53 protein-coding genes and 1 pseudogene are annotated in these 55,736 nt (G+C 72.7%); 23 read left to right on the top strand and 31 right to left on the bottom strand.

Annotation, left to right across the window (positions count from 1 at the left end; all coding sequences use genetic code 11):
• The first annotated feature begins 149 nt into the window (after positions 1–149).
• Together EJG53_RS24890 and EJG53_RS24885 are read left to right on the top strand one after the other, a co-directional pair.
• Positions 150–1,622, top strand: coding sequence for an LCP family protein (locus tag EJG53_RS24890; RefSeq protein WP_125046614.1), 1,473 nt, complete (start codon positions 150–152; stop codon positions 1,620–1,622).
• Between the two features lie 43 nt (positions 1,623–1,665).
• Entirely contained in the window at positions 1,666–2,355 is a 690-nt protein-coding gene (locus EJG53_RS24885; protein ID WP_125046613.1) for a hypothetical protein, read from the top strand.
• Positions 2,356–2,378: 23 nt separating this feature from the next.
• Here EJG53_RS24885 and EJG53_RS24880 read toward each other — a convergent pair whose 3' ends face one another.
• Complete coding sequence (locus EJG53_RS24880) at positions 2,379–2,933, bottom strand: acyl-CoA thioesterase (RefSeq protein ID WP_125046612.1); 555 nt, start codon at positions 2,931–2,933, stop codon at positions 2,379–2,381.
• Positions 2,934–3,221: 288 nt separating this feature from the next.
• Here EJG53_RS24880 and EJG53_RS24875 point away from each other — a divergent pair, with 288 nt between their 5' ends.
• The 5 genes from EJG53_RS24875 (at position 3,222) to EJG53_RS24855 (ending at position 6,656) form a co-directional block, all read left to right on the top strand.
• Positions 3,222–4,553, top strand: a complete 1,332-nt coding sequence (locus EJG53_RS24875; protein ID WP_125046611.1) for an LCP family protein — start codon at positions 3,222–3,224, stop codon at positions 4,551–4,553.
• A gap of 194 nt (positions 4,554–4,747) precedes the next feature.
• On the top strand, positions 4,748–4,957 hold the full coding sequence (locus tag EJG53_RS24870; protein WP_125046610.1) for a hypothetical protein: 210 nt from the start codon (positions 4,748–4,750) through the stop codon (positions 4,955–4,957).
• Positions 4,941–5,465, top strand: a complete 525-nt coding sequence (locus EJG53_RS24865; RefSeq protein WP_125046609.1) for a DUF6879 family protein — start codon at positions 4,941–4,943, stop codon at positions 5,463–5,465. Before EJG53_RS24870 ends, EJG53_RS24865 begins: the two co-directional genes overlap by 17 nt.
• Complete coding sequence (locus EJG53_RS24860) at positions 5,455–6,288, top strand: helix-turn-helix domain-containing protein (protein ID WP_125046608.1); 834 nt, start codon at positions 5,455–5,457, stop codon at positions 6,286–6,288. Before EJG53_RS24865 ends, EJG53_RS24860 begins: the two co-directional genes overlap by 11 nt.
• Before the next feature lie 62 nt (positions 6,289–6,350).
• Entirely contained in the window at positions 6,351–6,656 is a 306-nt protein-coding gene (locus EJG53_RS24855; protein WP_125046607.1) for a hypothetical protein, read from the top strand.
• 51 nt (positions 6,657–6,707) lie between these two features.
• Here EJG53_RS24855 and EJG53_RS24850 read toward each other — a convergent pair whose 3' ends face one another.
• Positions 6,708–7,880 carry an acyl-CoA dehydrogenase family protein gene (locus EJG53_RS24850; RefSeq protein WP_125046606.1) on the bottom strand — a complete coding sequence of 391 codons (1,173 nt, stop codon included), beginning with the start codon at positions 7,878–7,880 and terminating at the stop codon, positions 6,708–6,710.
• 199 nt (positions 7,881–8,079) lie between these two features.
• Here EJG53_RS24850 and EJG53_RS24845 point away from each other — a divergent pair, with 199 nt between their 5' ends.
• A complete protein-coding gene (locus tag EJG53_RS24845) occupies positions 8,080–9,420 on the top strand; it encodes a UDP-glucose dehydrogenase family protein (RefSeq protein WP_125046605.1) in 1,341 nt (446 codons plus the stop codon).
• A 67-nt stretch (positions 9,421–9,487) separates the two neighbouring features.
• Here EJG53_RS24845 and EJG53_RS24840 read toward each other — a convergent pair whose 3' ends face one another.
• Genes EJG53_RS24840 through EJG53_RS24830 form a run of 3 tightly spaced genes read right to left on the bottom strand, consistent with a single transcriptional unit; the run spans position 9,488 to position 12,389 of the window.
• The gene (locus EJG53_RS24840; RefSeq protein WP_125046604.1) at positions 9,488–10,684 is read right to left on the bottom strand and encodes a dipeptidase; all 1,197 of its coding nucleotides are present in this window, start codon (positions 10,682–10,684) and stop codon (positions 9,488–9,490) included.
• Entirely contained in the window at positions 10,681–11,217 is a 537-nt protein-coding gene (purE, locus tag EJG53_RS24835; protein WP_125046603.1) for a 5-(carboxyamino)imidazole ribonucleotide mutase, read from the bottom strand. The genes EJG53_RS24840 and purE overlap by 4 nt, the downstream gene beginning before the upstream one ends.
• On the bottom strand, positions 11,214–12,389 hold the full coding sequence (locus tag EJG53_RS24830; RefSeq protein WP_125049578.1) for a 5-(carboxyamino)imidazole ribonucleotide synthase: 1,176 nt from the start codon (positions 12,387–12,389) through the stop codon (positions 11,214–11,216). Before EJG53_RS24830 ends, purE begins: the two co-directional genes overlap by 4 nt.
• A gap of 165 nt (positions 12,390–12,554) precedes the next feature.
• On the opposite strand from EJG53_RS24830, the gene EJG53_RS24825 reads away from it, so the two are divergent.
• Both EJG53_RS24825 and EJG53_RS24820 read left to right on the top strand, forming a co-directional pair.
• On the top strand, positions 12,555–12,992 hold the full coding sequence (locus EJG53_RS24825; protein ID WP_125046602.1) for a protease inhibitor I42 family protein: 438 nt from the start codon (positions 12,555–12,557) through the stop codon (positions 12,990–12,992).
• A 135-nt stretch (positions 12,993–13,127) separates the two neighbouring features.
• A complete protein-coding gene (locus EJG53_RS24820; protein ID WP_125046601.1) occupies positions 13,128–13,664 on the top strand; it encodes a GtrA family protein in 537 nt (178 codons plus the stop codon).
• Positions 13,665–13,752: 88 nt separating this feature from the next.
• Here EJG53_RS24820 and EJG53_RS24815 read toward each other — a convergent pair whose 3' ends face one another.
• The gene (locus EJG53_RS24815; protein WP_031009348.1) at positions 13,753–15,000 is read right to left on the bottom strand and encodes an ATP-binding protein; all 1,248 of its coding nucleotides are present in this window, start codon (positions 14,998–15,000) and stop codon (positions 13,753–13,755) included.
• 57 nt (positions 15,001–15,057) lie between these two features.
• Complete coding sequence (locus EJG53_RS24810) at positions 15,058–15,738, bottom strand: response regulator transcription factor (protein WP_030021664.1); 681 nt, start codon at positions 15,736–15,738, stop codon at positions 15,058–15,060.
• A gap of 521 nt (positions 15,739–16,259) precedes the next feature.
• Between EJG53_RS24810 and EJG53_RS24805 the strand changes: the two genes are divergently transcribed.
• Positions 16,260–17,789 carry a peptide MFS transporter gene (locus EJG53_RS24805; protein ID WP_125046600.1) on the top strand — a complete coding sequence of 510 codons (1,530 nt, stop codon included), beginning with the start codon at positions 16,260–16,262 and terminating at the stop codon, positions 17,787–17,789.
• Positions 17,790–17,881: 92 nt separating this feature from the next.
• On the opposite strand, the gene EJG53_RS24800 is transcribed toward EJG53_RS24805, so the two are convergent.
• The 6 genes from EJG53_RS24800 to EJG53_RS24775 all read right to left on the bottom strand — a co-directional run bounded on the left by EJG53_RS24800 (position 17,882) and on the right by EJG53_RS24775 (position 23,652).
• Positions 17,882–19,324, bottom strand: a complete 1,443-nt coding sequence (locus EJG53_RS24800) for a hypothetical protein (RefSeq protein ID WP_244955314.1) — start codon at positions 19,322–19,324, stop codon at positions 17,882–17,884.
• Positions 19,324–20,403: a hypothetical protein gene (locus EJG53_RS24795; protein ID WP_125046599.1), complete on the bottom strand. Its 1,080-nt coding sequence runs from the start codon at positions 20,401–20,403 to the stop codon at positions 19,324–19,326. The genes EJG53_RS24800 and EJG53_RS24795 overlap by 1 nt, the downstream gene beginning before the upstream one ends.
• Before the next feature lie 8 nt (positions 20,404–20,411).
• A complete protein-coding gene (locus EJG53_RS24790; RefSeq protein WP_244955313.1) occupies positions 20,412–21,386 on the bottom strand; it encodes a COG1470 family protein in 975 nt (324 codons plus the stop codon).
• Between the two features lie 78 nt (positions 21,387–21,464).
• Positions 21,465–22,250 carry an LPXTG cell wall anchor domain-containing protein gene (locus tag EJG53_RS24785; RefSeq protein WP_125046598.1) on the bottom strand — a complete coding sequence of 262 codons (786 nt, stop codon included), beginning with the start codon at positions 22,248–22,250 and terminating at the stop codon, positions 21,465–21,467.
• 354 nt (positions 22,251–22,604) lie between these two features.
• Complete coding sequence (locus EJG53_RS24780; RefSeq protein ID WP_125046597.1) at positions 22,605–23,102, bottom strand: ATP-binding protein; 498 nt, start codon at positions 23,100–23,102, stop codon at positions 22,605–22,607.
• Positions 23,103–23,283: 181 nt separating this feature from the next.
• Positions 23,284–23,652 carry an STAS domain-containing protein gene (locus tag EJG53_RS24775; protein WP_031009365.1) on the bottom strand — a complete coding sequence of 123 codons (369 nt, stop codon included), beginning with the start codon at positions 23,650–23,652 and terminating at the stop codon, positions 23,284–23,286.
• Positions 23,653–23,913: 261 nt separating this feature from the next.
• On the opposite strand from EJG53_RS24775, the gene EJG53_RS24770 reads away from it, so the two are divergent.
• Positions 23,914–24,921, top strand: coding sequence for an RNA polymerase sigma factor SigF (locus EJG53_RS24770; RefSeq protein WP_174856574.1), 1,008 nt, complete (start codon positions 23,914–23,916; stop codon positions 24,919–24,921).
• 123 nt (positions 24,922–25,044) lie between these two features.
• On the opposite strand, the gene EJG53_RS24765 is transcribed toward EJG53_RS24770, so the two are convergent.
• The 10 genes from EJG53_RS24765 to EJG53_RS24720 form a co-directional block, all read right to left on the bottom strand.
• Complete coding sequence (locus EJG53_RS24765) at positions 25,045–25,494, bottom strand: hypothetical protein (protein WP_125046595.1); 450 nt, start codon at positions 25,492–25,494, stop codon at positions 25,045–25,047.
• Between the two features lie 177 nt (positions 25,495–25,671).
• On the bottom strand, positions 25,672–26,865 hold the full coding sequence (gene hutI, locus EJG53_RS24760) for an imidazolonepropionase (protein ID WP_125046594.1): 1,194 nt from the start codon (positions 26,863–26,865) through the stop codon (positions 25,672–25,674).
• Between the two features lie 29 nt (positions 26,866–26,894).
• A complete protein-coding gene (locus EJG53_RS24755; RefSeq protein ID WP_125049575.1) occupies positions 26,895–28,220 on the bottom strand; it encodes a formimidoylglutamate deiminase in 1,326 nt (441 codons plus the stop codon).
• Positions 28,221–28,291: 71 nt separating this feature from the next.
• On the bottom strand, positions 28,292–29,527 hold the full coding sequence (locus EJG53_RS24750; protein ID WP_125049576.1) for an allantoate amidohydrolase: 1,236 nt from the start codon (positions 29,525–29,527) through the stop codon (positions 28,292–28,294).
• Between the two features lie 248 nt (positions 29,528–29,775).
• Positions 29,776–31,434 carry a urocanate hydratase gene (hutU, locus tag EJG53_RS24745; RefSeq protein ID WP_125046593.1) on the bottom strand — a complete coding sequence of 553 codons (1,659 nt, stop codon included), beginning with the start codon at positions 31,432–31,434 and terminating at the stop codon, positions 29,776–29,778.
• 122 nt (positions 31,435–31,556) lie between these two features.
• Positions 31,557–32,156 carry a hypothetical protein gene (locus EJG53_RS24740; RefSeq protein WP_244955312.1) on the bottom strand — a complete coding sequence of 200 codons (600 nt, stop codon included), beginning with the start codon at positions 32,154–32,156 and terminating at the stop codon, positions 31,557–31,559.
• A 96-nt stretch (positions 32,157–32,252) separates the two neighbouring features.
• On the bottom strand, positions 32,253–33,344 hold the full coding sequence (locus EJG53_RS24735) for a proline racemase family protein (protein ID WP_280526781.1): 1,092 nt from the start codon (positions 33,342–33,344) through the stop codon (positions 32,253–32,255).
• Positions 33,344–34,315 (bottom strand): dihydrodipicolinate synthase family protein, encoded by a 972-nt coding sequence (locus tag EJG53_RS24730; protein ID WP_125046592.1) that lies wholly within the window; start codon positions 34,313–34,315, stop codon positions 33,344–33,346. Before EJG53_RS24730 ends, EJG53_RS24735 begins: the two co-directional genes overlap by 1 nt.
• Entirely contained in the window at positions 34,312–36,075 is a 1,764-nt protein-coding gene (locus EJG53_RS24725; RefSeq protein WP_280526780.1) for an FAD-dependent oxidoreductase, read from the bottom strand. The genes EJG53_RS24730 and EJG53_RS24725 overlap by 4 nt, the downstream gene beginning before the upstream one ends.
• Positions 36,063–37,334: an NAD(P)/FAD-dependent oxidoreductase gene (locus EJG53_RS24720; protein WP_125046591.1), complete on the bottom strand. Its 1,272-nt coding sequence runs from the start codon at positions 37,332–37,334 to the stop codon at positions 36,063–36,065. Before EJG53_RS24720 ends, EJG53_RS24725 begins: the two co-directional genes overlap by 13 nt.
• Positions 37,335–37,487: 153 nt before the next feature.
• Between EJG53_RS24720 and EJG53_RS24715 the strand changes: the two genes are divergently transcribed.
• Together EJG53_RS24715 and EJG53_RS24710 are read left to right on the top strand one after the other, a co-directional pair.
• A complete protein-coding gene (locus tag EJG53_RS24715; protein WP_125046590.1) occupies positions 37,488–38,846 on the top strand; it encodes a type III PLP-dependent enzyme domain-containing protein in 1,359 nt (452 codons plus the stop codon).
• A 29-nt stretch (positions 38,847–38,875) separates the two neighbouring features.
• Positions 38,876–40,237, top strand: coding sequence for an APC family permease (locus EJG53_RS24710; protein WP_125046589.1), 1,362 nt, complete (start codon positions 38,876–38,878; stop codon positions 40,235–40,237).
• A gap of 17 nt (positions 40,238–40,254) precedes the next feature.
• Here the strand turns inward: EJG53_RS24710 and EJG53_RS24705 are convergent, their stop codons facing one another.
• From EJG53_RS24705 to EJG53_RS24690, 4 genes and pseudogenes are all read right to left on the bottom strand, one after another.
• Positions 40,255–40,839: a hypothetical protein gene (locus tag EJG53_RS24705; RefSeq protein ID WP_125046588.1), complete on the bottom strand. Its 585-nt coding sequence runs from the start codon at positions 40,837–40,839 to the stop codon at positions 40,255–40,257.
• Between the two features lie 270 nt (positions 40,840–41,109).
• Complete coding sequence (locus EJG53_RS24700) at positions 41,110–42,039, bottom strand: MurR/RpiR family transcriptional regulator (RefSeq protein WP_371858723.1); 930 nt, start codon at positions 42,037–42,039, stop codon at positions 41,110–41,112.
• Between the two features lie 142 nt (positions 42,040–42,181).
• Positions 42,182–42,347, bottom strand: a pseudogene (locus tag EJG53_RS42720) (histidine ammonia-lyase); the annotation flags it as partial.
• A 206-nt stretch (positions 42,348–42,553) separates the two neighbouring features.
• Complete coding sequence (locus EJG53_RS24690; protein ID WP_125046587.1) at positions 42,554–43,582, bottom strand: LacI family DNA-binding transcriptional regulator; 1,029 nt, start codon at positions 43,580–43,582, stop codon at positions 42,554–42,556.
• A gap of 609 nt (positions 43,583–44,191) precedes the next feature.
• On the opposite strand from EJG53_RS24690, the gene EJG53_RS43960 reads away from it, so the two are divergent.
• The 4 genes from EJG53_RS43960 to EJG53_RS24670 all read left to right on the top strand — a co-directional run bounded on the left by EJG53_RS43960 (position 44,192) and on the right by EJG53_RS24670 (position 47,248).
• Positions 44,192–44,635, top strand: a complete 444-nt coding sequence (locus tag EJG53_RS43960; protein ID WP_371858722.1) for an amidohydrolase family protein — start codon at positions 44,192–44,194, stop codon at positions 44,633–44,635.
• Positions 44,636–44,646: 11 nt separating this feature from the next.
• On the top strand, positions 44,647–45,276 hold the full coding sequence (locus EJG53_RS24680; protein ID WP_244955311.1) for a cysteine dioxygenase: 630 nt from the start codon (positions 44,647–44,649) through the stop codon (positions 45,274–45,276).
• A 66-nt stretch (positions 45,277–45,342) separates the two neighbouring features.
• Complete coding sequence (locus EJG53_RS24675; protein WP_125046586.1) at positions 45,343–46,821, top strand: purine-cytosine permease family protein; 1,479 nt, start codon at positions 45,343–45,345, stop codon at positions 46,819–46,821.
• A gap of 10 nt (positions 46,822–46,831) precedes the next feature.
• Positions 46,832–47,248, top strand: a complete 417-nt coding sequence (locus EJG53_RS24670; protein ID WP_125046585.1) for a hypothetical protein — start codon at positions 46,832–46,834, stop codon at positions 47,246–47,248.
• A 356-nt stretch (positions 47,249–47,604) separates the two neighbouring features.
• On the opposite strand, the gene EJG53_RS24665 is transcribed toward EJG53_RS24670, so the two are convergent.
• Positions 47,605–48,996, bottom strand: a complete 1,392-nt coding sequence (locus EJG53_RS24665; RefSeq protein WP_125046584.1) for a cystathionine beta-synthase — start codon at positions 48,994–48,996, stop codon at positions 47,605–47,607.
• Between the two features lie 312 nt (positions 48,997–49,308).
• On the opposite strand from EJG53_RS24665, the gene EJG53_RS24660 reads away from it, so the two are divergent.
• The 3 genes from EJG53_RS24660 (at position 49,309) to EJG53_RS24650 (ending at position 52,984) form a co-directional block, all read left to right on the top strand.
• Entirely contained in the window at positions 49,309–50,337 is a 1,029-nt protein-coding gene (locus EJG53_RS24660; protein WP_244955667.1) for an SGNH/GDSL hydrolase family protein, read from the top strand.
• 123 nt (positions 50,338–50,460) lie between these two features.
• On the top strand, positions 50,461–51,681 hold the full coding sequence (locus tag EJG53_RS24655; protein ID WP_125046582.1) for an acetyl-CoA C-acetyltransferase: 1,221 nt from the start codon (positions 50,461–50,463) through the stop codon (positions 51,679–51,681).
• Positions 51,682–52,072: 391 nt separating this feature from the next.
• On the top strand, positions 52,073–52,984 hold the full coding sequence (locus EJG53_RS24650; RefSeq protein WP_125046581.1) for a hypothetical protein: 912 nt from the start codon (positions 52,073–52,075) through the stop codon (positions 52,982–52,984).
• Between the two features lie 57 nt (positions 52,985–53,041).
• Here EJG53_RS24650 and EJG53_RS24645 read toward each other — a convergent pair whose 3' ends face one another.
• Positions 53,042–53,356 (bottom strand): hypothetical protein, encoded by a 315-nt coding sequence (locus tag EJG53_RS24645; protein ID WP_125046580.1) that lies wholly within the window; start codon positions 53,354–53,356, stop codon positions 53,042–53,044.
• A gap of 98 nt (positions 53,357–53,454) precedes the next feature.
• On the opposite strand from EJG53_RS24645, the gene EJG53_RS24640 reads away from it, so the two are divergent.
• A complete protein-coding gene (locus EJG53_RS24640) occupies positions 53,455–53,682 on the top strand; it encodes a DUF4287 domain-containing protein (RefSeq protein WP_003984087.1) in 228 nt (75 codons plus the stop codon).
• 108 nt (positions 53,683–53,790) lie between these two features.
• Here EJG53_RS24640 and EJG53_RS24635 read toward each other — a convergent pair whose 3' ends face one another.
• A complete protein-coding gene (locus EJG53_RS24635; RefSeq protein WP_125046579.1) occupies positions 53,791–54,648 on the bottom strand; it encodes a Bax inhibitor-1/YccA family protein in 858 nt (285 codons plus the stop codon).
• Positions 54,649–54,904: 256 nt separating this feature from the next.
• Positions 54,905–55,303, bottom strand: coding sequence for a rodlin (locus tag EJG53_RS24630; RefSeq protein ID WP_031009418.1), 399 nt, complete (start codon positions 55,301–55,303; stop codon positions 54,905–54,907).
• Positions 55,304–55,516: 213 nt separating this feature from the next.
• Between EJG53_RS24630 and EJG53_RS40705 the strand changes: the two genes are divergently transcribed.
• A complete protein-coding gene (locus EJG53_RS40705; RefSeq protein WP_167515162.1) occupies positions 55,517–55,690 on the top strand; it encodes a hypothetical protein in 174 nt (57 codons plus the stop codon).
• The last annotated feature ends 46 nt before the right edge of the window (positions 55,691–55,736 follow it).

Genomic DNA, 55,736 nt, shown 5'->3' with positions numbered 1-55,736 from the left:
CTCCTTCCCGTCCGGAGCCGGTCCGTCCGGCCACGGAAACGGTTCCTCTCACCCCGATCCCGTCCCCGCCGATCCACCCCGTCGCCGTACCCCTCCCCCACCCCGCTCCCGCACTCCGTCCGCCCCGACCCTGCCGCGGAGGTGTCCCCATGACCGCACCGCACCGCTCGCCCCGCCCGCGCGCCCGTCACCGGCGACGGGGCGGGCGGCCCCGCTGGGGCCTGCGCATCACCGCGGGCGTCTCGCTGCTGCTGCTGGCCGCGGGCGGGGTCGGGCACGCCATGGTCACAGGCGTCGAGGACGGCATCGCCCGGGTGGACGCCTTCAAGGGCCTGGGCAACCGGCCGGACAACAGCGGCGGGGACGGCATGAACTTCCTGGTCGTCGGCACGGACGGCCGGGACAAGCTCTCCCCCGAGGAGAAACGCCGGTACCACCTGGGCGGCGAGCCGTGCCACTGCACCGACACGATCATGATGGTGCACCTGTCCGCCGACCGGAACCGCGCCAGCGTGGTCAGCCTGCCGCGCGACTCGTACGCGCAGACGCCCCCGCACACCGACGGGACCACCGGCAAGCACCACCACGGCCACCCCGTGAAGCTCAACGCGGCGTACGCGGAGGGCGGCCCCGGCCTGACCATCCGGACCGTCGAGCGGATGACCGGGGTGCACATCGACCATTACCTGGAGGTCGACTTCACCAGCTTCATGAAGACGGTGGACGCGGTCGGCGGCGTGAACGTCTGCACCAACCGCCCCCTGAAGGACAGCTACAGCGGCCTGGACCTGCCCGTCGGGCGCTCCCGGCTCAACGGCGGCCAGGCGCTCCAGTACGTCCGCGCCCGGCACCTGGACAGCGCCTCCGACCTCGGGCGGATGCAGCGCCAGCAGCGTTTCCTCGCCGCGCTCATGCACAAGATCACCAGCTCCGGCGCGCTGCTCCACCCGGTCCAGTTCAAGGAGATCACCGACGCGCTGCTGGAGTCCGTACGGGCCGACGAGGGGTTCGGCGCGGACGAGCTGGTCGACCTCGGCCAGGCGCTGCGCGGCTTCAACCCGTCGTCGTCCGAGTTCGCCTCCGTGCCGCTGGGCGACATCGACTTCCAGGTGCCCAACGTGGGCTCGACCGTGATGTGGAACGAGGAGAAGGCGAAGCAGCTCTTCCAGGCGCTGCGCGAGGACCGGCCGCTGGCCGTGCGGCGGTCCGGCCGGCAGCGCGCGACGGTCGTGGACGTACCGCCCGCCACCGTCCGGGTGCAGGTCGACAACGGCGCGGGCCGGACGGGGCTGGGCCGCGCGGTGGACAAGTCGCTGCGCGCCACCGGCTTCGACACCACCGGCACCCCGGGCAACGCCGCCACCCGCGTACGGCGCACCGTGATCGCCTACGACCCGCGCTGGGACCGCTCGGTCCGCTCCCTCGCCGCCGCCCTGCCCGGGGCGGCCCTGCGCCAGGTGCCCGGCCAGGGCCCGGTGCTGCGGGTCACCGTCGGCAAGGACTTCAAGGGGGTCCACCGGGTGCGCTCCGACGACCCGACCCAGTTGTCGGCCGCCGGCGACTTCGGAACGCTGACCGGCGACGAGGCAGCGTGCCCCGAGCCACCGGGCCACCAGTCGTGAACCCGGTTGCCGAGGCGCCGTGTACTCAGTACAGTCCCCGCCCATGGGTGAAAAACGATCACCACTCAGCGACCGGTGGTTCCTCGACCAGATCGCCGTCGTCATGCAGCAGTTCCAGCGCGCACAGCCGGACAGCGAGGTGCCGGACACTCCGGGCGCTCCGCGGCACTCCGGCCACGAGGACCTGACCGCCCGAGCCGCACGCCTGTCCGCGCAGCGGGCCCGGCTGGAACAGGAGGAAGCCGCCCTCCAGGCCGACGTGGAACGCCTCAACCACGCCCCGGCCCCCGGCCCCGCGCCGCGACCGCCGCGGTCGGCCCCCGTCCCGGACCTCGACATCAGCGCCGACGACCTCACCCTCACCGAGGCCGGCCGCATCCGCCGCGCGTACAAGATCACCGAGGCCGCCCTGCCGCGCCTCGTCCTGGAGGCCGCGGCGGACGGCCTCGACGCGCCCGCCATCGCCCGCGGCCTCGCCGTCACGCCCTCGTACGTCTACCGCATCCTGCGCGAACGCGTCCGCTACACCTGGCGCCTCGACGTACGCGACGGCGGCACCTGGGCCGTACGGAGCAGCGGTCAGGACGTCGTGCATCGCGCCCTCGGCAGCGAGACCCGGCTCGCCGAGAAGCTCCTCGCCGAGTCCGGCGCCGACCGCGTACTGCTCTGGGAAGGCTCCCGCACGACCGACGCGCAAGCAATCCTCGACCTGGCCCGCCCCGAAGGGGACTGAACCCCGCGCCGCGCCGCACCGCCCTACGCGTCGTCGATCCCGTCCGCCACCCGCTGCGCCCGCAGCTCCTTGATCGCGCGGCGCCGGGCCAGCCGGTGGGTGCGGCGGATCTGGGCCTCCTGGTAGCGGCGCTTGTCCCGCTCGGTCTCCGGGATCACCGGTGGTACGGGGCGGGGCTTGCCCTCCTCGTCCACCGCCGCGAACACCAGGTACGCCGAACCGACCTGCGTCGCGGGCGTGGACTCGTTCCAGCGCTCGGCCAGCACCCGCACCCCGACCTCCATCGAGGACCGCCCGGTCCAGTTGACCTGGGCCTTCACATGCACCAGGTCCCCTACGCGGACCGGCTCCAGGAAGGCCATCTCATCCATGGAGGCGGTGACCGCGGGCCCGCCGGAGTGCCGCCCCGCGACCGCGCCGGCCGCGTCGTCGACGAGTTTCATGATCACGCCACCGTGCACCGTGCCCAGCAGGTTGGTGTCGCCTGCCGTCATGATGTGCGACAGCGTCGTCCGGGAGACGGAAGTGGGCTTGCCCGGAAGGTCGGCCTCCGGGCCGGTGGTGACGAGATCGGTCATGCGCCCACTTTATGCGCGGGGCGCGCATCCCTTCCCCCGCGCCCACCCCGCACCACCTCCACCCCGCTCACGCTCCGAAAACCTTCCACCACCATCGGCCACAAGCCACCGCCCCCACCCCTTCCGGCCTCCCCTGATCGGGGGGGGGACACCCATGCCGGATTGATCACCTCCGTCCCCATTGCGCAAGCGGCGCTCCGCGTCACTTTGCATCAGCTCTGCAACAGCGGCGGCCCGATCTCGTACCTCCCCTGTATGGGGGAGCCGTAGGACAGGCAGACTTCCCCCATGAACGAGTGGCCTGGGTCCGACAACAGAGACCGGTACGGACGTGGCAGCGGCGCCGAGCCGGAGGGCGCGCGCGCCATGCCGCACGTCCGGCGTGGCGGTCCCAACGGCCCCGGTGGCCCCGGTGGCCCCGGCGGGCCCTACCCCGGGCCGGGGCAGCAGCCGCCCGAGCCGCCGCTGCCCCCGCACCTCTCGCCGCGCCGCCGCCCCTCCGTCCCGCCCCAGGGCCAGGGCCCCGACCCGTACGGCAACAACTACGCCGGCGGGCACGGCGACGGTTACAACACCGGCCAGGTCTACGGCGGCGGCCGCGGCGGCGGACAGGACGGCGGCGGCCGCTCCCCGCGCCCCGCCCCCAACTGGGGCCGCCGCATCAAGTGGACCGTCCTGACCCTGGTCGCCGTGCTCCTCGTCACCTCGGTCGCCACGTACTTCTGGGCCGACGGCAAGCTGCGCCGCGAGGTCGACCTGAGCAAGGTCATCGACCGCCCGGAGGAAGGCGACGGCACCAACTACCTGATCGTCGGCTCCGACAGCCGCGAGGGCATGTCCGACGAGGACAAGAAGAAGCTGCACACCGGCTCCGCCGAGGGCAAGCGCACGGACTCGATGATGATCCTGCACGACGGCGGCAACGGCCCGACCCTGATCTCCCTGCCGCGCGACTCGGACGTCGAGATCCCCTCGTTCGTCGGCTCCAAGTCCGGCAAGAAGTACGCCGGGAAGGGCCGCCACACCAAGCTCAACGCGGCCTACGCCGAGGACGGCCCCGAACTGCTGGTGCGCACCGTCGAGCACAACACCGGCCTGCGCATCGACCACTACGTCGAGATCGGCTTCGCGGGCTTCGCCAACATCGTGGACGCGATCGGCGGCGTCGAGATGGACATCCCGAAGGCGTTCAAGGACAAGAAGTCCGGCGCCGACTTCCAGGCCGGCAAGCAGACCCTCAACGGCGAACAGGCCCTCGCCTTCGTCCGCACCCGCTACGCCTTCGCGGGCAGCGACCTGGACCGCACGAAGAACCAGCAGAAGTTCCTCGCGGCCCTGGCCAGCCAGACGGCCACCCCCGGCACGATCATCAACCCGTTCAAGCTCTACCCGACGATGAGCGCGGGCCTGGACACCGTGATCGTCGACAAGGACATGGGCCTCTTCGACCTCGGCTCGATGTTCTTCGCGATGAAGGGCGTCACGGGCGGCGACGGCAAGTCGATGAACATGCCCATCGCCGGCAGCGTCGGCGGCAACCTCCGCTGGGACAAGGCCAAGGTCGCCAAACTCGTCGAACAACTGAAGAACGACGAGCCGGTGACGGTGAGCGGGAACTGACAGCCGCCACGGAGCGCACGAGAAGGCCCCTGCTTCGGCGGGGGCCTTTTCCCGTCCGTCCCGTCCGACCGGAGCCTCTCAAGATCGTCTACCCGACAACGCGAATATTCGCGATGTGCCATGGCCCCGGTCCGCGTTGCCGCCTTACTGTCCTCCTGGCGCCAGGGGCCTGCCCTGGACCAGAGGAGGGCACGATGACGCGTACAGAACTGACCCGTCTCACCGGCCACGCCGGAGGGCCCAACTGCGACGACGATGACTGCCCCAACGTCTACCGGGCCGCGAACGGTTCGTTCGTCGTACAGGGGAACGTGTCGTCCGCCTTCACGCCGCCCGTCGGCGAGGCTCTGGTGGAGATCCCCGAGCACGTTCTCCGGGAGGCCGTCCGTGCTCTTGGATGGTGAGGACTGGCGCAGGTTCTTCGACGCGTTCGAGCGCGAGGCGTGGCGGTTCGAGGCACAGCCCACCTACACCATGCCCAGGGAACAGGAGAATGTCGCCCGATTCCTACGGGGCGAGAGCAGGCCCGTCGGCCACAATGCCCGCTGGCACGAACGGGTGCGCGGTTACGTCGCATCCGGGCGGCGCATCGCCCGCGTGCGTATCGTGCGCCGGCCGCTCACCGACTACCAGCGGTATCAGTTCGCCTGGGGAATTCCCGGCAACATCGCGGCCGGTGAGGACATTCGCGTCCTGGACGTGTCGCACGACGATTACGGCCTGCCGCTCTCGGGGCGTGACTGGTGGCTGTTCGACGATGCTCGCATTGCCCACCTGAACTTCCGCCCGGACGGAACACAGATCAATCGCGAGGCGTACGACGGCGACCCCGCTCCTTACCGCCAGTGGAAGCGCATCGCCCTGGAGCACGCGGTGCCCTTCGAGAGGTATGTGAAGGGCCTTGACGTTTGATCCTGGGGAACTGAGACGGTCAAAGGCTGATCTTCAGAAGGCACTTCGCGCGCTGCGCAGGCGAGCCGGCCGCACCCAGGCGTGGCTCGCCCAGCGTTGCAACATGTCCCAGACCAAGCTCAGTAACATCGAAACCGGCCGGGTGACGCCGAGCCTTGTCGACGTGGAGCTGATTCTCAGAGCCCTCGACGCCCCTGCGAACCTCGCGGCAGAAGTGAGCGGCCTCGCGCGGCTGGCCCATACGGAATGGCAGAGCAAGCGCACATCGTGGCGGCGGGGACTGGAGAAGCGCCAGTGCGAATTGGCGGGCCTCGAAGCGGAAGCGGTGACACTCCGGTACTTCCTGCCCGCGATGGTGACAGGACTCCTGGCCACACCGGAGTACGTCAGAGCCAGCTTGGACCACTCCCCGGTGGACATCTCCAGGACGGTCGCGAAGAAGCTGGAGCGGCAAACAGTCCTGCACGACGGCAAGAAGCAGTTCACATTCTTGTTGACGGAGCAGGCTGTCAGGTGGGCAGTGGTCCCACGATCCGCCATGGCCACTCAGATCGACCACCTTGCCGCACTGTCGCACCTGCCGAATGTGCGACTGGGAGTACTCCCATTGGGCACTGCCCTTGAGCGCGGCCCGATGAACACCTTCACGGTCTACGACCACCGCCTGGCGACTGTCGAGACATTCACCGGGCGCATAGTCTTCCAGGATGCCCGGGACATCGCAGAACACCTCGAAGTCTTCGACCGGTACCAGCGCCATGCCTCCTTCGGAGAAGAGGCCAGAGACCTCCTGTCCTCCTGGGCCGACCAATACCGTTCATGATCTTCTACCCGACAACGCGAATAACGCTGGAGCTCTCCGCCCGAGTGGCCGACGATGTACCCATGCCGACCGAACCGAAGAAACGCAGCCGGACGACTCCGCCGGACTGGCGGATGGACCCTATTCCGAGCCGCCGGGCGTACCGGGACGAGGACGGGAACATTCGCGTCCCGATGTGGCTCACGAAGAACGGCCGGCATACGGCGGACACGGAAATGGTTCTGCTGCCGTCCGAGGCGGACCTGCTGGTCGACAATGTGACCCGCGCGATGCGTGACGACCCCAGGTCGATGCTGCGCGGGCGGTTCCCGGATTCCGCGACGGCTCTCGCTCCCGGTGTTCTGTACGTACCGAAAGGAACGCCGTGAGCGCCCCGGCCAAACCAGGCCGGGGCGCTCGTCCGGTTCGCCGGCAGCGCGTTACGGCAGATTCCGCGCCATCACGATCCGCTGCACCTGGTTCGTGCCCTCGTAGATTTGGGTGATCTTGGCGTCGCGCATCATGCGCTCCAGCGGGTAGTCACGGGTGTAGCCGTAGCCGCCGAGGAGCTGGACGGCGTCGGTGGTGATCTCCATGGCGGCGTCGGAGGCGTAGCACTTGGCGGCGGCGCCGAAGAAGGTGAGGTCCTCGGGCTTGCCGCCGGCGGAGATGCGCTCGGACTTGGCGGCGGCGGCGTAGGTGAGCTGGCGGGCGGCCTCCAGCTTCATGGCCATGTCGGCGAGCATGAACTGCACGCCCTGGAAGTCGCCGATCGGCTTGCCGAACTGCTTGCGCTCCTGGACATAGCCCTTGGCGTAGTCGAGGGCGCCCTGGGCGATGCCGAGGGCCTGGGCCGCGATGGTGATGCGGGTGTGGTCCAGGGTCTTCATGGCGGTGGCGAAGCCGGTGCCCTCCGCGCCGATCATGCGGTCGGCGGGGATGCGGACGTTGTCGAGGTAGACCTCGCGGGTCGGGGAGCCCTTGATGCCGAGCTTCTTCTCCGGGGCGCCGAAGGAGACGCCCTCGTCGGACTTCTCCACGACGAAGGCGGAGATGCCCTTGGAGCGCTTCTCGGGGTCGGTGACGGCCATGACCGTGTAGTACTCGGAGACGCCGGCGTTGGTGATCCAGCGCTTCACGCCGTTGAGGACGTAGTGGTCGCCGTCGCGTACGGCCTTGGTCTTCATGCCGGCCGCGTCGGAGCCCGCGTCGGGCTCGCTCAGGCAGTACGAGAACATCGCGTCGCCCTTGGCGAGCGGGCCCAGGTACTTCTTCTTCAGCTCCTCGGAGCCGGAGAGGATCACGGGGAGCGAGCCGAGCTTGTTGACCGCGGGGATCAGGGAGGAGGAGGCGCAGACGCGGGCGACCTCCTCGATGACGATGACGGTGGCCAGCGCGTCGGCGCCGGCGCCGCCGTACGCCTCGGGGACGTGGACGGCGTGCAGGTCGTTGAGGGTCAGCGCGTCCCGGGCCTCCTGCGGGAAGCGGGCCTGCTCGTCCACCTCGGCGGCGAACGGGGCGATCTTCGCCTCGGCGAGCGAGCGCACCGACTCGCGGAGCATGTCGTGCTCCTCGGACGTCCGGTACAGATCGAAATCAGCGGTTCCCGCCAACGTTTCTCACTCCCCTGAGAGCTGACTGCAGTGCTAACTACCGTTAAGTAACCCGAATTCTAGGGGGCCGTACGGGACCGGGGATACGTGAGTTTGCCGACAGCACCCGATCGGTACCGGCCACCGGGCCCGGGCCGCCGGACACCGGCCGGACTATGCTCAGGCAGCGCACTCCTCCCCGTATGCACCTGGAGCACCCATGGCCCTGAAGATCACCGTGATCGGCACCGGCTACCTCGGCGCGACGCACGCCGCGGCCATGGCGGAGCTGGGATTCGAGGTGCTGGGGCTGGACATCAACCCGGCGAAGATCGCGATGCTGGAGCGGGGCGAGACCCCGATGTACGAGCCCGGCCTGGAGGAGCTGCTGCGGGCGCACGTCGCGGGCATCGAGGGGGCCAGCGGCCGGCTGCGCTTCACCACCTCCTGGGAAGAACTGGCGGACTTCGGCGACGTGCACTTCGTGTGCGTGAACACGCCGCAGAAGCACGGTGAGTACGCCTGCGACATGTCCTACGTCGAGTCGGCCGTCGAGTCGCTGGCCCCGCTGCTGCGGCGCCCGGCGCTGGTGGTCGGCAAGTCGACGGTCCCGGTGGGCAGCGCGGCGCGGCTGGCGAAGCGGCTCGCGGAGCTGGCGCCGGCCGGTGAGGACGTGGAGCTGGCCTGGAACCCGGAGTTCCTGCGGGAAGGTTTCGCCGTGCAGGACACCCTGCACCCGGACCGGATCGTGATCGGTGTCGACGGCGGGCGGGCCGAGGAGGTGCTGCGGGAGGTGTACGCGAAGCCGATGGCCGAGGGTTCGCCGTTCGTGGTGGCCGATTTCCCCACCGCCGAGCTGGTCAAGACCTCCGCCAACTCCTTCCTGGCCACGAAGATCTCGTTCATCAACGCCATGGCGGAGGTGTGCGAGGCGGCCGGCGGTGACGTGGTGAAGCTGGCCGAGGCGATCGGCCACGACGAGCGGATCGGCAAGAAGTTCCTGCGGGCCGGCATCGGCTTCGGCGGCGGCTGTCTGCCCAAGGACATCCGGGCGTTCATGGCGCGCGCGGGCGAGCTGGGTGCCGACCAGGCGCTGACGTTCCTGCGCGAGGTCGACTCGATCAACATGCGGCGCCGCGGTCACATGGTCGAGCTGACCCGGGAGGCGGTCGGCGGTTCCTTCCTCGGTACCCGGGTCGCCGTCCTGGGCGCCACGTTCAAGCCCGATTCGGACGACGTACGGGACTCGCCCGCGCTCAACGTCGCCGGGCAGATCCACCTCCAGGGCGGCCAGGTGACGGTCTACGACCCCAAGGGCATGGAGAACGCGCGCCGCGTGTTCCCGACGCTGGGGTACGCGGACTCGGCGCCGGAGGCGGTGCGCGGCGCCGACGTGGTGCTGCACCTGACCGAGTGGCGGGAGTTCCGCGAGCTGGACCCGGCCGCGCTGGCCGAGGTGGTGGCCACGCCGCGCATCCTGGACGGGCGCAACGCGCTCGACCCGGAGCTGTGGCGCAAGGCGGGCTGGACGTACCGGGCGCTGGGCCGTCCGCAGGCCTGAGACGGGAACGCACGACGAGGGGCCGGGCTCGGCATGAGCCCGGCCCCTCGTGGCGTGGTCGCGCCGCTCAGCCGTCGAGGCCGTCGAGCTGGTCGATCGTCGCGACGGACGGTCCGCGCCCGTCCTGCACCGCGCGGGCGACGTCCTCCGCGCCGCGCAGCGTGCGGACGGCGTTCTGCCAGGTCAGCTTGGCCAGGTCGGCCGTGGACCACTTGCGGTCGAGGAGTTCGGCGACCAGGTTCGGGTAGCCGGACACGTCGGCGAGGTCGGCGGGCGTGAAGGCGGTGCCGTCGAAGTCGCCGCCGATGCCGATGTGGTCGACGCCGGCGACCTCGCGCATGTGGTCGAGGTGGTCGGCGACGGTGGCGGCGGTGGCCAGTGGACGCGGGTTCCCGGCCTCGAAGGCGCGGTGCACGGCCATGCCCTCGGCGGTGGTGTCCAGGTGGTGGAAGCCGTGCACCCGCATGTTCTCGTCCGCCCGCAGCGTCCAGTCGACGGCCTCGGGCAGGATGAACTTCGGTACGAAGGTGGCCATCGCGACACCGCCGTTGGCGGGCAGCCGCTCCAGCACGTCGTCCGGGATGTTGCGCGGGTGGTCGCACACCGCGCGCGCGGAGGAGTGCGAGAAGACGACCGGCGCGACGCTGGTGTCCAGCGCGTCGCGCATGGTGTCGGCGGAGACGTGCGAGAGGTCGACCAGCATGCCGAGACGGTTCATCTCGCGGACGACCTCGCGGCCGAAGGCGGTGAGGCCGTGCGCGCGCGGCTCGTCGGTGGCCGAGTCCGCCCAGTCGATGTTGTCGTTGTGGGTGAGCGTCATGTAGCGCACGCCCAGTTCGTACAGCGCGCGCAGGGTGGCCAGCGAGTTGTTGATGGAGTGGCCGCCCTCGGCGCCCATCAGGGAAGCGATGCGGCCGTCGGCACGGGCCGCTTCCATGTCGTCGGCGGTGTACGCCAGGCGCAGGTCGCCGGGGTAACGGGCGGCCAGCCGGCGGACCACGTCGATCTGTTCGAGGGTGGCGCTGACCGCCTGGTCGCCGGTGTAGTCGGTCCGTACGTACACCGACCAGAACTGCGCGCCGACGCCGCCGGCCCGCAGCCGGGGGATGTCGGTGTGCAGGTGCCCGGTCTGGTCGGCGGCGATGTCACGCCGGTCCAGGTCGTAGCGGACTTGCTCGCGAAGGGCCCAGGGCAGATCGTTGTGGCCGTCGACGACGGGGTGCTCGGCGAGCAGCGCGCGGGCCGCCTCCAGGGACGCGCTCACTTGCCGCTCCCGAAGCCGAAGGCCGGCGAGGCGACCTTGTTGCGCAGCCGCTTGCCCTTCTCGGTGGCCTGCTCGTTCAGGTGCTGCTGGAACTCGCGCATCCGGGCCAGCAGGTCGGGGTCGTGGGCGGCGAGCATCCGGGCGGCGAGCAGCCCGGCGTTGCGGGCGCCGCCGACCGAGACGGTGGCGACGGGCACGCCGGCCGGCATCTGCACGATGGACAGCAGCGAGTCCATGCCGTCCAGGTACTTCAGCGGTACGGGCACGCCGATGACCGGCAGCGGGGTGACCGAGGCGAGCATCCCCGGCAGGTGGGCCGCTCCCCCGGCGCCCGCGACGATCGCCTTCAGGCCGCGGCCGGCGGCCTCCTCGCCGTACGCGATCATCTCGTGCGGCATCCGGTGCGCGGAGACGACGTCGACCTCGTAGGGGATCTCGAACTCGTCGAGGGCCTTGGCGGCGGCCTCCATGACGGGCCAGTCGGAGTCGGAGCCCATGACGATGCCGACCGAGGGGGAAGTGCTCGCACTCATTCGGTGATGGTTCCTCGCAGGTAGCCGGCGGCGTGCGCGGCGCGCTCTCGCACGTCGGCCAGGTCGTCGCCGTAGGTGTTGACGTGTCCGACCTTGCGGCCGGGCTTCACGTCCTTTCCGTACATATGGATCTTCAGCCGCGGGTCCCGTGCCATGCAATGGAGGTACGCGGAATACATGTCCGGATAATCGCCGCCGAGGACGTTGGCCATCACCGTCCACCGCGCGCGCGGGCGGGGGTCGCCGAGCGGCAGGTCGAGGACGGCCCGCAGGTGGTTGGCGAACTGCGAGGTGATCGCGCCGTCCTGGGTCCAGTGGCCGGAGTTGTGCGGGCGCATGGCCAGCTCGTTGACGAGGATGCGGCCGTCGGCGGTCTCGAACAGCTCGACCGCGAGATGGCCGACCACGCCGAGTTCGTGCGCGATGCGCAGCGCCAGCTCCTGGGCCTGGCCGGACAGCGCGTCGGAGAGGTCCGGGGCGGGCGCGATCACGGTGTCGCAGACGCCGTCGACCTGGACGGACTCCACGACCGGGTACGCGACGGCCTGGCCGTGCGGCGAGCGGACCACGTTGGCGGCCAGTTCCCGTACGAAGGGGACCTTCTCCTCGGCCAGCACCGGCACTCCGGCGCGGAACGGCTCGGCGGCCTCCTTGGAGGATCGTACGACCCAGACGCCCTTGCCGTCGTAGCCGCCGCGGACGGTCTTGAGGACGACCGGGAAGCCGCCGTCCCGCCCGTCGCCCGGCCACCGCCCCTCATCGAGGCGCTGCGCGCCGCCCCCGTTGATCTCTGCGGCGAACCGCTCCACGTCCGCCGGATCGGCGACGATACGGTGCCGGGGACAGGGTGCCCCGATCGCGTCGAGCTTCGCTCGCATCACCCCCTTGTCCTGGGCGTGCACGAGCGCGTCGGGGCCGGGCCGGACGGGGATGCCGTCGGCCTCCAGAGCCCTCAAGTGCTCGGTGGGGACATGCTCGTGATCGAAAGTGATCACATCACAGCCACGGGCGAAGGCGCGCAGCGTGTCCAGGTCGCGGTGGTCGCCGATGACGACCTCGCTGACCACCTGGGCCGCCGACTCCTGCGGAGCGTTGCTGAGGAGCTTGAACTTGATGCCGAGGGGGATGCCCGCCTCGTGGGTCATACGGGCGAGCTGACCGCCGCCGACCATGCCGACTACCGGGAACGTCACGCCCCCAGGGTATCCGCCCGCCCACCGGGCCCCGTCGCCGCCTTGGAGGAACGTACGAACACAAGTGCGCCACTCTCCCCGTTCCGGCCCCCGGGGATCAGCGGGGGCGGTAGGCTCGCCGCCCGCGCCGAGGGGAAGGAACGCATGAGCGAGGGCCGGATACCCGGGCGCACCAGGACCGTGGGCATCGTCGTCGCGGTGGCGGCGCTGGCCGCCGCGGTCTACGCGGTGGTCTCCCAGTTGACCGGACCCGTCGTCTTCGGCGAGGACGACCGGGACATCACGGTCTCCTCCGGCACCCACTTCTCGATCCGCCTCAAGGACAACCCCTCCACCGGCTTCCGGTGGGTCCTCGCCGCACCGGAGCCGGACCCGGCCGTACTGCGCAGGACCGGCGGGCACTACGACGCCGACGAGCCGGCCCGCCCGGGATCGGGCGGCCTGCGCTACGTCGATTTCATGGCGCGCGGCGCCGGACGTACCGAGGTGACTCTCAGGTACTGCTTCCGCTGCGGCACCCCGCAGGCCGACGAACAGGACGAGAACAGCCGGACCCGGCGGTTCCGCGTGACCGTGGACTGACATGTTCCGTACCTCCCTGCCGTCACGGATGGCAGGCAGCACACAGGTCCCCTGGTTAGCATGAGCGTGCGGTTGCACGGGGGCGACCGTGCACAGACGCCCACGACCGCCCACCACAGGAGCTGAACGATCACGATGAGTGAACGGAGCGCACTGCGGGCCCGACTGGACACGCTGGCCCGCGAACTCATGAAGTTCGGCGCTGTCGGGGGTGCGGGAGTCCTCGTCAACTTCGTCGTCTTCAACCTGGTACGGCACCTCACCGAGCTGCCCGTCGTCCGGGCCAGTGTCGTGGCGACCGTCGTGGCCACCGGCACGAACTACCTCGGCTACCGCTACTTCACCTACCGGGACCGCGACAAGAACGGGCGGACGAAGGAGCTGACGCTCTTCCTGCTGTTCAGCGTCGTCGGCCTGATCATCGAGAACGGCGTCCTGTACGTGGCGACGTACGGGTTCGGGTGGGACACCTCGCTGCAGAGCAACGTCTTCAAGTTCCTCGGCATCGGCCTGGCCACGCTCTTCCGCTTCTGGTCCTACCGCACCTGGGTGTTCCGCGCGCTGCCCGCACGGGAGGCCGTGGAGACCGCGGAGTCCTTCCTGGCCGAGGGCGCACAGCCGCAGCGGGCGGGGGCGGCGAGCGCGGCCGCCGCCGAGCGGGCGCGCGACTAGAGCGCGACGGGCGCGCGTCCGAAGGCGGCCGGCGCGCGGCCGAGGCCGGCCGTGCGCCCCCGGGAGCGGTCCGCGGGCGCTCCCGGGCTCATTCCGCCGACGGCTCGGCCTCCCGGGCGAGGAAGAGGGCGAACACCGGCGGATGCTGCTGGAGGAGTTCCAGCCGTCCGCCGTCCGCCTCCGCCAGATCACGGGCCACGGCCAGCCCCAGCCCCGTCGAATTCCGGCCACTGACCGTCCGCTCGAAGACCCGCGAACCGAGGTCCGGCGGTACGCCCCGGCCGGCGTCCGTGACCTCGACGACCGCCTGGTTGCCGGTGACCCGGGTGCGCAGCGCCACCGTGCCGTCCCCGTGCATCAGCGAGTTCTCGATCAGGGTGGCGAGGACCTGGGCCACCGCCCCCGGGGTGCCGACCGCCCGCAGCCCCTTCTTCCCGGAGCGGACGATGGCCCGGCCCGCGCTGCGGTAGGCCGGGCGCCACTCCTCGACCTGCTGCTTGACGACCTCGTCGAGGTCGAAGGCGACGGCGGAGCCGGAGCGCGGGTCGCGGGAGTTGGTCAGCAGCCGCTGGACGACGTCGGTGAGCCGCTCGACCTGGCCCAGCGCGATGCTGGCCTCCTCCTTCACCGTGTCCGGGTCGTCGGTGAGGGTGATCTCCTCCAGCCGCATGGACAGCGCGGTCAGCGGCGTCCGCAACTGGTGGGAGGCGTCGGCGGCGAGCCGGCGTTCGGCGGTGAGCATCCGCGCGATGCGCTCGGCGCTGGCGTCCAGCACGTCCGCGACCCGGTCCAGCTCCTGGACCCCGTACCGGCGGTGGCGCGGCCGGGGGTCGCCGGAGCCGAGGCGTTCGGCGGTCTCCGCGAGGTCGGTCAGCGGCGCGGTCAGCCGGCGGGCCTGCTGGACGGCGAGCACCACCGCGGCCAGGATCGCCAGGATCGCGACGGCCAGGATGACCAGCAGCGTCCGGCCGATCTCGGCGCTGACCGTGGAGCGCGGCTCCTCGACGGTGACCACCTCGCCGCGGTCACCGCGCTGGGTCGAGGCGATGACGTCGCCCGCCGGCCGGGCGCCGATCTCGATCCGGGCCCGGCCCGGCACCTTGATCTCGGCGTACCGCTTCGCGGTGATCTGCTCCGAGAGGATCTCGGGCGTCAGTTTCTCGCCGCTGCCCAGCCGGCTCTCCACGATGCCGACGAGCCGTACGGCTTCGGCGGCGACACTGTCCTGCGCCCCCGACTGGATGGTGCGGGTCTCCACGATGACGAGCGAGACGCCGAAGACGGCGATCACCACGAGCACCACGGCGAGGGTGGAATTGATCAGACGGCGGCGCACGGTGTCCTCCGGGCGGGATGCGTTGTTCTTCTACTTCTTCCCGCCCGGCGGCGGGGCTCAGCTCTTTTCGAAGCGGAAGCCCACACCGCGCACGGTGGCGATGTAGCGCGGGTTCGCCGCGTCGTCGCCGAGCTTCTTGCGGAGCCAGGAGATGTGCATGTCCAGCGTCTTCGTGGAGGACCACCACGTGGTGTCCCAGACCTCGCGCATCAACTGGTCACGGGTGACGACCCGGCCGGCGTCCCGTACCAGCACCCGCAGCAGGTCGAACTCCTTGGCGGTGAGCTGGAGTTCGTCGTCACCCATCCAGGCGCGGTGCGACTCGACGTCGATCCGTACGCCGTGTGTCGCGGGCGGCTGCTGCGGCTCGACGGAGGAGCCGCGGCGCAGCAGGGCGCGGACGCGGGCGAGCAGTTCGGCGAGCCGGAAGGGCTTGGTGACGTAGTCGTCGGCGCCGGCGTCCAGGCCGACGACGGTGTCGACCTCGTCGGCGCGGGCGGTGAGCACGAGGATGGGGAAGCTGTGGCCTTCGTTGCGCAGCCGGCGGGCCACCTCCAGGCCGTCCATGCCGGGCAGGCCCAGGTCGAGGACGACCAGGTCGATGCTGCCCTGCAGACCGGCGTCGAGCGCCGTGGGGCCGTCCTCGCGCACCTCGACTTCGTAACCCTCGCGGCGCAGGGCGCGGGCGAGCGGCTCCGAGATGGACGCGTCATCCTCGGCGAGCAGTACACGGGTCATGGGCCGATGGTAGTCCCAGGTCTTACCTCCCCGGGCGGGACCCGGTGGGCCCGCGGGTGGCCGGAAAACGTCCCGCGGACGGCGCGCCGGCGGCGTGCTCGCGGCCGGCGGGTGATCACGGGGCGGGGCGTACGGCGCGGGCGCGGACCTCTGTACGGTTCCCGGTCGATCATGTGACCGTTGTCTCAGTGGTCCCATCGGTGCGGTTGCTGGACGTATGGTGTCCCAACCTCCGTAGCACAGCCTCGGGACCATGACGCTCAAGAGCCGTCATCGGTCCCTGTTGTGTGCGGGGCCGGAACCACCGGTCCTGCTACACAGTGAATGACCTGTCGACCGGGTCCACCGCGCACGCAGCACGGGGGCGTGGATCCCGGTGTCGCGAGTGTCCTGCCGATTCCTCTTTCCAGTGGCGTCGGCCCCCGAGGACGTGGGGGCGGGCAGCGCGACGCCGGTGCCGGTCAGCCGACCCGGGCGCGCTGCGGTCTCCTCACGCGTCCCGAGCACACCTAGGAAGCACCATGGCGTCCAGCCTGACGAAGGACGCCGGCGCGCAGGGGAACCCTGCCAGCGACGGCAAAACCTTCTTCGGCCACCCCCGCGGACTGGCCACCCTCTTCATGACCGAGATGTGGGAGCGGTTCAGCTTCTACGGCATGAGGGCGCTCCTCGTCCTCTACCTCATCTCGGGCGGCGCCGACGCCAAGGTGGGCGAGCAGGGCGGTGGCCTGGCCATGACCGCCGCGACCGCCTCGGCGATCTACGCCGTCTACATGGCGATGGTCTACCTGCTCGCCATGCCCGGCGGCTGGTTCGGCGACCGGGTCTGGGGCCCGCGCAAGACCGTGATCATCGGCGCGTGCGTGGTGATCGCCGGCCATCTGACGCTGGCGCTGCCCGGCCAGGGCACGTTCTTCGCCGGTCTGGCCATGGTGGCGCTGGGCTCGGGTCTGCTCAAGGCCAACATCTCCACGATGGTCGGCCAGCTCTACGACGGCCCGCAGGACCCGCGCCGCGACTCCGGCTTCACGATCTTCTACATCGGCATCAACCTCGGTGGCGTCTCCGCCCCGTTGGTGGTCGGCACCATCGGCCAGAACATCAACTGGCACGTGGGCTTCGCGACCGCCGGTCTCGGCATGGCGCTGGGTCTGGTCGGCTTCCTGTTCGGCACCCGCAACCTGAACCCGCGCAGCAACGAGGTCCCGACCCCGCTCACCCGTGAAGAGCGCATGGGCTGGCTGCGCAAGGGTCTGATCTGGACCGTGATCGCGGCCGTCTTCTACGGCATCGTGGTGGCCACCGGGTCCTTCACGCTGAACTGGGCGCTGATCCCGATCAGCCTGCTCGGCATGATCATCCCGATCTCGGTCCTGGTGCGCATCAAGCGCGACAAGGAGCTGACGCAGACCGAGCAGACCAAGGTCAGCGGTTACATCTGGTTCTTCGTCGCGGCCGCGATCTTCTTCATGATCTTCGACCAGGCCGGTTCGACGCTGAACGTCTTCGCCGACAAGAACACCGCGGACTCGGTCTTCGGCCTGCACTTCCCGTCGACCTGGTTCCAGTCGGTCAACTCGGCCTGGGTCCTGGCGCTCGCCCCGATCTTCGCCGCGGCGTGGACGGCACTGGCCCGGCGCTCGAAGGAGCCCAGCACGGTCGTGAAGTTCGCGATGTCGATGCTGCTGGTCGGCGCCTCGTACTTCGTGTTCATCGTGCCGATGCAGATGTCGTCCGGCGGCGACAAGGTCAGCCCGATGTGGCTGATCACCGTCTACATGATCCAGACCATGGGTGAGCTGTGCCTCTCCCCGGTCGGCCTGTCGGTGACCACCAAGATGGCCCCGCAGAAGTACGCCAGCCAGATGATGGGCGTGTGGTTCCTCGCCGTCACCACCGGTGACTGCGTGGTCAGCCTGATCTCCCTGGCCGGTGCCGACCTCAGCGGCGCGGGGGTGGTGGTGTCCGAAGCGGCCCTGGCCGTCCTGGCCGGTGTCGCGATCTGGATGTCCCGCAAGAAGATCGAGGCGTCGATGGGTGACGTCCACTGACGCTGATGTAGCGCGTCCCCTGTACGCGGAGGGGCTCGGTGCCATGGGGCACCGGGCCCCTCCTGCGTTGTGCGGGGCCGGGCCGTACGGGCTCAGCGGCGCCGCAGTGCCCGGCCGGGTACGAAGGTGAAGACCGCGCCGCCCAGCAGGACCACCGTGCCCGCGATCAGGGCGAGGGCGCGCAGGCCGCCGTGGTCGCCCGCGCCGGTCTCCGCCAGGCCGCCCGACGTGCCGCCCGCGCTCGCCGGGCCCATCGAGCCGCCGGAGCCGCCGGACGTGCCACCGGACGCCGACGAGCCGCCGCTGGTGCCGCCCTGCTGGGCCGTCGTGTCCAGGGCGAGGGAGACGCCCGGGTCCTTCTCCGGGGTGCACGTCGTGGTCGTCCCGAGGGCGTTGACGGTCAGCACGCCCGGCGTCAGGGTCGTCTTCCCGGTGGCGCCCGGGGTGTAGGTGCCCTTGAGGTCGGGGATCGCGATCGGCTGCCCGGACTTGACGGGCTCCTTGTTCGCCGGGCCGTCGGCCGTGACCGTGCCCTTGTCGGCGCCGCCGACCCGTACCTGCATGGACGGCTTGACCGCGCCGGCCGGGATGTCCGCCGGGCTGTCCATCACCGACTTCGCGAACTTCACGGTCAGGTCGTAGGCACCGCCCTTCTTGGTGGCGTTGACCTGCACCGGGGAGGTGGCGTTCTTGTCGCCGATGGGGGTCTTGCAGGCGTACGGGACCTGGACCTGCTTGCCCGTGTAGGAGGTGCCGTCGGGGTCGCCTCCGCCGCCGGAGGAGCCGCCGCTGGTGCCGCCCGTACCGCCCGTACCGCCGCCGGTCGAACCGCCGGTGTCCGAACCGCCCGCGGTGCCGCCGGTGCTGCCGGCGCTCGTCCCACCGCTCGCCGTGCTGCCGCCGGCGGCGCCTCCCGTACCGCTGCCGCCTGTGCCGCTGCCGCCCGTACCGCCCCCGGTGGTGCCGCCTGTGCCGCCGCCGTCCGTCACCTTGATCGTGGCGGCGGGCTCGACCTCCTCCTTCGGGGTGCACTTCGTATCGGTGGAGATCGGTTTGTTGACGTTGATGTTGTAGAAGCCGGGTGCCAGGGTGACCTCGCCGGGCTTCTCCAGCTTCAGGGTGCCCTTCATGTCGGAGAGCTTCATCGGGCTGTTCTTGGGGATCGGCGGGTTCTGCCGCGGCCCCTGGACGCTCAGCTCGCCGCTCTGCGCGCCGCCCACCTTGATCTTCCCGCTGGGCTGCACGGTGTCCTTGTCCAGGTCGAGGATGTCGGGGTTCTTGGACGCGGCCTCGACCGTCCGCCACACCACCTCGACCTCGTCGCCGACCTTCGCCGTCGCGGGCGCCGTCACCTCCACCTTGGTGGTGCCCTGGATGGCGGGCAGTCCGGAGATCGGCGGCGGTACGCACTCGGTCCGGTACGCCGTCTCCGCGGCACCGGCCGGACCGGCGGCCGCCAGAATGCCCGCACCGGCGAGCATCAGGGCGAAGCCGCCCGCGCTCGCTCTTCTGCGTTGCCTCAGCACGTGGACCATCACGTGGAACCTTTCGACGTCGGCGGGTCGGTGGGTGGTGCTGTGGTGGCGGACGGTGCGGTGTCCGGGGTGAACCACGGCAGGGGTGCGGCGGCGTCGCCGTCCGCGGGGGCGGGCTCCGCCGTGCGGGGCGCGGAGGCGCGGGCGCCACGGTGACGCCCGGCGGCCGCCGCACGCCGGGGAGCCCGGGGTACGGCCCTCCCCCACGGCCGGCCCTTCGTACGGGCGGCTCCCGGACGCGGGCGGACCCGGTCGACGACGGCCATGCCGATCCGGAAGACGGCGGCCGGCACGACGACGCACAGCAGGATCCAGAACAGCGTCACGCCCCAGGGCCGCCCGACGCCCCACGGCTGCTCGGCGAGCACCTTGCCGCCGTACTTCAGTGACACGAGATAGTCGCCGTGCGCCCCGGCGGGCAGCTCCACCGGCAGTTCGATCCGCTGCTTCCGCCCGGCGGGCACGGTCCCCTGCCACTGCCGCTCCTCCCACTGCGGGGCGAAGACCCCGTGCGAGGTGCCGACCTCGAAGACCGGGTCCTTGGCCGGGGTGGCGCCGACGTTGCCCACGGTGACCACGAGCCGACGCTGCGCCGGTGCGCCGAACCAGGTCAGCAGGCCGCTGGAGCCTTCCAGCCGGGGCGGCGCCAGGACGCTCAGCCGCCCGCCCGTCTCCGCCCTCGGCAGCGGCGCGACCGGGTGCCCGGCGACCGTGAACGGGGCGTCGGCGGTGGCGGGCGCGCCGGTCACGGTGGCGGCGTGCACCACGCACGGGCAGGGCTTCGGCGGCTCGGCGACCGGGAGGTCCTTGCGGAAGGAACCGTCCGGGCCGGTGGTCACGGCCCGGCCGTCACCGTTGGCGCACGCGTTGGTGCCGCCGATCATGTTCTGTCCGCAGATGAGCAGGGTGAGCAGCGTCCTGGGGCGCCAGCCGCTGCCGGTCACGGTGAGGGTGCCGCCCTTGCCCGCTTCCTGGGCGGAGAGCTGGATACGGGGAGTGGGGGCGGCCTGGGAAGCGGCCGAGGCCGCGGCCGGTACGGGCAGCAGGACGAGGCAGAGAAGGACGAGGAAGGGGCTCATCCGGCCGCTCATGCGTCCGCCCCCGCCCGGGAGGCTGTCACAGCGGCCGCATACGGCTCCTGTGGCGGCTCCTGTGGCGCTTCCGCCGCCGGAGAGCCCTGCCGAGGCTTCGCCGCCCTCCTCCGGCGCCGTACGCGCCACAGGGCCGCTCCCGCCAGCAGCCCCACGGGCGGCAGCGCGGCGGCGCCCCACGGCACCGCCGTGTAGGAGGCCCCCGCCGTCCCGTGCGCGCCGCCTGCCGCCGTGACCGTCAGCCGTACGTCCACCGAGTCCAGCGCGGGCGGATCGGGCCACGGCTCGGTCAGCGGGACCCGGCGGCCCGGCGGCAGCGTGACGGGGAGGGTGCGCGCCGCGCGGCGCAGGGCCGGTCCGAAGAGCCCGTCGGCGTCGACCGCGAGCCGTGGTGTGAGGGGGGTGTTGCCTCGGTTGACCAGTACGTAGCGGATGACGGCCGCGCTTCCCCGGCGCTCCACCGCCACGTCCTCGACGCTCAGGGCGGCGAGTGCGGGCCCGGTCACCCTCAGGTGCACCGGGACCGTGGCCGTCCGGCCGCTCCCTTCGGCGACGAGCGCGGCCGGGTGATCGCCCGGGGCCGCGTCCCTGGGGACGGTCACGGTGAAGGGCACGGCCGCCCGGGTACGCGGCGGCACCCGTACCTCCTGGCCCGCCGTGGAGATCCAGCCGCCGGACCCGGTCGGCCCACCGCGCAGCCGGAGCGTCACCGCGCTGCCGCCGGGGTTGGTGAGCGTCAGCCGGTCCTCCAGGACCGCGCCGGGGGCGCCTTCCAGGTAGAAGTACGGGCGGTCCTGGGCACTGGGCCGCGCCCCGTCTCCGGGGGCAGGCGCGGCGGTCCACCGCCCGCCGACCGGGCCCGGGGCCGACGGGCCGGGGACGGGCGCGGCGTACGCACCGGCCGGGCTCAGCAGCGCGACGGCGGTCGCGAGCGCTGCGCCCGGGACCACCGAGCGGGTACGGGACGGCATCGGCGGCTCCTGGGGCTGGTGCAGGTGCTGTGCTCGTACGCGTGCGGGGTGGGGGGCTTTCAGGCTGCGGGACCGGCCTCAGGCGCGCTTCTGGTTGCGCCGGGTCAGCCAGAGGACGCCTGCCGCGCCCGCGAGGAGCACCGTGCCGCCGAGCGTGCCGAGGGCGACGGCGGAGTCGGCCGGGCCGGTCTGCGGCAGCTCGCCGCCGCCGGAGGTGCCCGCCGAGCCGCCGGTACTGCTACCGGAGCCGCCCGTGGTCCCGCCGGTACCGCTGCCGCCCGTGGTGCCGGAACCGCCCGTTCCGCCGGAACTCCCCGCTCCGCCCGCGCTCTTGACGTCCAGGGTGAGCGACGGCTTCGGGTTGTTGACCGGCGTGCAGGTGGTGGTCGTGCCGAGGGCCTTGATGGTGAGCGTGGCCGCGGTGAAGGTGACCTTGCCGCTCTTCTGGGGCGTGTAGGTTCCGCTCAGGTCACTGATCTTGATAGGGGTGTTGGCGGGGATCGCCTTGTCGTTGGGCGGCCCCGACACGGGCACGGTGCCGTCCTCCGCGCCGCCCACCTTGATGAGCGCGCTCGGCTTCATGGCGCCCGCGCCCAGTTCGACGGGGCTGGAGGAGACGCCCTTCTGGAAGGACATCACGAGCTTGTACGCGCTGCCGCTCCGGGTGCTCTTGATGTCGATGGGCGAGACCGCGCCCTTGTTCCCGATCGGCGTCTTGCACTGGTAGTTGACGTCCACCACGTCGGCCTGCGCGGCCGGCGCGGCGAGCAGGACCGCGGACCCCGCCGTCAGCGCCACGGCCGCGGCCAGGCCGGCCGCGCGGCGGCGGGGGCGCGCGGCGTGCTGTTCGTAGAAGCGGGCCACCTTGAGTTCCCCTTCTCGCGGTTGAGCGCCGTCCGATGTTACTGACGGCACATCAGATCGGTGGCTCAAGGTACGCCGGGGACCTTGTCGAGGGAAGTCACAGAACAGGCCGGATCCGTACGGCGCGGGACGCCAGGGGAAGGCGGGGAGCGCGGAACACGGGGCGGGAGGGGTGCAGGGGGCACGGGATGCGTACGAGGCACAGAGCGCGGACGCATCGCCGGGCACACATCAGGGCACGTACGCGTCACAGGCCGCGCGGCCCCGGAGCCGCGCCGCCCCGGACGCGGCACCCCCGGCCGTATGTCGTGCCCCGCCGCCCCGGGGCGCGAAGGAGGGCCCCGCCCAGGGGCCCTAAGAGGGAGCCGCCAGCTCCGCCCACACGGTCTTGCCCGTGCCGTCGGGGTTGCGTACGACCCCCCAGTCCAGACACAGGCGCTGCACGATGAACATGCCGTGTCCGCCGGGCCGCCCCGCCCGGTGGGGCGTGCGGGGCGCGGGCGAGCCCGCGCCGAGGTCGGTCACTTCGATGCGCAGCATCTTGGCGTTGCTGCGCAGCCGGAGTTCCTCGGGCCCCTCGGCGTGCAGGCAGGCGTTGGTGACCAGCTCGGAGACCACGAGCAGGACGTCCTCGGCGGCCGCCCGCTGGTCGGCGCCGGCGGCCGGGAGCCAGCCCCAGTCGTGGAGGGCCTGCCGTGCGAAGTCACGGCCTCGCGCGACGGCTCCCTGCACACCCGCCAGGCGCAGCCTGCGGATCTGGCCGGCCGGTACGGCCGGGGAGGCGGAGGGAGCGCCGGCGTTGCCCGGCTCCGGGCCGAGGTCGCCCGGCGGGTACGGCCGGGTGGTGCTCATCAGCGCTTCACCTCACCGATTCGCCATTTCACGGATAGCGGTTACCTGACAGATTCAACAGATTCAGATGTCTCCTGCCCGACGGGACCGTGAGAACACCCACTTCTTGGGTACGGAAGTTGTGACGCGGGCAACGCGCACGAGGGGAACCCCCGCGACCGCACCGCCCCCGTCGCCTCCGTCAGTCGGCGAGAGCCTTGTCGAGGGAGTCGTGCACGGTGAACACCGCGTCCGCGCCTGTGATCTCGAAGACCCGCGCCACCACCGGCTGCATTCCGGCCAGATGTACTCCGCCTCCCCCGGCCTCCGCCTTCAGGCGGGCGCCGAGCAGCACGTTCAAGCCGGTGGAGTCCATGAACTCCAGTTGCGAGCAGTCGACGACCAGTCGCGCGAAGCCGTCCGCGACGCACCCCTCGAGTGATTCCCGCAACAGGTCCGCGGTGTGGTGATCCAGCTCACCCGCGACGGTCACGATCGCGCTGGCACCCTGATGCCGGATCGCGACATTGAGCCGTCCCCGACTGGCACTGCCGACCGTCCCGCGGTCCATGCGCGTGCACCCCTCTTGCTGTCTCGGCGTCCGATTGCTTACGACTGCGCTGACCGAACACTACGCCTTCGATCCACACAGCCGGTAGCCGAACAATACGCAATTCTCAGCAAACCCGGACAACACGCACTTGCCATCTTCCGGCAAACCCAGGTAGGCGTAGTAAGGACACATTCGAAACGGCCGGCTTTGGAGGCGCCGCACACCGCAGCTTCGCGTAGAGGCATCGGCAGCCATATGCCGAGAACGATGGAGGACAACATGTCACCCCGGCTCGACGAATTGCGCACCGAAGACACCACGGAGACCGCGTCGTCGACTCCCTTGTCAGAGACCACCCTCGCGGAGGCCGCCCTCACCGAGGCCGTCCTGTCCGAGGCCGCCCTGCCCGAACAGTCCCGAACGACTCATTCCCCGCAGATCACATCTGAATCGTCCGCACCGGACACGGCGGGAATCCCCGAGCTCGACGGGCTGCCCGAGATCCCCCCGTACACCGAGGTGGGGCCGGTGGACGCGCGGGCCCTGTCCAAGACGCTCTTCCAGCGCCTGGAGTCGCTGGAAGAAGGCACCCACGAATTCGCGTACGTCCGCAACACCCTGGTCGAACTCAACCTCGCGCTGGTGAAGTTCGCGGCCTCCCGGTTCCGCTCCCGCAGCGAGCCCATGGAGGACATCGTCCAGGTCGGCACCATCGGCCTGATCAAGGCGATCGACCGCTTCGAACTCGGCCGCGGCGTGGAGTTCCCGACGTTCGCCATGCCGACCATCGTCGGCGAGATCAAGCGTTTCTTCCGTGACACGAGCTGGTCCGTACGGGTGCCCCGGCGCCTTCAGGAGCTGCGCCTGGACCTGGCCAAGGCCGGCGACGAGCTGGCGCAGAAGCTGGACCGTTCCCCGACGGTGAGCGAGCTCGCCGAACGCCTCGGCATCACCAACGACGAGGTCGTCGAGGGCATGGCCGCGAGCAACGCCTACACGGCCAGCTCGCTGGACGCCCAGCCGGAGGAGGACGACAACGAAGGCGCGCTGGCCGACCGCATCGGCTACGAGGACCACGGCCTCGAAGGCATCGAGTACGTCGAGTCGCTCAAGCCGCTGATCGCCGAGCTGCCCCCGCGCGACCGCAAGATCCTCTCGCTCCGCTTCGTCGCCAACATGACGCAGTCGGAGATCGGCGAGGAGCTGAACATCTCCCAGATGCACGTGTCGCGGCTGCTGTCGCGCACGCTCGTCAAGCTCCGCAAGGGGCTGATGGTCGAGGAGTGAGTCCGGCGGACACTTCGCGGTCGCGGCCGGCCTGACGGGCCGGTCTCCGCCCGCGTGGAAGAGGGCCTGCCCCGGCTGTCCGGGACGGGCCCTCCTCTGCTGTACCGGCGCTGCGGCGGGTGCCTACCGCGTCGGCGCGGGTGCCCGCAGCGTGGTGATGATCTCCTCGCCCTCCAGGCCCGGACCGTTCTCCTCGGTGAAGTCGACGGTGACCTTCACCTGGTCGCCCGCGGCGAAGTGCGCGCCGGCGGCCTGCGTCAGGTCCAGCTTCAGGGCGCGGGTCCGGTAGTCGCACGTGAGGTCGCCGATCGCGACGGTGCCGGCGGCGGACGACGCCGGGCCGGCCTGTCCGTCCGTCGTGACCGCCTTGCCGGACAGCCCCCAGGTGTAGCCGGTGTCGCAGGAGTAGCCGAGGTGCACCGAGAGCCGCTGCCCGTCGTACGTCACCTGGTCGATGGAGAGCACGTTCGCCTTCGCCGCGGCGGCCGGCGCGGTGGCCAGGGCGGCGCCGCCGAGGACGGCGACGGTGGCCGCGGTGCCGGCCAGACGGGCCTTGAGGCGGGTCGACTGCATGAGAATCCTTTCCCCCGCGCCGCCACCTCGCGCGCACGCCGGAGTCACCTCCGGCCGAGCTGACTCCGGCGGAGGTTTCTCCGACTCTGCGGGTGACTGCGACAGTTGTCCGTGTCGGTCCCGGACATTACGTGATCTTCGCGGGGACCGGTACCCGTTACCTCGCCAGGGCGCGGATCAGACGCGTACGCCCCGGTGCCAGACGTCGGAGACGAGGGGGACGCCCGGGCGGTAGGCGAGGTGGACGTGCGAGGGCGCGTCGAGGAGGGCGAGGTCGGCGCGGGCGCCAGGGGCCAGGCGGCCGACGTCGGTACGGCGCAGGGCTGCCGCGCCGCCGGCGGTGGCGGCCCAGACGGCCTCGTCGGGCGTCATCTTCATGTCCCGTACGGCCAGGGCGATGCAGAACGGCATCGAGCTGGTGAAGGACGAGCCGGGGTTGCAGTCGGTGGACAGGGCGACGGTGGCGCCCGCGTCGAGGAGGGGACGCGCGTCGGGCCACTGGGCGCGGGTGGAGAACTCGGCGCCGGGCAGCAGGGTCGCGACGGTCGCGCTGTTGGCGAGCGCGTCGATGTCGGCGGAGTCCAGGTGGGTGCAGTGGTCGGCGGAGGCGGCGTCGAGTTCGACGGCGATCTGCACGCCGGGGCCGTGGTGCAACTGGTTGGCGTGCACGCGCGGCAGCAGGCCCTTGGCCTTGCCCGCGGTGAGGATGGCGCGGGCCTGGTCGCCGTCGAAGGCGCCCTGTTCGCAGAAGACGTCGATCCAGCGGGCGTGCGGGGCGCAGGCGTCCAGCATCGGGCCGGTGACCAGGTCGACGTAGCCGGCCGGGTCGTCGGCGTAGTCGGGGGAGACGATGTGCGCGCCGAGGAAGGTGACCTCGTCGGTGTGGGCGGCGGCGATGCGCAGGGCGCGGGCCTCGTCCTCGACGGTCAGGCCGTAGCCGGACTTGGTCTCCAGGGTCGTGGTGCCCTGGCGGAGCGCCTCGGCGAGGTACGTGGCGACGTTGGCGTGCAGTTGCTCGTCGGTGGCGGCGCGGGTGGCGGCGACGGTGGTGCGGATGCCGCCGGCCGAGTAGGCGCGGCCGGACATCCGGGCGTTGAACTCGGCGGTGCGGTCGCCGCCGAAGACCAGGTGGGAGTGGGAGTCGACGAAGCCGGGGATACCGGCCCGGCCGCCCGCGTCGACGTGACTGTCAGTGGCGGGTGTTTTGCTTGTCGTACCGACCCAGGCGACGCGGTCGCCGTCGAAGACGACGGCCGCGTCCTGGATCAGACCGAGGGGGCCTTCACCGAGGGAGGGGTCGTTGGTGACGAGGGTGGTGATGTTGGTGATGGCGGTGGTGCGGCCGTGCGCGGCCGTGGTGCCGGTGTTCATCGTGGGGGTGCTCTCCTTCGGCCGCGGGGTCAGCCGTGTACGGCCGCGATGGCCTCGGCCAGTGCGGTGGGGACGTCGGGCACGAGCGTATGGACTCCGTCGCGGACGACCTGGCGGCCGCCGACCACCGTGTGGCGCACGTCAGCCCCGGAGGCGGCGAATACGGCCGTCTCGGCGCCCAGCCGGGGCAGCGGCCCCGCGGTGCGTACGGAGTCCAGCGCGACCGTGGTGAGGTCGGCGAGCGCGCCGCGTTCGATGCTGCCCGCCTCGTCCCAGCCCAGGGCGGCGTGGCCGTCGGCGGTGGCGGCGCGCAGCAGGGCGTTGGCGGTCCAGTGGCCGCGGGTGCGGGTGCGCAGCCGTTCGTCCAGCTCCATCGCGCGGGCCTCTTCGAAGAGGTCGATGACGGCGTGGCTGTCGCTGCCGAGCGACAGGGGGCTGCCGGCGGCCTGGAGCTGGACGGCCGGGCCGATGCCGTCGGCGAGGTCGCGTTCGGTGGTGGGGCACATGCACACGCCGGTGGTGGTGTCGCCCAGCAGCCGGACGTCCTCGCCGGTGAGGTGGGTGGCGTGCACGGCGGTGGTGCGGCGGCCCAGGACGCCGTGCGCGGCGAGGAGTTCGGTGGGGGTGCGGCCGTGGGCCGCGCGGCAGGCGTCGTTCTCGGCGGTCTGCTCGGAGAGGTGGACGTGCAGCGGCGCGTCCCGGTGCCCGGCCCATTCCGCGACGGTGCTGAGCTGGTCGGCGGGCACGGCGCGTACGGAGTGCACGGCCGCCCCGACGCGGGCGTGCGGGCGGCCGTCCTTCAGGGCGGCGGCGCGTTCGGCCCAGGCGTCGGCGGTGCCGTCGGAGAAGCGCAGTTGGTGGTGGTCGGGCGGGGCGCCGAAGCCGGACGAGAGATAGGCGGTGTCGAGCAGGGTGATGCGGATGCCCGCCTCGTCGGCGGCGGCGATCAGGGCCTCGCCCATCGCGTTGGGGTCGGCGTAGCGGGTGCCGCCCGGTCCGTGGTGGAGGTAGTGGAATTCGCCGACGCAGGTGATGCCGGTCAGCGCCATTTCCGCGTACACGGCCCGCGCGAGGGCGTAGTAGGAGTCGGGGGTGAGCTTGGCGGCGACCTGGTACATCACCTCGCGCCAGGTCCAGAAGGTGCCGGAGCCGACCTGGACGGTGCCGCGCAGGGCGCGGTGGAAGGCGTGCGAGTGGGCGTTGGCGAGGCCGGGGAGGGTCAGGCCGCGCAGCGGTTCGGCGCCCGGCGGCGGTGCGGGGACCTCGGTGCGTACGGCGCTGATGCGGCCGTCGGCCGGGTCCACGTCCACGGCCACGCCCGGCTCGACGTGCGTGCCGAGCCAGGCGTGTTCCAGCCAGTACGTCGTCCTGGCGGCCGGTCGCGGCCGGTCGCCGGGTCGCGGGGACGGCTCGGATTCCTGCGGCGTCACCTGCACGCCAGGCCCTCCAGTACGTCGGCGAGTGCGGTCACCCCGGCGATGCAGTCGTCCTCGGCCGCGCGTTCGGCGGGCGAGTGCGAGACGCCGGTGGGGTTGCGTACGAACAGCATGGCGGTGGGCACGGTGGCGGACAGGATACCCGCGTCGTGTCCGGCGCCGGTGCCCAGCACGGGCACCGCGCGGGCGCCGCCCGGGCGGCGGTCCGCCGCGTGGGTGAGGATCTTGGCCAGCTCGTCCCGCAGGGCGTGCCCGAACTCGATGACGGGGGTGAAGGACTCCCGGGTGACCCGGACGTCGACGCCGTCGCGCGCGCCGCGTTCGGCGGCCGCCCGCTCGACGGCGGCGACGACGGTGTCCAGCGTCTCCTGGTCGGCGGCGCGGGAGTCCAGCCAGCCGCGGACCAGCGACGGGATGGCGTTGACGCCGTTCGGCTCGACGCTGATCTTGCCGAAGGTGGCCAGCGCGCCGGCCAGCTCGGCGTTCTCGCGGGCGGCGAGCACGGTCGCGGCGTAGGTGAGCATCGGGTCGCGCCGGTCCGCCAGGCGGGTGGTGCCCGCGTGGTTGGCCTCGCCGTGGAAGTCGAACCGCCAGCGGCCGTGCGGCCAGATGGCGGAGGCGATGCCCACGGGGTCGCCGGTCAGGTCGAGGGCGCGGCCCTGTTCGACGTGGAGTTCGACGAACGCGCCGATGCGGGCGAGGCGGTCGGGGTCCGGGCCGATGGCGTCCGGGTCGTGGCCGGCCCGCTCCATGGCCTGCGGGAGCGTCACCCCGTCGCCGTCCCGCAGCTCATGGGCGGCCTCGACGGTGAGCTGTCCGGCGCTGAGCCGGGAGCCGACGCAGGCCAGGCCGAAGCGGGCGCCTTCCTCGTCGCCGAAGTTGACGATCGCCAGCGGTTTGGCGGGCTCGGCGCCCCGGCGGCGGAGTTCGTCGAGCGCGGCGAAGGAGGACACCACGCCGAGCGGGCCGTCGAAGGCGCCGCCGTCCGGGACGGAGTCGAGGTGGGAGCCGGTGACGACGGCTTCGCCGGGGGCCACGTCCGCGGCGGACGCGGCGCCGAGCCAGGCCCACTGGTTGCCGTTGCGGTCCTGCTCGTAGGCGAGTCCGCGGGCGCGGGCCTGGGCCTCGAACCAGGCCCGGCAGTCGGCGTCGGCGCCGGTCCAGGCGAAGCGGCGGTAGCCGCCGGTGCCGGAGTGGCGGCCGATGGGCGCGAGGTCGCGCCACATCTCGTGGAAGGACGGCCCGGCGGCGCCCGCACTCCCCGGCCCCTCCGGCGCCCCGGCGGCAGCCGCCGGGTTCCCGGAGCGCCCGGGGGCACCCGTCGGAGCCCCCGGCTTCCCGGCGACGCCGGCCACCCGACCATCCGCCGTCCGGCCGTCCGCCGCTACCGCCGCCCGGCCGTCGGACGCCCGTCCGTCCGCCGCCCGGTCGCCGGCCGCCGGATCGTCGTTCGCCGGGCCGTCGTACGGCGGGGTCACTCGCCCTCCCGCATCGGGATGCGTACGCCGCGCTCGGCCGCGACCTCGTCGGCGCGGTCGTACCCGGCGTCGACGTGCCGGATGACGCCCATGCCCGGGTCGTTGGTCAGCACCCGGCGGATCTTCTCACCGGCCAGCGGTGTGCCGTCGGCGACCGTGACCTGCCCGGCGTGGATCGAGCGGCCCATGCCGACGCCGCCGCCGTGGTGCAGGGAGACCCAGGAGGCGCCGGAGGCGACGTTGACCATGGCGTTGAGCAGCGGCCAGTCGGCGATGGCGTCGGAGCCGTCGAGCATCGCCTCGGTCTCGCGGTACGGGGACGCCACCGAGCCGCAGTCCAGGTGGTCGCGGCCGATGGCCAGGGGCGCCTGGAGGGTGCCGTCGGCGACCATGTCGTTGAAGCGCTCGCCGGCCTTGTCGCGTTCGCCGTAGCCGAGCCAGCAGATCCGGGCGGGCAGGCCCTGGAAGTGCACCCGTTCGCCCGCCAGCTTGATCCACCGGGCGAGGGACTCGTTCTCCGGGAAGAGGTCCAGGATGGCCCGGTCGGTGGCGGCGATGTCCTTGGGGTCGCCGGACAGCGCGGCCCAGCGGAACGGCCCCTTGCCCTCGGCGAACAGCGGCCGGATGTAGGCGGGCACGAAGCCAGGGAAGGCGAAGGCGCGCTTGTACCCGGCGAGTTCGGCCTCGCCGCGGATGGAGTTGCCGTAGTCGAAGACCTCGGCCCCGGCGTCCATGAAGCCGACCATGGCCTCCACGTGGCGGGCCATCGACTCGCGGGCCCGGCGGGTGAAGTCGGCGGGCTGCTCGGCCGCGTAGGTGGCCATGTCCGCGAAGTCCACGCCGACCGGGAGGTAGGCGAGGGGGTCGTGGGCGGAGGTCTGGTCGGTGACGATGTCGATCGGCGCGCCGTCGGCGAGCATCTGCGGCAGCAGCTCCGCCGCGTTGCCGAGCAGGCCGATGGAGAGCGGTTTGCGCTGGTCACGGGCCTCCACAGCGAGCTGGAGGGCGTGCTGGAGGCTGTCCGCCTTCACGTCCAGGTAGCGGTGTCCGATGCGCCGCTCGATGGCCCGCGGGTCGCAGTCGATACAGATGGCGACGCCGTCGTTCATGGTGACGGCGAGCGGCTGGGCGCCGCCCATGCCGCCGAGTCCGGCGGTGAGGGTGATCGTCCCGGCGAGCGAGCCGTCGAACTTCTTCGCGGCGACGGCGGCGAACGTCTCGTACGTGCCCTGGAGGATGCCCTGGGTGCCGATGTAGATCCACGAACCGGCGGTCATCTGCCCGTACATGGTCAGGCCCAGGGCCTCCAGGCGCCGGAACTCCTCCCAGTTGGCCCAGTCGCCCACCAGGTTGGAGTTGGCGATCAGGACCCGCGGCGCCCACTCGTGCGTCTGCATGACGCCGACCGGCCGTCCGGACTGGACGAGCATCGTCTCGTCCTGCTTGAGCGTGGTGAGGGTGCGCACCATCGCGTCGAAGGAGCGCCAGTCCCGGGCGGCCTTGCCGGTGCCGCCGTAGACGACGAGCTGGTCCGGGTGCTCGGCGACCTCCGGGTCGAGATTGTTCTGCAGCATGCGCAGCGCGGCTTCCTGCTGCCATCCCCGGGCGCTCAGTTCCGTACCGCGCGGTGCCCGCACGGGTCGCGGTCCTGACATGGGCCGTGCCTCCCTGACGTCGATGCGAATGGATCGAGCTATTCACATCTTGGGGTTCTGAATAGGGCTAGTCAACAGGTCGGGGCGGTCCGTCCGCCGCCCCGGCCCGCCTGCCCGCTCCCTCAGCGCACCGTCTGGTCGCCGTCCGGCACGTCCGTCACGGTGACCTTCGCGTGCGGCTGCCCCAGGCCGTCGGCCACCGCCGCCGCCAGGCCGTCGGGGTCGGGTTCGGAGGGGAACGGCACGCTCTCGCCGTCCCCGTAGCTCTCGATCGCCTTGGTGAAGTAGCCGGGCAGCCAGGCGCCGACCGCGCCCCTGACCTCCACCGCGGTCACGTCCCGGCCGCCCACCCGGTCCCGCAGGGCGCCGAGGATACGGTCGGAGCGGTACTCCCCCGGCACCTGGAACAGGCTGGCGTGCGCGCCCACCAAGCGCCCGTCCGCGAGGTGAACCGTCACGGTCAGACAACTGGTCACGCTCGGGTAGAGCAGTGCGCCGCCGGGAGCGGCCTCCCCGACCTGGCCCTCGGTGATCCGTACAGCGGAGGCGGGCGCGGGGGCAGGTGCGGAAGCCGGGGCCGAGTGCGCGGCCGGGGCCGGCACCCCGCCCGCGCCCGAAGCCGCCGCCGTTCCGGTCTGCAACGCCAGCGCCGCGGCTGCGGCGGCCAGCGCGCAGGCCCCTCGCCGCGCGTACTGACGGCCCGATATCCCCTTGGTGAACATGTACTCCGCTTCCTCTTCGCTCGTGCGCGACGTCCGCGCACACCTGTTCACCTTCGCAGCCGCACACCCGGAACCGGGAACCCGCCACCGCCTCCGCTACAGCACGAATCCCCGGGGGAACGGGTCGGCCGGGTCGAGGACGTACCGGGCCGTGCCGGTGATCCAGGCCCGCCCGGTGACCGTGGGCACGACCGCCGCCCGGCCGCCGACCCGTCCGGTGCCCACCAGCCGGCCCGTGAAGCGGGTCCCGATCAGGGACTCGTTGACGAAGGGCCGGTGCAGCGGGAGTCCGCCGCGCGCGTGGAGCTGGGCCATCCGGGCGCTGGTGCCGGTGCCGCAGGGCGAGCGGTCGAGCCAGCCGGGGTGGATGACCATGGCGTTACGGGAGTCCGAGCCGTCCGGTCCGGGCGTGCCGGGGGCCGTGAACTGTACGTGGTGGCAGCCGGAGATGGCCGGGTCGTCCGGGTGGACGGGCCGGTCGCGTTCGTCCACCGCGGCCATCACCGCCAGCCCGGCGGTGATGATCTCGTCCAGGTGGGCGGCGGAGAACGGGATGCCCAGCGCGGCGAGCGGGGTGATCGCGTAGAAGTTGCCGCCGTACGCCAGGTCGTAGCGGACCTCGCCGTAGCCGGGCACCTTCACCACGGCGTCCAGTTCGTGCGCGTACGAGGGAACGTTGTGCAGGGTGACGTGCTCGGCGCGGCCGTCGCGGACCGCGACCCGGGCCGCCACCAGCCCGGCCGGGGTGTCCAGCCGTACGGTCGTGACGGGCTCGGTGACCTCCACCATCCCCGTCTCGACCAGGACCGTCGCGACGCCGATCGTGCCGTGCCCGCACATCGGCAGACAGCCGGAGACCTCGATGTAGACGACGCCCCAGTCCGCGTCGGGCCGGGTCGGCGGCTGGAGGACCGCCCCGCTCATGGCGGGGTGCCCGCGTGGTTCGTTGACCAGCAACTGGCGGATGTGGTCGAGGTATTCGATGAAGTGGAGACGGCGGTCGGCCATGGTCGCGCCGGGGATGGTGCCGACGCCGTCGGTGATGACGCGGGTCGGCATCCCCTCGGTGTGCGAGTCCACGGCACTGAAGGTGTGCACGCTGCGGGCGGCGAACGGGGGCGGGATGCGGGCGGCAGACGGGGCAGGGGCGCGGGCGGCGAACCGGGCCGGGGTGCCCTCGGCCGCCATCACCCGGCCGCTTTCGCCCAGATCTCCAGCGCCTGCACGGCGCCGCGCATGTCCGCGTCCAACTGCCGCCGGTGCTCGGGCAGCAGCGGGCCGCGCGGCGGCCGGCAGGGCCCGCCGTACCGGCCCACGATGTCCATCCCGCGCTTGATCGCCTGCACGAACTCGGTGCGCGAGTCCCACCGGAACGCGGCGACCAGCGGTTCGTACAGCTCCCGCGCCTCGGCCACCCGCCCGGCCCTGGCCAGCTCGTAGAGGCGTACGCAGGCGGCGGGGAAGACGTTGGGGAAGCCGGCGAACCAGCCGGTGGCGCCCATCAGCAGCGCCTCCAGCACCAGGTCGTCGGCGCCCGCCACCACGTCCAGGCCGGGGGCCTGCTCCTTGATGTGCAGCACCCGGCGGACGTCGCCGGAGAACTCCTTCACCGCCACGACCCCGTCGATCGCGGCGACCTCGCGCAGCGTCTCCGGTGTCAGGTCGACCTTCGTGTCGAGCGGGTTGTTGTAGACCATCACCGGCAGGCCGACGGCCGCGACCTCCTCGAAGTGCCGGACGACCTCGGCGGTGTTGGCCCGGTAGAGGGTGGGCGGCAGGCAGAGCACGCCGTCCGCGCCGTCCTCGGCCGCCAGTTCCGCCCAGTGCCGCGCCTGGTGCGAGCCGACCCCGTGCACGCCGACGACGACCCGCGCGTCCCGTCCCACCGCCGCGACGGCCGTACGGGCCACCGCGCGCCGCTCGTCGTCGGTGAGGGAGGAGTACTCACCGAGCGAACCGTTCGGCCCGACGCCGTGACAGCCGCTGTCGACGAGCCAGCGGCAGTGCTCGGCGTACCGGTCGAGGTCCGGCCGGAGCCCGGCGGGGGCGCTCCGGTCCTCGGCGTACGGCAGGGTGGTGGCGACGATGACGCCGGTCAGCGGCGCACGGGAGGCGGCGGTGCGGGACGTACGGGACTGCGGCGTCGCGTGGTCCGTCATGACGGGTCCTCTCGGTACGGCGGGGTCGGGGGCACGGGGCCGGGTGCGGCCAGGTCCGCGAGGCGGACCGGCTGGGCGATCGGGCGGCGGTCGGCGGTCTGGGGGTCGGGGAGGGCGTCCGGGCCGCCGAGTGCGGCCGCGTTTCGGGCGCAGATCCGGCCCTGGCAGGGGCCCAGGCCGACGCGGGTGGTGAGCTTGAACGTGCACATGCCGTCGGCCGCGAGACTGCCCCCACCGGCCCCGCCGTCCGTGCCCCGCTCCCCCGCCGCCGTACGCAGGACGCCGTACGGGACCTCCTCGCAGCGGCAGACGAGCGTGTCCTCGCCGAGCCAGGTGTGCCACCCGTCGCGTACGGGGTGGGCCGCGGCGAGCAGCCGGGCGAAGCGGCGGCCCGCGACGACCCGCCGCCGGGCGGCCGCGGCGCGCGCGCCCACATGGGCGGCGGGCACCGTCCGGCGGGCGGCCGCCAGCCCCGCCAGTTCGCCTTCCGCGGCGGCGAGGGCCGCGCCGCCGACGCCGGTGGGCTCGCCCGCCGCGTACACGCCGGGGACGGAGGTCCGCTGCCAGGCGTCCACCGCGACCCAGGCGTTGTCGCGCAGTGCGCAGCCCGCGGCGAGGGCGAGTTCCAGTTGCGGGGTGAAGCCGTAGCCGACGCAGACCGCGTCCACGTCCTCGACGCGGCGTTCGGTGCCGGGCACGATGCGCCAGTCGGCGGTGAGGCGGGCCACCGTCACCGCCTCGACGCGGTCCCGTCCGTGCGCCGCCACGACGGCCTGGCGGGTCCGGTAGGGCACGCGGTGCCGCGCCAGACCGGCAGCGTATGTGAGCAGTTCGGGCAGCTTGGCGTGGCCGTCGCGGAGCGCGGCCACGGGGGTGCGCAGCCAGGCGGCGGGCGAGCCCGCCTCGTACACCCCGAGGACGCGCGCCCCCACGGTGAGCAGCGACGACGCGACCGGCAGCAGGAAGGGTCCGGTGCCGGAGACCACCACCCGGCGGCCGATCGCCGTCCGCTGGCCCTTGGCGAGGGCCTGCGCCGCGCCCGCCGTGACGACGCCCGGCAGGTCCCAGCCGGGGAACGGCAGGGCCCGGTCGTACGCGCCGGTGCACAGGACGAGCGCGGCGGCGCGCAGCGTGTGCGCCGTGCGGCCGGGGGCGTCGGCGAGGCCTTGGAGGACGTGTACGGTCCAGCCCGCGTCCGTACGGTCCTGCGTGCCCGAGTGCAGACCACCCCCCGGCTCCAGCGCCCATACCGTGCACCCCGGAAGCCACTCGACGCGCGGATGCTCCTGTACGGCGCGGACCGCCGCGCCCCGCGCCGGGCCGTCCGCCGCCTGCCGGAGGAACTGCCCGCCCGGCCGCTGCCCGTCGTCCACCAGCGTCACCCGCGCCCCGGCCCCGGCCGCCGCCAGCGCCGCCGCCAGACCCGCCGGGCCGGCGCCCACGACGACCACCGGCGCCTCGCGCACCGTCCCCACCGGCGCGGACGCTCCCGTCTCCGGCGGTAGGCCCGGCAACGGCGTGCCCTCCTGCGTCTCGATGCGGTCGCCCGCCTCGACCACCCGTCGGCAGGCCCGTACGTCCGGTACGCCGTTGACGACCACCAGACAGTCGTGGCAGACGCCGATCCCGCAGAAGACCCCGCGCGGGCGGCCACCCCGGGTGGTACGCCAGGAGGCGCGCCCTGCCGCCAGCAGCACTGCGGCGGCCGTCTGGCCGGTGCGGGCCCACCGCTCGGTGCCGTCCACCGTCACGCGGAACACCGCGCCTCCTCCGTCAGTCCGGGCCGCGCCACCCGGTACGGCTCCGGGGCGAGGAACGGCCGTTCGCCCGCGTACAACTGGGCGAGGAGTTCGCCGGTCGCGGGGGCCAGTCCGATGCCCGCGCCTTCGTGCCCGGTGGCGTGCCACAGGCCCGGCAGACGCGGGTCCGGGCCGATGACCGGGAGGTGGTCGGGGGTGTACGGGCGGAAGCCGCCGTACGCGCGGATCACCGGGACCCGGCCCAGCACCGGGAACAGCGCCGTCGCCTTACGGGCCAGTTCGCGCAGGATGTCGACGCGGAAACGTTCCTCGAAGCCGGTCCGCTCCCGGCTGGACCCGATGAGCACCGTCCCGCCCCGGGTGGCCTCCACCACCGTCGAGGTGCGCAGGTCGGCGTCACCGCTGCCGACGGCGCCCACGTAGTCGGCGTCGTACACCTTGTGCCGGACCGTGCCCGGCGGCAGCGGCGCGGTGACCAGCACCAGGCCCCGGCGCGGCTGCACGGGCAGCGGCACACCCGCCTCCGCCGCGAACCGGCCCGCCCACGGCCCGCAGGCGTTGACGACCGCCCCGCACGGCAGCGTCCCGGCCGAGGTGCGCAGCGCCGTCACCCGCCCGTCCGTGCCGCGTTCGACACCGAGCGCCCGTACCCCGGCCCGCAGCGCGCCGCCGCGCCGCCGTACGGCGCCGAGCAGTGCGGCGGCCGCCGCGACCGGCTGGAGCTGGGCGTCCTGCGGGTAGTGGACGGCGGCGCGGACACCCGGCGCGAGGTGCGGTTCGTAGGCGTGCACGGCGTCCGGTGCGACCTCGTGGGCCGTGACACCGGCGGCCCGCTGGGCGGCGGCGAACCCGGCCAGCGCCCGGGCACCCGCCTCCCCGAGGGCGACGACCAGGCCGCCCTTCGCCTCGTACTCGCAGCGCTCGGCGAGCCGTCCGCCCGGTTCGTCACCCATCTCCTCCTCCAGCTCCGCGAGCAGCCGCGGCCAGCGGGCCGACGAGTCCATGGCCAGGGACAGTTCGGGTCCTGGCGGCTTGTCGGAGACCAGCAGGTTGCCCTCGCCGTGGGCCGTCGTACCGGAGGCGAGCGGCGCGCGGTCCAGCACGGTGACCCGTACACCGCGCCGGGTGAGCGCCTCGGCGCAGGCCGCGCCGATGATGCCACTGCCGACCACGGCCACGTCGGGGTACGGGGACCGGGGCGGCGCATACGGGGTGCCGAGCCGCACCGCCGGTCTCGCCTGGACGTGCCGGTATCGCATGAACCCGCACCACCGTTCCGCGTCGCGCGTCTGCGTGAAGGGACCCCTCGTGAGAGCGCCGCGACGTTATTGCCGCGTACCGAAGAGGTCAACACCGCCTGCCGGACGGGCCGGTCGATGGCGGCCACGGCGGACAGGTGGTGGAGTGGTGCCATGAGCCCCGCGACGCCCCCGCCCCCGCCTTCCGCCGACGCCGCACTGCGGGACCGCGCCGTCGCGTCAGCCGTCGCCCAAGGGCTGGTGAGCGCGTCCGACCCCGTCGCGGGGCTCCTGGACGTCACCGGAATCCGCCGGTCCGCCGCCGAACTGCGCGCCGCGTTCGAGGAGTTCACCGCGCCCGGCACGCCGGTCCTGCACGCCTTCGCCGTGAAGGCCGCCTCGCTCGTCCCCGTACTGCGCCTGCTCGCGCGGGAGGGGCTGGGCTGCGAGGTGGCCAGTCCCGGCGAACTGGCGCTGGCCCGCGCGGCCGGTGTGCCGCCGTCCCGTACCGTGCTGGACTCGCCCGCCAAGACCCCCGCCGAGCTGCGCGAAGCGCTCGCCCTCGGCATCGCCGTCAACGCCGACAGCTTCGGTGAGCTGGACCGCCTGGACGCCCTGACCGCCTCCGCGCCGACCGCCTCGCCGCTGGGCCTGCGCGTCAACCCGCAGCTCGGCGGCGGCAGCATCGACGCGATGAGCACCGCCACCGACACGTCGAAGTTCGGCGTGGCGCTGCGCGACGCGGACGCCCGCGAGCGGGTCGTACGGGCCTTCCTGGACCGGCCGTGGCTGACCCGGCTGCACGCCCACGTCGGGTCCCAGGGGATGCCGCCGGAGCTGATGGCGGACGGGGTGCGGGTGCTGTACGAGCTGGCCGAGGAGATCAACGAGAAGGCGGCGCGGGCCCAGGTCACCACCCTGGACATCGGCGGGGGCCTGCCGGTGAACTTCGCGTCCGACGCGGTGTCGCCCACGTACCGCGACCACGCCCGGCTGCTGCGCCGCACCGTGCCGGGGCTCTTCGACGGCCGGTACGGGCTGGTGACCGAGTTCGGCCGCTCGCTGCTCGCCAAGCACGGCCTGGTCCTGGCCCGTGTCGAGTACACCAAGTCGGCCGGGGGGCGGCGTATCGCGGTCACCCACGCGGGGGCGCAGATCGCCACCCGTACGGTCTTCGCGCCCGACTCCTGGCCGGTGCGGGTCGCCGCGTACGACGCGCAGGGGCGCCCCAAGACCGGCGAAGCGGTCGCCCAGGACGTCGCCGGGCCCTGCTGCTTCGCGGGCGACCTGGTCGCCCGCGACCGTCCGCTGCCGCCCCTGGAGCCGGGCGACCACGTCGCCCTCCTGGACACCGGCGCGTACTACTTCTCCACCCACTTCGCGTACAACTCGCTCCCCCGCCCCGGGGTGCACGGGTACGCGCCGGGCCCGGACGGGGGCGTGCGCTGGGCGACCGTACGGGCCGCGCAGCGGGTGGCCGAACTGGTCGCGGAGAGCGGCGGCGCGTACGGGGACGCGCTCACCCAGCTCTAAAGATCTTCCGGAGCGGGCATCCCGGGCTCATGCAGACCCCCTCCACGGACTCCCCGGTACCGGCCGGTCCGAGCGGCGCCGGCACCCCGCTGCGCCGCGCCATCGGTCCCAAACTGCTGGTGCTGCTGGTGGTCGGGGACATCCTCGGCACCGGCGTGTACGCCGTCACCGGCAAGGTCGCGGGCAAGGTCGGCGGCGCCCTGTGGCTGCCCTTCGTAATCGGCTTCGGGATCGCCGCGCTGACCGCCGCCTCGTACGTGGAGCTGGTCGGCAAGTACCCGAAGGCGGCCGGGGCCGCGCTCTACACCCAGAAGGCGTTCCGGGTGCCGTTCCTGACGTTCCTGGTCGCCTTCATGGTGATGTGCTCGGGCCTGTCCTCGGCGAGCGCCGCGGCCCGCGCCTTCAGCGGCGACTATCTGCGCACCTTCGCGGATCTGCCGCCGACCCTGGTGGCGGTGGTGTTCGTGCTGGCGCTGGCCGCGCTGAACCTGCGCGGCGTGGCGGAGTCGGTCAAGGCGAACGTGGTGCTGACCCTGGTCGAGGTGTCCGGCCTGCTGATCATCATCGGGCTGGGGGTGGCCGCGGTCTGGACGGGCGGCGGGGAGCCGGCGCGGCTGGCCGAGCTGGACACCGGCGGTACCGGTTTCGCGGTGCTGACCGGCGTACTGGGCGCCACCGGACTCGCCTTCTTCGCGTTCGTCGGCTTCGAGGACTCGGTGAACATGGCGGAGGAGACCCAGGCCCCCGGCCGGAACTTCCCCCGCGCGATCTTCCTCGGGGTGGGGATCACCGGCACCGTCTACGTCCTGGTGGCCCTGGTCTCGTCGCTGCTCGTCGACCACCGACGGCTCCAGGAGTCGTCGGCGCCGCTGCTGGAGGTGGTGCACGCGAGCGGCGCGACGTTCCCGCCGACGGTGTTCGCGCTGATGGCGCTGTGCGCGGTCACCAACTCCGCGCTGATCAACATGATGATGGCCTCCCGGCTCTGCTACGGCATGGCCAACGAGCGCATCCTGCCGCGCGCCGTGGCCCGCGTCCTGCCGGGCCGCCGCACGCCCGTCGTCGGTATCGCGCTGACCACGGCGCTGGCCCTGGGCCTGGTCCTCACCGGCGAGATCGAAGGGCTCGGCGACACGACGGCCTTCCTGCTGCTGTGCGTCTTCGCGGTCGTCAACGTGGCGGTGCTGGTGCTGCGCCGCGACCGGGTGCCGCACCCCCACTTCCGTACGCCGACCGTGTTCTCGGTGCTCGGGGCCGCCGGGGCCCTCCTCCTGGCCAGTCCGCTGGCGGACCGGGCGGCGGAGGTGTACGTACGGGCCGCGGTGCTGGTGGTGATCGGCATCGCGCTGTGGGGCGTGAACCGGCTCGTGCTGCGCGTGCGGGGGGAGTGACGTTTCCCCCCGCGCCATCAGACCTTCGCCGTCTTCGGCCGGGCCGCCTTCGCCCCGCCCGGACGCGCGTCCTTGGCCGCCACACCCGTCGTCAGATAGCCGCGGACGTCCTTCCCCGCGGGCCCGCCGCGTACGGCCGCCTCCGTACGGACCCACAGCAGCGCGTCGTGCTCCCGCTCCCAGCGGCCCAGCCACAGCGCCTTGGCCCACAGCCCGAGCCCCGCCCCGGCCAGCAGCATCCCGCCCGCCGCGGGCAGCACGAACGAAGAACCGACCGCCGCCAGGAACGCAAGCAGCAGCCACCAGCGGTGCGCCCGGCGCCAGACCCGCAGCGTCACGGCACGGTCCTGGAGGATCACCGACCTACCGGCCCGGGACGCCGCCTTCGCCAGGCGCGCGTACCGCTTGCGGCGCACCGCGAAGACCCCGTACGCCGCGACGACGAACAGCGCCGCCCCGGCGTACACCCCGATCCGCCGCCCGGTCAGGCCGGGCACCAGCGCGCCCGCCCCCGCGGCCAGCACACCCGGCCACCACAGCCACCCGGCCGGCGCCCGTACCAGCACCGCCACCCGCGCCAGCGCAACAGCCCCGCGACCCACGACAACCTCCTCGCTCCACGGTCCGGCCACGGACCGACGTCACGGCGGCGGATGGTAGCCAGCCCGTCTGAGAATTCCCTGAAACCGCGAGGTGCGCCGGGCGGGCCTAGGGCGCGTCTTTCGGATCATCCTGGGCCCGCGACGCCTGGCACGGCACCTCGCGGCGTTGTCGCATCACCCACGGACACCCAGTCCGAGGGCAATGCTCCGCCTTGCGATGCACCGCACCAGACGCCGCGGGCTGCTCCAGGCTGATCCAAAAGACACGCCCTACTCCACGAACAGCCCCCGCTCGGCCGCCTTCGCGTCGAACTCCTCCAGCCGCGCCTGCGCGTCCGGCAGCGCGTCGCACATCGCCTCCAGCAGCACCCGGCCGAGCAGCATCGGCGCACAGGCCGTGTCGAAGGCGAGGCCGGTGCCGACCGCGGCGGGCAGCAGCAGGTCGGTGTGGCGGGCGACCGGCGCGAAGGCGCTGTCCGCGACCGTCACGACGGTCAGGCCGGCGGCGCGCGCGTACTCCAGGGCGTCCACCACCTCGCGCGGGTGGCGCGGCAGCGCGAAGCACAACAGGGTGCTCGCGCCCGCCTGCACCGCCGCGTCGATACGGTCGGTGAGCATCGTGCCGCCCTCGTCGAGCAGCCGGACGTCCGGGTGGACCTTGCGGGCGAAGTACGCGAAACCGGCGGCCTGCGCGGTCGCCGCCCGCAGCCCGAGGACCGGCAGCGGCCGGGAGGCCGCGAAGAGCCGGCCCGCCCGGACCACCGGGCCCGGGTCGGCCAGCACCGCCGCGAGGTGCCGCAGGTTGTCGATCTCGGCCTGCACGGCCTGCTGGTACTCGTTGTACGTCCCGGTGCCGCGCGCCGTCGCGGCGGGCGCGACCTCGCGCAGGTGCTTGCGCAGCGCCGGGTAGCCGTCGAAGCCGAGGGCGACCGCGAAGCGGGTCACCGAGGGCTGGCTGACCCCGGCCAGTTCGGCCAGTTCGACGCTGGAGAGGAAGGGCGCGTCGGCGGCCCGGCGCACCATGCAGTGCGCGATGCGCCGCTGGGTCGGGGTGAGACGGTGTCCTTCGAAGAGCTTCTGCAGGCGCGCCGCCGTGCCGGTGTCCGCTCCGGGACCGGGCTCCGGTGTCCCCCGCATGCCCTCGTCCGTTTCCGCTTCCGCCGCCGTACCGCCGCGGTCCTCGCCGCCGTCCCCGTTCATCGCTGCCTCCCGGCCGTGTTCGCGGCCGTGCTCCCGGCCTTCATGTGGTTCCTGGTCGTGCGGGGCGGCGGTGTACCGCGCGGGTCCCGTCCCGCCGCCCGACTGTACGTAATCGGGACACGTTCCCCGTCCCGCCGCCCACGGTGGACACCGCGGGGCGCGGTCCCGCACCGCCCGCCGGCAGTTGGTCGGCGCGTACGGCGAGCATGGCGCGCACCTCGCGGGCGGGCAGCGGACAGCGGGTCGCCGATCGCCCCGGCGTGGCTGCGCAGCAGGCGCAGGCCGTGCCCGTCGTCGGCGACGGCCACGCCAAGACCGCGTCCTTCGAGGGCGACCGTGGGCACGGCCCCGGCGGAACGCGCCGCGGCCGGTGTACGGCCGGGCCGGCTGCCCTGGTGCGGAGTCCGGGACGGCATGGCGCGCGGCTCCCTTCCCCGACAGCCCCTATTCACTCACTGATGACTCTGCATGACGATATACAGTCGGGCAAGGGCGCCGGGCCGTGGAGCCCGCGTCACGGGCGGCCACCCGCCCGTACCGCCGACCCCCGCTCGCTCAGCCGCGGCGCGCACAGCATCCGCTTGCGCCGCACGCGCCGCCCTTCGATCGCCGCGACGGCCAGCCGCGCCGCCTCCTCGGCGATGCCGGCCAGTCCCCAGTCCAGCGTGGTCAGGGGCGGGGTGAGCACCCGGGAGACGGGGTGGTCGTCGAAGCCGACCACCGAGACGTCCCGGCCGACCGTCAGCGACGCCTCGGCCGCCGCCGCGTAGACCCCGTACGCGATCGAGTCGGAGAAGCAGAACACCGCCGTCGGCGTCGCCCCGCCCGGCCCGCCGCCGCCCAGCACGCGCCGCGCTACCGCCGTCGCCTCGCCCAGTTCCTGGGCGCACGGCAGGACTTCGGCGGTGATGCCGAGGCGTCCGGCGGCCTCCCGTACGTACACGTCGGCGGGCCGGTCGGGGGTGGACGGGCCGGTCGGCGTCAGGACGGTGACCCGGCGGTGGCCCAGCCCCGTCAAGTACTCCAGTACGGCGTCGATCCCGGCGCGGTTGTCGAACAGCACCTCGCCCGCCGTACGGGCGCGGCGCAGCGAGTCCCCGATGGACACCACCGGCACCGCCTCGGCGATCGGCGCCCAGCCCGCCGCCGAGGGGTCGACCGGGGACACCAGCAGGCCGTCCACGCGCTGGTCGCGCAGTTGTTTGGCCAGGGCGAGTTCGCGCTGCGGATCGCCGCCCGCGTCGAGGATCAGGGCGTAACGGTCGCCCGCGAGCAGCTCCCGTCCTATCGCCGCCATCAACTGCTGCTGCCACAGGTCCTGGAGGTCGCCGGCCAGTACGCCGACCATGCTCGTCCGGCCACTGGCCAGGGCGCGGGCGATGGGGTCCGCCTCGTAGCCGAGTTCGGCGGCGGCCTTGCGCACCCGTTCCTCGGTCTCCTTGGAGACGTGCGTGCCGCGCAGGGCGTAGGAGACGGCGGCGGTGGAGAGCCCGGTGGCCTCGGCCACCTCGCGGAGGGTGGGGCGCTTACGGGGCCTGACCATGCCGGAAGCCTACCCAAGGCACCGGCGTCTCCCGCGTGTTGTGCCGCCCGTCCGCCGTCGGGTGCGCGCGGGCGCCCCTGCCGTTCCCTTGACGCCGCTTTGGTTAATCGCTTCACTCAATCGCATCACTGAAGCGGTTAACCTCCTCCACCCACGGGAGGAAGTCCGTGCCTTCCGATGTCCACCAGCACGTGTGGCCACAGCAGTTCACCGAATTGCTGCGCGCCCGCCGCGTACCGCCCCGCCTGGACGGCTGGACGCTCCATCTGCCCGGCGAAACCCCGTACACCGTCGACCCCGCCGACCACGACCTCACCGCCCGGACGGAGCTGGCCCGCAGCGACGGGCTCGACCGGGCCCTGATCTGCCTCTCCAGCCCGCTCGGCGTCGAATTCCTGCCGCCCGCCGAGGCCGTCCCGCTGCTCGACGCCTTCCACGAGGGCGCGCTCGCGCTGCCGGCCCCCTTCGGCGTCTGGGCCTCACCCTGCCTGTCCGCCCGGATCCCCGGCCCCGCCTCCGTCGCACGGCTGCTGCGCCGGGCTGCAACTCCCCGCCACCGCCTTGCTCGACGCCACCGGGTGGATGCGCTGCGCGCCTCTCCTCGACGCCGTGGAAGACCTGGACAGACCCCTGTTCATCCACCCCGGCCCCGCTCCCCCGGCCCTGCCGGGCAGCCCTCCCTGGTGGCCCGCCCTGGTCCCGTACCTCCAGCAACTGCACGCCGCCTGGTTCGCCTTCCGCGCCTTCGGCCGCCCCCGCCATCCGCGCCTGCGCGTCTGTTTCGCCGCCCTCGCGGGCCTCGCCCCGCTGCACGGCGAACGGCTCGCCGCGCGCGGCGGCCGGGACCGCGGGCGCGTCGACCCCGGCGTCTTCTACGACACCTCCTCCTACGGCACACGCGCCGTGGACGCGGTCGTGCGCGCCGTCGGCATCGACGCGGTGGTGAGCGGCAGCGACCGCCCGTACGCCGTACCGGACGTGCCCGACCTCGGCGCCGCAGCCGTACACGCCCTGCGCACCGCCAATCCCGCCCGCCTCCTCGGCCCGGCGTAAGGAGCCCGCACATGTCCCCCGAGGTCCCCGCGGCGCCCCCGCCGCACGACGCCTCCGCGCTCTTCGCCGCCCTCCCCGACCGCAACCTCGGCAAGCGTGAACTGCGCACCCTGGTCGACCGGCTGGCCCTCGCGCCCGGCCTCTGGCGCGGCGAGGTCGCCTTCTCCGACGCCGAGCGGCACTACGCCTCCCTCCACCGGGACACCTATGTCGACATCTGGCTGCTGTGCTGGACCCGGCGGAACGACACCGGCTGGCACGACCACGACCTCTCGTCCGGCGCGGTCCGGGTCGTCCAGGGCGTGCTGACCGAGTCCAACCCGCGGATCGGCGGCGCGCACCTGGCCACCGCCGTCCGGGCCGGCGCCTCCTTCTGCTTCGGCCCGGACCACATCCACCGCCTCACCGGCGCCACCGACGACGCGGTGAGCCTGCACGCGTACTCGCCGCCGCTGTGGCGCCTGGGGCAGTACGCCATCACCGAGGACGGACTGATGCGCCGGCTCCCGGTCTCGTACGCGGACGAGCCGCGCCCGTTGGAGCCCGCGGTCTGCGCGGATGTCCGTACGCCCGGAGCCGGGACCGCGCCCGCGGCCGCTCCCGAAGCCCCCGGTTCTCCCTTTTCCGGTCCCGGGTATTGATTTTTCCATTCACCCGCGCCGATCCTGCATCAACTCATACAGCCGATGCGCGGAAGAGGGCAGCCGATGGCGGCAGTGGTGGAACAGCGCACGATCGACGTCGTCCCGGACGACGAACGCCACGGCACGCCGGTCAGCCAGTTCACCCTCTGGCTCGGCGCCAACCTGCAGATCACCGCCGTCGTCACCGGCGCCCTGGCCGTCGTGTTCGGCGCCGGCGCCTTCTGGTCCCTGGCCGGTCTGCTGCTCGGCAACCTCCTCGGCGGCGCGGTCATGGCGCTGCACTCGGCCCAGGGGCCGCGCCTCGGCCTGCCGCAGATGATCACTTCCCGGGCGCAGTTCGGGGTGCGCGGCGCGGTGGTGCCGCTGGCCCTGGTCATCGTGATGTACATCGGCTTCTTCGCCAGCGGCACGGTCCTGGCCGGGCAGGCGGTCGGTGAGCTGACGCACCTGGGCGACACTCCGGGCATCGTCGTCTTCGCCGTGGTCACGGCCGTCGCCGCCGCGGTCGGCTACCGGCTCGTCCACCTCCTTGGCCGCGTCGCCAGCGCCGTCTGCGCGCTGGCCTTCCTCTACCTCGGCGCGCGCCTGCTGGAGCGGGCCGACCTGGCCGTGCTGCTGCACGACCGGTCCTTCTCCTTCCCGCTCTTCCTCCTCGCCGTCTCGCTGTCCGCCTCCTGGCAGCTTGCCTTCGGCCCGTACGTCGCCGACTACTCCCGCTATCTCCCCCGGCACACCTCCGCCCGCGCCACCTTCTGGTGGACGCTGTCCGGCTCGGTCCTCGGCTCGCAGTGGTCGATGACCTTCGGCGCGCTCGCCGCCGCCGCGGCCCCCGCCGCCTTCGTCGGCCACGAGGTCTCGTACGTCGTCTCCCTGGGCGGCACCGGCCTGATCGCCTCGGCGCTCTACTTCGTCATCGCCCTCGGCAAGCTGACCATCAACGTGCTGAACACCTACGGCGGTTTCATGTCGCTGGTCACCAGCGTCAGCGGCTTCCGCAGGCCGGGGCCGCCCGGCGCCGGGGGCGAGGGGAGCACGATCACGCCGCGCGGCCGGGCCGTGTACATCACCGGCATCATGCTCGCGGGCACCGCCGTCGCCCTGCTCGGCAAGGACTCCTTCCTCACCTCGTTCAAGGACTTCCTGCTGTTCCTGCTGACCTTCTTCACCCCCTGGTCGGCGATCAACCTGGTGGACTACTACCTGATCTCCAAGGAGCGGTACGACATCCCGGCGCTCAGCGACCCGTCGGGCCGCTACGGCGCCTGGAACGGCCGGGCACTGGCGGTGTACGCGGCCGGGGTGCTGGCCCAGTTCCCCTTCCTGGCCACCCACTTCTACACCGGCCCGCTGGTCTCCCCGCTCGGCGGCGCCGACATCTCCTGGCTCGTCGGCCTGGCCGTACCCGCCGCCCTGTACTGGACCGTCGCCCGCGACGACACCGGCCGTGTCCCGCCCGCCGCCCTGGAGGAGCCGGAAGAGCCGGGAGCCACCCCCACGAATACGGGGGAAAGCCCTACCGCGCGGCCCGCCTCCCGTCCGTAATCTCGGCAGCATGGCTACCCATGACCCGGAGTTGCGGAAAGAACTCGACGCGACCCTGCAGACCCGCAAGGAGCTGGGGCCGGAGTACGAGTCGGAGTTGGTCGAGCGCTTCCTGGAGAAGCTCGACACATCGGTCGACCAGCGGGTGCGCCGGCAGTTCGCCGAGCAGCAGATGCAGGTCGCGCGCGGCGCCCTGCCGGCCCGCCCGCGGTCCGCGCCCGGCAACGGCTACGGCGAGCGCTTCGGCTTCGCCACCGTCTCCCTGGTCCTGGCGATACCGCTGTCCGCGATCGGCGCGGCCCAGGCGGACCTGATCGGGCTGCTGGTGAGCTGGGCCGGGATCGTCGGCGTCAATGTGCTGCACACCGGCGGCCTCTTCGGGTGGGCGCCCGGGAAGCGCAAGCGGGAGACGGACGGGTGGGACTGAGCCGGCCGGCGCGCGGACCGGTGCGCGGACCGGCGCCCCGGCCGGTCCCGGGGCTGATGCGCGGGGACCGCCGCACCCCGGCCGGAGCCAGGGGCGGGACGACGGCGGTCCCCGCGAAGGACGCGGACCGGGTCAGGGCCGGCCGTCGCGTCCGGGCGATCTGCGGAAGGTCCGGGAGCCGCTCCGGAAGTCCGTGTCGCCACCCTCACCACTGTGCCGGGCCAGTGTTAAGCCCGTGCTGCGGGCGCGTGACGCATACGTACACCTTGCGGTGTCCGCCCGTTTCCTGACGGTCACTTGACGCCGGCTGTCCTCGGCGCCGCGCACCACCCGTCCCGGGCTCCCCGGTGACCGCGCTACGCCTGCTTGGCGTCCCGCGCCAGGAAGGCGAGCAGGTCCTGCCGGCTCACCACGCCGGTCGGCTTGCCCTCGACGAGCACGATCGCCGCGTCCGCCTTCTCCAGGACCGCCATCAGGTCACCGACCGGCTCGCCCGAGCCGACCTGCGGCAGCGGCGGGCACAGGTGCTTCTCCAGCGGGTCGTCGAGCGACGCGCGCTGGGCGAACAGCGCGTCCAGCAGCTCCCGCTCCACGACCGAGCCGACGACCTCCGCCGCCATCACGTCGGGGTGCCCGGCGCCCGGCTTGACGATCGGCATCTGCGAGACGCCGTACTCGCGCAGCACCTCGATGGCCTCGCCGACCGTCTCCTCCGGGTGCATGTGGACCAGCGAGGGCAGCGCGCCCTCCTTGTACCGCAGCACGTCGCCTACGCGCGCCGCGGGACCGGCGTCCTCCAGGAAGCCGTAGTCGGCCATCCACTCGTCGTTGAAGATCTTGCTGAGGTACCCGCGGCCGCTGTCCGGCAGCAGCACGACCACCACGTCGTCCTCGCCGAGCCGCTCGGCGACCTCCAGGCCCGCCACGACCGCCATGCCGCAGGAGCCGCCGACCAGCAGGCCCTCCTCCTTGGCCAGGCGCCGGGTCATCTGGAAGGCGTCCTTGTCCGAGACCGGCACGATCTCGTCGGCGACCGTACGGTCGTAGGCGCTCGGCCAGAAGTCCTCACCGACGCCCTCGATCAGGTACGGACGGCCCGAGCCGCCGCTGTAGACCGAGCCCTCCGGGTCGGCGCCGATCACCTTCACCCGGCCCTCGCTCGCCTCCTTCAGGTACCGGCCGGTGCCGCTGATCGTGCCGCCGGTGCCCACGCCCGCGACGAAATGAGTGATCTTTCCCTCGGTCTGTTCCCACAGCTCGGGACCGGTCGTCTCGTAGTGCGAACGCGGGTTGTTGGGGTTGCTGTACTGGTCGGGCTTCCAGGCGCCCGGCGTCTCCCGCACCAGCCGGTCCGAGACGTTGTAGTACGAGTCCGGGTGCTCCGGGTCCACCGCCGTCGGGCAGACCACGACCTCGGCGCCGTACGCCCGCAGTACGTTGATCTTGTCGGTGGACACCTTGTCCGGGCAGACGAAGATGCACTTGTAGCCCTTCTGCTGGGCCACGATCGCCAGGCCCACCCCGGTGTTTCCCGAGGTCGGCTCGACGATGGTGCCGCCCGGCTTCAGTTCGCCGGACTTCTCGGCGGCCTCGATCATCCGTACGGCGATCCGGTCCTTCACGGACCCGCCCGGGTTGAAGTACTCGACCTTCACCAGGACGGTCGCCCGGATCCCTCGGGTGACGTTCCTGAGCTTCACCAGCGGGGTGTTGCCGACGAGCTCGATCATGGATTCGTAAAACTGCACGGTGGTCTCCGCTGTCGGGGGCGCGCTGTCCTGCGCCCATCCGACCAGCCTATTGCCCACCCCTCATGGAGTCGCCGCGCGTTGTACGGCCCGCCCGACGGGGCACCACCTTGGTACGGCGCTTCCCGCCGCCGCCACCACGGCGTACCGGCCCAGGCCCCGCGACCGTCCTGCCACCGACTCCGCCGCCGCTCCGATCCCGTCCGCCCGTCCCTCCACACCGCACTCCGCACCACTGTCCGCACCGCATTCCGCACGCATTCCGCACCATGTTTTGCACGCACTGCACGGGGAGGTGCCCGGCCTATGCCGATGACGATGTCCAGGGCGAGGGTGGCACGGCGGATCGCCACCGCCGCCGCGGTGGGCGGCGGCGGGATCGGTCTGCTCGGCGTGGCCGGTGTCGGCCTGCTGCTGACCGAGGTCCGTCTCGCCCGCCGTACGGTCGGCGGCTCCAGCGACCGGCCGCCCTGCGCGGACGGCCGCTACGGCTCCGCCTTCGCCCACCGCACCGACCGGCCGCCGCTGCGCCTGGGCTTCCTCGGCGACTCCACGGCCGCCGGACAGGGCGTCCACCGCCCCCGGCAGACCCCGGGCGCGCTGCTCGCCTCCGGCCTCGCCGCCGTCGCGGAGCTGCCGGTCGACCTGCACAACGTGGCGCTGCCCGGCGCCCAGTCCGACGACCTCGACCGGCAGGTCACGCTCGTCCTGGCGGAGCCGGGGCCGGTGCCCGACGTCGCCGTCATCATGATCGGCGCCAACGACGTCACCCACCGGATGCCGCCGGCCCGCTCGGTGCGCCTGCTGTCCGACGCGGTCCGCCGGCTGCGCGAGGCGGGCTGCGCCGTGGTCGTCGGCACCTGCCCCGACCTGGGCACCATCGAGCCGGTCTACCAGCCGCTGCGCTGGGTCGCGCGCCGCCTGTCCCGGCAACTGGCCGCCGCGCAGACCATAGGGGCGGTGGCGCACGGCGCCCGTACGGTCTCGCTCGGCGACCTGCTGGGCCCCGAGTTCGAGGCGCACCCCCGCGAACTGTTCGGCCCCGACAACTACCACCCCTCCGCCGAGGGGTACGCCACCGCCGCGATGGCCGTCCTGCCCACCCTCTGCGCCGCACTGGGCCTGTGGCCCGAGGAGGAGCGCCCGGAGCCGTACCGCCGCGAGGGCATCCTCCCGGTCGCCGAGGCCGCCGCGCAGGCCGCGGACGAGGGCGGCACCGAGGTCACCGCCACCCGCGCCCCGTGGGCCCTGCTCAAGCACCGCAGGCGGCGGCAGATCCCGCCGCCGGAGCCGACGGAGGCCGAGGTGGGGACCGGCCGGACCGGCCGGCCGGGCGACTGAACACCCGCCGGATAAGCGCTCGCTTAGAAAAGAGTTCCGCATCACAAGCCCTACCGCGTGACCTCCGCCCTACGGCCGGGTAACTTCCCCCACAGCCCTGCCAGTCCTTCCTCTGGAGCCGTCATGCCCGAAGCCGTGATCGTTTCGACCGCCCGCTCCCCGATCGGCCGCGCCTTCAAGGGCTCCCTGAAGGACGTACGGCCGGACGACCTGACCGCCGGGATCATCCAGGCCGCCCTCGCCAAGGTCCCCGCGCTGGACCCGAAGGACATCGACGACCTGATGCTCGGCTGCGGCCTGCCCGGCGGCGAGCAGGGGCACAACCTGGGCCGGATCGTCGCCGTGCAGATGGGCATGGACCACCTGCCCGGCTGTACGGTCACCCGCTACTGCTCGTCCTCCCTCCAGACGACCCGGATGGCCCTGCACGCCATCAAGGCGGGCGAGGGCGACGTCTTCATCTCGGCCGGCGTGGAGACCGTCTCGCGCTCCGTGAAGGGCACCTCGGACGGGATGCCCGAGACCCACAACCCGCTCTTCGCGGACGCCGAGGCGCGTACCGCCGCCCGGGCCGAGCAGGAGGGCGCCGACTGGCACGACCCGCGCGAGGACGGCCTGCTCCCCGACCCGTACATCGCGATGGGGCAGACCGCCGAGAACCTGGCCCGCGCCAAGGGCGTCACCCGCCAGGACATGGACGAGTTCGGCGTACGGTCCCAGAACCTCGCCGAAGAGGCCATCAAGAACGGCTTCTGGGAGCGCGAGATCACCCCGGTGACCACACCGGACGGCACGGTCGTCAGCAAGGACGACGGCCCGCGCGCGGGCGTCACCCTCGAAGGCGTGCAGGGCCTCAAGCCGGTCTTCCGCCCCGACGGCCTGGTGACGGCCGGCAACTGCTGCCCGCTCAACGACGGCGCCGCGGCCCTCGTGATCATGTCCGACACCAAGGCCCGCGAGCTGGGCCTGACGCCGCTCGCCCGGATCGTCTCGACCGGGGTCAGCGGCCTGTCGCCGGAGATCATGGGCCTCGGCCCGGTCGAGGCGTCCAAGCAGGCCCTGCGCCGCGCCGGCCTGGGCATCTCCGACATCGACCTGGTGGAGATCAACGAGGCGTTCGCCGCCCAGGTGATCCCCTCGTACCGCGACCTCGGCATCGACCTGGACCGGCTGAACGTCAACGGCGGCGCGATCGCCGTCGGCCACCCCTTCGGGATGACCGGCGCCCGCATCACCACCACGCTGATCAACTCCCTCCAGTGGCACGACAAGCAGTTCGGCCTGGAGACGATGTGCGTGGGCGGCGGCCAGGGCATGGCGATGGTCGTCGAGCGCCTGAGCTGACCCCGGCCGGGCGGCCGCCGTCCCCGGCGGACGGCGCCCGCCCGGTGGTCACGGACGGCCGCCGGCGCGCGGCCGCGACCCGCTCCCGCGACCGTCCGTGTCCGTACGTCCCCCAGCGGCGCCACACCCGCACCCTGCGTCCCAACTGACGTACGCAGAGCGACCGTCGGTGAGCTGGGTCACCGGTTGACGCGATCGCGATCAAATAGCGACCAGGATTGTGACCAAACCCCCCACGAGGTCACGTCATCGCAGGTCAGCGCGGCGTCACCCGAACGTACGAGGACGGAATCCCCGCCCGGCCGAGGACCTGCGGCACTGGGCCCGGTCGCCGACGAGCGGCAGCCTGATGTAGGAAGTCGGGGGACATTCTGCTAATGGGAGTACGTCAGTGAGCGCCATCACCCTTGCCCTGCTGCTGGCCGCGGCGGTCGCCGTGACCCTGGGAGCGGCTGCCCTGCACACCGCCCACGCGCTGCGCCGCCAGGTCACCGGGCTGCGCGCCGAGCTGCTGGCCGCGTACGCGGAGACCCGTGCCGAGGCGCGTGCGCAGTCCGCCGCCGCGAGCATCCCCGCCGCCCGCACCACCCCGGACGCCGGGCACGCGCTCGCCGACATACGGGCCGCCGTCGCCGACGCGCTGGCCGAGGAGCGGGAGCGCGAACTCGCCGAGGCCCGCGCCTTCTGGGCCGCCCAGGAGGCCCGGGACGCCGCCGACGCCCCGTCCCTGATGGGCCCGCTGGACGGCGGCACCGACCACTTCGACCCGCACGAGCGCCTCGACGACGTGTACTTCCTGCCCCGGCAGGCGGACCTCGCCGGGCTGGAGCCGCTGCTCGGCCCGGACGCGCCGCTCACCGCCGACGGGCCGGGCGCCCTGGAGCCGGTGGACGCGCTGGACAGCGAGGCCGCCGAGGAGGCGGAGTCCGCCGAGCTGGCCGCCGCGCGCCGGCGCCACCCCTCGCACCCGGACTTCACCCCGGCCCCCGCCGTCGGTGACCACGAACGCACCGTCGGCCGTCTGGAGGAGCTGGCCCGCGACCGCACCCCGCTCGCGGACGTCCGCCCCGGCCCGCTCGGCACCCTGGACGTCTACGTCTTCACCGACGGCACCACGATCTGCATGACGCCCGGCCACCGGGAGACCGCCGAGCGCGTCGCCGCCGCCCTGCGCGCGGGCAGCGCCCCCGTCCTGCTGGGCGGCTCCGGCATCTCCGGCGCCTACGCCCTGACCTTCTCCTGGGGCCCCGCCACCACCGACAGCGTCTACATCCTCGCGGACCGCGTCATCGCGTCCCTCTGAAAGCCGCCTGCCGGAGGATCCGGCCGGAAGCAGCCGTTCCCCGGGGCCCCGGGGGCCTCAGCAGCGCGCCGCGGCCCCCCGCACCAGTTCCACCGCCTCCGCCAGCGCGCGCTCGTCACCGGCGGCGCGTATCGCCTCCACCAAGTCGTGCCCGGCCACCGCGACTTGGTCGCCGACCGCGAACATCCCGGCGTCCGGCAGCTCGCGCGGCTCCCGCCCCGGCTCTTCGACGCGCTGCGCCCGCGCCGCCAACTCTCGGGCCACGGCGAGCGCTTCGGCCGCGGCACCGCGCGCGAGGGCGCTCTGCGGCAGCGCCCGCAGGCGGTCGGCGAGGGCTTCCACGGCAGTCTGCAAAGGCGTCACGTCAAGCACAGACCGAGCTTATGCGCCACTCCCGGGTGGTTGCCAACACCCCAACGGTCAGGCACGGTGGGCTGAAGGACCAGCATCGAACGCGTCCGGAGGCGCCGATGTCTCAACTCTTCTCCGAAGAGACCCACCGGAACCTGCTCTCCCGCATCCCCCACTGCACCGGCCGCGAAGTCTCCGACTGGCTTCGCACGGTAGATGAAGGCCCCGCTCTCTTCCGCTTCGAGGAGAAGGTCAGCTGGCTCCGTGGCGAGCACAACCTCGCCTACGGGCACGCCAAGGCGATCGTCCACGAGTACGACCTCAGGCGCGCCGCGCGCAAGCTTTAGCCGTGCCCGCCGGAAGACAGGCGAAGGGCCCGTGGGAACACCCACGGGCCCTTCGTCATGTCACCGGCGGGGCGCCGCGCCGGACGTCGCCCGGCGCGGTGCCGGACCTCAGTCCCGGAGGATCGAGATCAGCCGCAGCAGCTCCATGTAGATCCACGCCAGCGTCACGGTCAGGCCGAACGCGGCCAGCCAGGACTCCTCGCGCGGAGCGCCGTACGCGATGCCGTCCTCGACCTGCTTGAAGTCCAGGGCCAGGCAGAGCGCGCCGAGCACCACGCCGACGACGCCGAACAGGATGCCCATGCCGCCGCTGCGGAAGCCGAGGCCGTCACCGCCGCCGAAGGCCATGAACAGCACGTTGACGAGCGACAGCAGCACGAAGCCGAGCAGCGCGATCATCAGGTAGCGGGTGAAGCGGGCGGTGACCCGCACGATGCGGGTCTTGTAGGCCACGAGCATGGCGACGAAGACCGCCATGGTGCCCATCACGGCCTGCATCGGCGCGCCGGCGAGCTTCGGCACGTCGTTGATCGCGCCGCTGAGCGCGCCGAGGAAAAGGCCCTCGAACGCGGCGTAGGTCAGGATCAGGGCCGGCGAGGGCTTGCGCTTGAAGGACTGGACGAACGCCAGCACCATCGCGATCAGCCCGGCGCCGACGGCGAAGCCGAGGCTCTTGGTCAGGAAGATCCAGCCGACGGCCGCACCGGCGATCACGGTGCCGAGCGTCATGCCGGTACGCAGCACGACGTCGTCCATCGTCATCCGACGGGTCTGCGGCGCGTACTGCGGCGTCTGGGTGCCCTGCGCGGCGTCCTGGGCGTAGGGGTTGCCGCCCTGGGCGTACGGGTTGGTCCCGGCGTAAGGGTTCGCTGCGGCCCCGGCCTGCGGCGGCGCGTCGAAGCCCGCGTAGCCGTTGTTGTCGCGGCTGAACCCCCGTCGCGAGAAGACCGGGTTGCTGCTCCTCATCTCACTCCTCCATGGCCGCCCTGCGCGGCCTTCCCACCAGGGTAATGGCTTGGCAAAAGCGCGTTCTAGTTCTTGAGCAGGATCTTCACCGCAACTTGGGGTGATCAATCCCGCCCGGGGACGAATCCCCCGGTGGATCACGTCGGTAAGACGTACGGGAGGCCCGAAAGGTGCCCGGACGCCGTTGAGGGACCGTACGCGGGCGGCGTGCGGTCCCTCAACGGGTTTCGGCGGCCGGTGGCGGCCGCCGGACGGGTCACTCGTTGTTGACGCCGTTCTGGGAGAGGAGCGGCAGCTTGTCGATGATGTGCGACAGTGCCTGGTCCTGCTGGGACTCGGTCGAGCTCTCGACACACTCCTGGTACTGGTCCGAGGACAGGATGTCCTGCACGCCGACGTTGACCAGGGCCACGATGTTCTGGATGTTCACGACCGGGATGCCGATGCACAGCTTGTTCAGCGAGTCACCGATGAGCGTGGCGTCCGGGCTCATGTCGCCCTCGGTGCCGCCGTTGCCGAATGCCTGCGCCGAGTGGTTTCCGTTGGCCGTACCGGTGCTGCGGCCGTCACCCACCGCCATGGCCTGCGGAGCGGCCGCTGCGGAGATACCGACCAGAGACGCGGCAACTGCCACGCTCGCCATCATCTTGTTCATCTCGAAACCCCTTCAGGAAATGAACTCCCATGACGAAGGGAGCCCTGTAAGAAACAACCCGGCACGGCCCGGAAAGTTGCGCATCATCACCCGAACAGATCGACATTCCAGCTCCCTGCCCGGATTCCCACTCTTCCGTGTGGGCTTTCGGCAGCACGTTCCGGGGACGATTATCCCGGCCCCGCCGGACAGCGAAAGGACAACGGTTACCGCATGGTCGCCCCCGTGGACGCGATGCGCGTGAAAGAGGAAATCGTCGAAGCGGTGCGCCGCGGTGACGACGCCGGCGTCGACACCCTGCTCGGCCGCTTTGCGCGGGTCGCCGATCTGGAAGCGCTGATGAGTCTGCGCAGAGCTTTGCTGGAACAGCCGGACGAGACCGGCTGACACCGGTGCGCGGACCGGTCACCGGCCGCCGGTGACCGGTCACAGG

It is taken from the genome of Streptomyces chrestomyceticus JCM 4735 (assembly GCF_003865135.1).
GTDB lineage: Bacteria > Actinomycetota > Actinomycetes > Streptomycetales > Streptomycetaceae > Streptomyces > Streptomyces chrestomyceticus.
Note: the sequence above shows the minus strand (reverse complement) of the source record. Positions and strands in the feature narration are given on the sequence as shown.

Excerpts from the sequence above, each read along its gene's own strand:
- EJG53_RS24660 (WP_244955667.1), top strand. The coding sequence starts at position 49,309 with ATGACGATGTCCAGGGCGAGGGTGGCACGGCGGATCGCCACCGCCGCC.
- EJG53_RS24640 (WP_003984087.1), top strand. The coding sequence starts at position 53,455 with ATGTCTCAACTCTTCTCCGAAGAGACCCACCGGAACCTGCTCTCCCGC.
- EJG53_RS24680 (WP_244955311.1), top strand. The coding sequence starts at position 44,647 with ATGTCCCCCGAGGTCCCCGCGGCGCCCCCGCCGCACGACGCCTCCGCG.
- EJG53_RS24735 (WP_280526781.1), bottom strand. The coding sequence starts at position 33,344 with ATGGCGGCCGAGGGCACCCCGGCCCGGTTCGCCGCCCGCGCCCCTGCC.
- EJG53_RS24830 (WP_125049578.1), bottom strand. The coding sequence starts at position 12,389 with ATGGTCGGCGGCGGTCAGCTCGCCCGTATGACCCACGAGGCGGGCATC.
- EJG53_RS24730 (WP_125046592.1), bottom strand. The coding sequence starts at position 34,315 with ATGACGGACCACGCGACGCCGCAGTCCCGTACGTCCCGCACCGCCGCC.
- EJG53_RS24670 (WP_125046585.1), top strand. The coding sequence starts at position 46,832 with ATGGCTACCCATGACCCGGAGTTGCGGAAAGAACTCGACGCGACCCTG.
- EJG53_RS24775 (WP_031009365.1), bottom strand. The coding sequence starts at position 23,652 with ATGGACCGCGGGACGGTCGGCAGTGCCAGTCGGGGACGGCTCAATGTC.
- EJG53_RS24875 (WP_125046611.1), top strand. The coding sequence starts at position 3,222 with ATGAACGAGTGGCCTGGGTCCGACAACAGAGACCGGTACGGACGTGGC.
- EJG53_RS24630 (WP_031009418.1), bottom strand. The coding sequence starts at position 55,303 with ATGAACAAGATGATGGCGAGCGTGGCAGTTGCCGCGTCTCTGGTCGGT.
- EJG53_RS24870 (WP_125046610.1), top strand. The coding sequence starts at position 4,748 with ATGACGCGTACAGAACTGACCCGTCTCACCGGCCACGCCGGAGGGCCC.
- EJG53_RS24825 (WP_125046602.1), top strand. The coding sequence starts at position 12,555 with ATGAGCGAGGGCCGGATACCCGGGCGCACCAGGACCGTGGGCATCGTC.
- EJG53_RS24810 (WP_030021664.1), bottom strand. The coding sequence starts at position 15,738 with ATGACCCGTGTACTGCTCGCCGAGGATGACGCGTCCATCTCGGAGCCG.
- hutI (WP_125046594.1), bottom strand. The coding sequence starts at position 26,865 with ATGAACACCGGCACCACGGCCGCGCACGGCCGCACCACCGCCATCACC.
- EJG53_RS24715 (WP_125046590.1), top strand. The coding sequence starts at position 37,488 with ATGAGCCCCGCGACGCCCCCGCCCCCGCCTTCCGCCGACGCCGCACTG.
- EJG53_RS24855 (WP_125046607.1), top strand. The coding sequence starts at position 6,351 with ATGCCGACCGAACCGAAGAAACGCAGCCGGACGACTCCGCCGGACTGG.
- EJG53_RS24750 (WP_125049576.1), bottom strand. The coding sequence starts at position 29,527 with ATGTGGCGCGACCTCGCGCCCATCGGCCGCCACTCCGGCACCGGCGGC.
- EJG53_RS24675 (WP_125046586.1), top strand. The coding sequence starts at position 45,343 with ATGGCGGCAGTGGTGGAACAGCGCACGATCGACGTCGTCCCGGACGAC.
- EJG53_RS24720 (WP_125046591.1), bottom strand. The coding sequence starts at position 37,334 with ATGCGATACCGGCACGTCCAGGCGAGACCGGCGGTGCGGCTCGGCACC.
- EJG53_RS24845 (WP_125046605.1), top strand. The coding sequence starts at position 8,080 with ATGGCCCTGAAGATCACCGTGATCGGCACCGGCTACCTCGGCGCGACG.
- EJG53_RS24805 (WP_125046600.1), top strand. The coding sequence starts at position 16,260 with ATGGCGTCCAGCCTGACGAAGGACGCCGGCGCGCAGGGGAACCCTGCC.
- EJG53_RS24820 (WP_125046601.1), top strand. The coding sequence starts at position 13,128 with ATGAGTGAACGGAGCGCACTGCGGGCCCGACTGGACACGCTGGCCCGC.
- EJG53_RS24710 (WP_125046589.1), top strand. The coding sequence starts at position 38,876 with ATGCAGACCCCCTCCACGGACTCCCCGGTACCGGCCGGTCCGAGCGGC.
- EJG53_RS40705 (WP_167515162.1), top strand. The coding sequence starts at position 55,517 with ATGGTCGCCCCCGTGGACGCGATGCGCGTGAAAGAGGAAATCGTCGAA.
- EJG53_RS24795 (WP_125046599.1), bottom strand. The coding sequence starts at position 20,403 with ATGAGCCCCTTCCTCGTCCTTCTCTGCCTCGTCCTGCTGCCCGTACCG.
- EJG53_RS24885 (WP_125046613.1), top strand. The coding sequence starts at position 1,666 with ATGGGTGAAAAACGATCACCACTCAGCGACCGGTGGTTCCTCGACCAG.
- EJG53_RS24635 (WP_125046579.1), bottom strand. The coding sequence starts at position 54,648 with ATGAGGAGCAGCAACCCGGTCTTCTCGCGACGGGGGTTCAGCCGCGAC.
- EJG53_RS24890 (WP_125046614.1), top strand. The coding sequence starts at position 150 with ATGACCGCACCGCACCGCTCGCCCCGCCCGCGCGCCCGTCACCGGCGA.
- EJG53_RS24690 (WP_125046587.1), bottom strand. The coding sequence starts at position 43,582 with ATGGTCAGGCCCCGTAAGCGCCCCACCCTCCGCGAGGTGGCCGAGGCC.
- hutU (WP_125046593.1), bottom strand. The coding sequence starts at position 31,434 with ATGTCAGGACCGCGACCCGTGCGGGCACCGCGCGGTACGGAACTGAGC.
- EJG53_RS24765 (WP_125046595.1), bottom strand. The coding sequence starts at position 25,494 with ATGCAGTCGACCCGCCTCAAGGCCCGTCTGGCCGGCACCGCGGCCACC.
- EJG53_RS24700 (WP_371858723.1), bottom strand. The coding sequence starts at position 42,039 with ATGAACGGGGACGGCGGCGAGGACCGCGGCGGTACGGCGGCGGAAGCG.
- EJG53_RS24880 (WP_125046612.1), bottom strand. The coding sequence starts at position 2,933 with ATGACCGATCTCGTCACCACCGGCCCGGAGGCCGACCTTCCGGGCAAG.
- EJG53_RS24740 (WP_244955312.1), bottom strand. The coding sequence starts at position 32,156 with ATGTTCACCAAGGGGATATCGGGCCGTCAGTACGCGCGGCGAGGGGCC.
- EJG53_RS24790 (WP_244955313.1), bottom strand. The coding sequence starts at position 21,386 with ATGCCGTCCCGTACCCGCTCGGTGGTCCCGGGCGCAGCGCTCGCGACC.
- EJG53_RS24800 (WP_244955314.1), bottom strand. The coding sequence starts at position 19,324 with ATGGTCCACGTGCTGAGGCAACGCAGAAGAGCGAGCGCGGGCGGCTTC.
- EJG53_RS24780 (WP_125046597.1), bottom strand. The coding sequence starts at position 23,102 with ATGAGCACCACCCGGCCGTACCCGCCGGGCGACCTCGGCCCGGAGCCG.
- EJG53_RS24655 (WP_125046582.1), top strand. The coding sequence starts at position 50,461 with ATGCCCGAAGCCGTGATCGTTTCGACCGCCCGCTCCCCGATCGGCCGC.
- purE (WP_125046603.1), bottom strand. The coding sequence starts at position 11,217 with ATGAGTGCGAGCACTTCCCCCTCGGTCGGCATCGTCATGGGCTCCGAC.
- EJG53_RS24770 (WP_174856574.1), top strand. The coding sequence starts at position 23,914 with ATGTCACCCCGGCTCGACGAATTGCGCACCGAAGACACCACGGAGACC.